This is a genomic window from Crocosphaera watsonii WH 8501, assembly GCF_000167195.1.
Lineage (GTDB): Bacteria > Cyanobacteriota > Cyanobacteriia > Cyanobacteriales > Microcystaceae > Crocosphaera > Crocosphaera watsonii.
The window spans coordinates 227,843-285,513 of record NZ_AADV02000003.1 but is presented as its reverse complement, the minus strand read 5'-3'; the positions used below and the strand labels follow the sequence as shown (position 1 = coordinate 285,513).

Genomic DNA, 57,671 nt, shown 5'->3' with positions numbered 1-57,671 from the left:
ATGTGTCATTAACCGTCGCGCCCAATTTAGTGCCAATCATCGTTATTGGTTGCCAGAATGGGACGAAAGCAAAAATCAGCAAGCATTTGGGCTTTGTAGCCGTTTTCCAGGTCATGGTCATAATTATGTCCTCTTTGTCTCTTTGTTAGGCGAGATCGACCAATATGGCATGGTAGAGAACCTATCTACCGTTAAACAAGTAATCAAACGAGAAGTCACCTCCCAACTCGACTACGCTTATCTAAATGATGTTTGGGAAGAGTTTCAAACCACCCTACCCACCACTGAAAACATAGCTAGAGTAATCTGGCAAAGGTTAAAAGATCATTTACCCATCGTCAAAATACAACTATTTGAACACCCCCAACTCTGGGCCGAATATCAAGGAGATGCCATGAAAGCCACGTTAAACATTCAAACCCATTTTAGTGCAGCCCATCGTCTTGCCCGTCCAGACCTCAGTTTAGAAGAAAATACCAAAATTTATGGTAAATGCGCTCGTACCCACGGCCACGGCCATAATTATCACCTTGAGGTATCCGTTAGTGGGGATATTGACCCCCGTACAGGAATGCTGGTTGATTTAGTAGCCTTGCAAAACATAGTCAATGATTATGTGGTGGAACCCTTCGATCATAATTTCTTGAATAAAGATGTCCCTTACTTTGCCGAAGTTGTCCCCACAGCAGAAAATATTGCCCTCTATATTGCCCAACTGCTACAACAACCCATCCGGGAACTGGGGGCGCAACTAGAAAAAGTCAAATTAATCGAAAGTCCTAATAATTCCTGTGAAATCTATTGTGGTTCTTCTGCTGAGTCCTTAAATATACTATCTCAACAGGCCCCCCAACTCATGGCACTTCATTAATAAATGTAACATTATGGTCTTAAGTGTCCTTAAGAGGCTCAAACTATCTCTAAGGTGCTTCCTGGGGCTTTAAACTGAAAGAAGATACTTTCAGATCGTATCTAGTCAGATTCGTAACAATAAGACAAGCTATTATATAGTTTGACTGTATCGTTACGTTTCCAAGCTCCAGTTATTAGCGTTTGAGAAGGATTGAGTCAATATGGAATCTAAAGTTCAAGAACAAACCACACCTGCAAATTTAAGTTCTGAAGTCCCTGGAACCCTTGCTACAAGCTCTAGCCCTAATATGGGAGATCAGCCTTGGCAAGAATGGTTAGGCCCTGTGGTCGACATCCTCGCCAAAATTCCCGAATATGTGGGAGAGTTTTTTAATGAGTATCAAAAGCCCCTAACTACTCTGGGTTTAATACTATTATCCATTGTTACTGTCAAAATTATCGTTGCTGTCTTAGGGGCAGTCGACGATATTCCCCTTTTAGCCCCTTTAATGGAAATCGTTGGGTTAGGGTATAGTGGTTGGTTTGTTTGGCGTTATCTCTTGAAAGCATCGAACCGCAAAGAGTTATTAGGCGAGTTTGATGCCCTCAAAAATCAAGTGTTTGGTGATAACGGTTAAATGTGACAGTTTTTTACCTTTTTGTGAATCCCTCCGAGCAGTAAAGTTCGGAGGATTTTTTTGTTTTTAATTATCATTCCAAGGAACTCATACTACATCCGATTCCCAGACCTATCTTATCTTCTAGAAGAGGCAGGAGGGTTTTCAAGTTTTAAGCTATGCAATTTAAAAGGGTTTTCATAAACCTAGACGCGCACGCTTACAGACTTCGTTCTAGTAAGGGTGTGCGATTCGATGAGTCAGAAAACTGATACCCAGTCCTAGACAAAGGTACAGCGTGTGACTCGCTCAGATACCCTAGAAGGGGTTCTGAGTAACTGTCCGAATGATGTGGGTGCAAGTCCCACCGCCGAAGGTTACGGCTGACTCAAGACCTACCCACAGTGACCAAACTCGGAATTTTGGAGGCTGAAGCTGGGAATAGGATGCAATCAGACACCGACTGCTGGTGACACTGGCGTTACAGGAGTCCCCATGATGAAACAGAACCTAGAAAAGTGACTTACTTGAGGGCAGGAAAGCAGAAAGAATAGCACCCCCTGACCCCATCGGAGCAATGTAACCCGTCAGCACTTACCCTTATGACTGACATGACCTTGGGTTTCCGATAGTCAAAGTGGTTCCATCTAAAGGGACAATCAATCATCGGACGGAACGAATAAAAACGAATCTAGAGTCTCAGGAGATAGTCGAACCCTGAGTAGGCAAGACGAGATGCGGAACTCTCTAGATTCGGGTAGGACGAAGCGTAATTGCTTCGAGGCAAAAAGAAAACGATTAACAGAGGTGAACATGGTTAGACACAAAATCAAAGATTTTAGTGAACTCTGGAAAAGCCTTCCGTGGAAGAAATTTCGCAGAAATCTTTTTCGTCTCCAAAGAAGATTGTTTAAAGCCATTCAAGCAGAAGACACTAGACGAGCTAGGAATCTTCAGAAACTTATCTTGAAATCCAAGGCAGCTAGACTACTCGCTGTCCGACAAGTATCACAGCTAAATACTGGTAAGAAGACCGCAGGAATTGATGGGGTAAAATCCCTCAACCTCAAACAACGGTTCGACTTAGCAGAAAGGTTACTCAAAGCACATGACTGGAAACACTCAAAGCTGAGAGAAATACCCATCCCCAAAAAGGACGGAACAACCAGAATGCTAAAGGTTCCAACTATGGCTGACAGAGCGTGGCAATGCCTCGTTAAATACGCCCTAGAACCAGCCCATGAAGCACTATTTCACGCCAGAAGCTACGGGTTCAGACCTGGACGCTCAACGCACGACGCTCAAAAGATTCTACAAATCAATCTAAACTCCCACGCAAAAGGAGTAAATAAGAGGATACTTGAGCTAGATATAGAAAAGTGCTTCGACAGGATAAACCACACCTCTATTATGGAAAGGATAATTGCCCCACAAACAATAAAAACAGGTATATGGAGATGCCTGAAAGCAGGGGTTAACCCTCACTTTCCAGAACAAGGAACCCCCCAAGGGGGGGTGGTAAGTCCACTATTAGCTAACGTCGCATTGGACGGTATAGAAGACATCCACAGCAGCATCCGTTATGCGGATGACATGGTTGTTATTCTAAAGCCTAAAGACGATGCAGACAAGATACTCAAAGACATTCAAGAATTCCTGGCGGACAGAGGGCTAAAGGTGAGTGAAAAGAAAACCAAGTTAGTCAAATCGACAGATGGATTTGACTTTCTAGGATGGCACTTCAAAGTACATTCCAACGGAAAGTTCAGATGCGTCCCATCAGAGGACAATTACAAAGCATTCCGTAAGAAAGTTAAAAACATCGTCAACTGCTCGAATTATGGGGCTAGGGTTAAAGCTAAGAAATTAGCCCCCCTAGTAAGAGGATGGCGAAATTATCACAGGTATTGTAAATTGGACGGCTCTCGCTTCTCCTTATGGGGAACATCACATAAAGCCTTCAAAGTCTTCAACAAAGAAAAGAAACTGAACCGACACACGGCAACAGAACTTATCAAGAAGGCTTTTCCAACAGTACCTTATAGTGAAAACCGTCATGTCAACGTCAAAGGAAATAAATCACCCTACGACGGAGACACCGTTTACTGGAGTAAGCGTAAAAACAAGCTCTATGACGGAATAACCTCTAAATGTCTGAAAAGACAAGACCATTCATGTGGACATTGTGGATTAAAGTTTATGGACGATGAGAGGGTTCACCTACATCACATAGACGGAAACCACGATAATTGGAAACCCAAAAACTTAATGGCAGTCCATCATAGCTGTCACCAATATATCCACATGGGCAAGACTGGAAAAGTCTAATTTGTCGGGAGCCGGATGCGTAGAAATACGCACGTCCGGATCTAAACGAGAGGGGCGGAGCATAATAGCTCCCCTCGACTCAACCTAATGGGGTTTCCCTTGTGGACACCTCTCACCGGACCAAACAACTCCTTTGGGACTCTGGTGGGGTTGATACCTTGGATTTTCGGGGATTGAACCATCAAAATAGTGGATTTCATCTGGATTTAAGAGGAGGAGGGATGCTCAGCACGACATTTAGCGGCACAACCTCTTATTCTTCCTCCATAGCCTATGGTTTTGAGGTAGAAAATCTGATTAACTCTAGCAGTAGTGACAAGATTTATCTCAACAACGCTGCTAATGAGATTATGGGTTATAATCCTAATCGTTCTACAGGGCAGGATAAAATCTATTATGGAACCTCTCAAGACACCCTAATACTAGATTATGCTCATTATGAAGTCACCGAAAGCCAAAGTGGTCAAAACCTGATTATTAATCTGGGGGGTAATGGCTCCGTTGAGTTAGTTGATTATTACGCAGATCCAAATAATCAAATCCAAATTTCTTATGCTATCCCTCCTACTCCTCGTCCTGAACCTCCTGAAGGGATTGATATTGTTATCGCTGAAATAGGTCAAATTAGCAATTTAGACCATAACAATCAAACCATTGTTCTGGACCATGACTTTGTTAACCCAGTAATCCTGGCTCAACCCTTATCCTTTAATGATGGTGGCGTGGCCATTGCGAGAATCACCGATATTCAAAGCGATCGCTTCTCAGTAGAAATTCAAGAGGCCAGCAATGAAGATGGCATTCATACAGTAGAAACCTTCAGTTATTTGGTACTTGAGGAAGGGATTTGGGAACTGTCTGATGGGACGATTATCGAAGTAGGTATTATTAATGCTACCAACTCAAGTTGGAGCAACATTAATTTCAGTTACGATTTTGTAGACGACCCTGTGGTTTTAACCCAAATACAAACCAATAACGACAGTAACTTTGTCAAAACTCGTCACAACAACATAACTCAGGATGGATTTGAGGTTCTTTTAGAAAAAGACGAAGCTAATAATGGTACTAGCTATGGCATTGAAACCGTTGCTTGGATGGCCATCTCTTCGGGGACAGGTAGCTGGGATGGCAACACCTTTATGGCCGGTAATACCGGAGACCAAGTTACCCATGATTGGCATACCATAGACTTCGGTAACGCCTTTAATAACACCCCCAAATTTTTGGGTAATATTGCCAGTTATTATGGACCGGACCCTTCAGGATTACGCTATCAAAATCTCAACAATGGCAATGTTCAAATCAAGATTGAGGAAGATACCAGTGCTGATAGCGAAATTGGTCACACTACAGAAGATGTGGATTACTTGGCTATTGAAGCAACAGGAACCCTAATAGGCTCAACTTATGGGCTTATTCCCCCAACCAGTAATGATCCGATTATTGCTCAACTAGGTCAAGTTACTAATTTAGACCATAATAATCAAACCATTGTTCTCGACCATGATTTCGATAACCCAGTAATCTTTGCTAACCCCCTATCCTATAATGGTCCTGCCCCCTCCATCGCTAGAATCACCGATATTCAAGGCGATCGCTTTTCCGTAGAACTTCAAGAACCCAGTAACGAAGATGGTACTCATGCAGAAGAAACCGTTAGTTTCTTAGCCCTTGAGGAAGGTATCTGGGAACTGTCTGATGGCACAATTATCGAAGTCGGTACCATTGATACCACTCACTCAGATTGGCACAACATTAATTTCAGTTACGATTTTGTAGACGGCCCTGTGGTTTTAACCCAAATACAAACCAATAACGACAGTAGCTTTGTCAAAACTCGTCACAACAACATAACTCAGGATGGATTTGAGGTTCTTTTAGAAAATGATGAAGCTAATATGAATAGTGGCCATGGCAATGAAACCGTTGCTTGGATGGCCATCTCTTCGGGGACAGGTAGCTGGGATGGCAACACCTTTATGGCCGGTAATACCGGAGACCAAGTTACCCATGATTGGCATACCATAGACTTCGGTAACGCCTTTAATAACACCCCCAAATTTTTGGGTAATATTGCTAGTTATTATGGACCGGACCCTTCAGGATTACGCTATCAAAATCTCAATAATGGCAACGTTGAAATCAAGATTGAGGAAGATATCAGTATAGATGAGGAAGTTACTCACATCACAGAAGATGTCCATTTCCTGGCTATTGAAGGAACCGGAACCCTAACTGGATCAACTTATATAGATCCTGATAACGATCCCGATCCTGTCAGCACTATAGCTCAAGTAGGACAAATCACGAATTTAGACGAGAACAATCAAACCATTGTTCTGGACCATGATTTCGATAACCCAGTAATCTTTGCTAACCCCCTATCCTATAATGGTCCTGCCCCCTCCATCGCTAGAATCACCGATATTCAAAGCGATCGCTTTTCCGTAGAACTTCAAGAACCCAGTAACGAAGATGGTACTCATGCAGAAGAAACCTTTAGTTTCTTAGCACTTGAGAAAGGGGTTTGGACACTTTCAGACGGGACTGTTATCGAAGTGGGTACTATTGATACCAATGCGATCGCTGGCTCTTATTGGGAGAACATTACCTTTGATTACGATTTTACTAATGCTCCAATAGTCTTAACCCAAGTGCAAACGGATAATGATGCTAGTTTTGTGAAAACTCGCCAAAACAACATCACTCAGGATGGATTTGATCTTGCTTTAGAAAATGATGAAGCTAATCTTAATAGTGGACATGGAACAGAAACCGTTGCTCGGGTAGCCATTTCTTCGGGGACGGGTGACTGGGATGGCAACACCTTTATGGCAGGTGAGACTGGGGATTATGTTACTGAAGCTTTCTACACTCTTAACTTTGGTAACGCCTTTAACAAGGCTCCTAAATTTTTGGGTAATATTGCTAGTTATTATGGATCGGACCCTTCAGGGTTACGCTATCAAAATCTCAATAATGGCAACGTTGAAATCAAGATTGAGGAAGATACCAGTATAGATGAGGAAATCATTCACATCACAGAAAATGTCCATTTCTTGGCTATTGAAGGAACCGGAACCCTAACTGGATCGGCAAATACTGGCAATAACGACCCCTTAACTGGTTTAGCTACTGAGCAGACAGCAACAGCCAGTCAAGATATTTTTGTTGTGGGTAATGCTCAAGAACCATTGTACGATACCTACGGAAAACACGATTATCTGGAAATCTTAGGGTTTGATCAATCCGAAGATGTCATTCAATTAAATGGAATAGCTGATAACTACTCCCTCGGTGCTTCTCCTTTTGATAGTAATGATCAAGGCATCTTTTTGAAAGTTGCTGGTATGCAAGATGAACTGGTGGCCATTGTTAAAGATAACAATAACTTAGATTTAAACTCTAACCAGTTTGTTTTTGTGTAATCTTTGATTACTGATTTTAAAACCCGTCGTTAACGACGGGTTTTATCTGTTTTATCCTTTTTTCGAGGTCACAAAGATGAAATAATAGCCAAGATCGTCAACCCTGCATTCACTAAGTAAAAAACTCCCACAATTTGGGTTTCAGCCCAACCGCTTAATTCTAAATGATGGTGCAAAGGTGCCATTTTCAGCAATCTCTTACCTATGCCATCGGGTCCTTTCGTTGCTTTATAGTAACTGACTTGAGCAATGACGGATAGGGATTCAATAAAGAAAATACCACTAACCACAAATAATGCCCAAAGATTACCACTAATAATTCCTACTGCAGCTAAGGACCCTCCCAAAGCTAAAGAGCCTGTATCACCCATAAATACAGTGGCTGGGTTACGGTTATGAAGTACAAATCCTAGACAACCGCCACCCATACAAGCACAGAAAATTCCTAACTCTGGTGTTTCCCTAGCAACCAAAATACCTAAACCCAGAAAGCCTAAAGCTGCGGTCCCACCTGCTAACCCATCCACACCATCGGTGAGGTTAGTGGCGTTACTTTCAGCTACCAAAACAAATCCTGCTAAACCCCAAAATAAAACCCCTAAAGGTAAAATTAAGCCAAATGGTAGGACAACATTGGTGATGTTAGAAGGTTGGGTTAAAGCCATCCAGAGACAAAAAGCAGAGGCGATCGCAATTTGTAAAATCAGTTTCATCCGGGGTGTCAACCCTTTATTTGATTGTTGTCGCAAAATCTGCCAGTCATCCACCCAACCAATAACCATATAAGCTAAGGTTACTAGAGAAACAGCTATGGCCATCGGTGCCAGTTTTGAGCCAATTAAAGCAATGCTCACCACCACGGGAACAAAAAAGATTCCCCCCATGGTTGGGGTTCCTGCTTTAGTAAGGTGGGTTTGTGGCCCGTCTTCTTGGATCACTTGCCCTGCTTTCAACCTTCGTAAGAAAGGTACAACGCCATAACCGATGGCACCAGTGACAACAGCAGAAATTACCAAAGGAAGTAACAATATCTGGCTAAAATTAGCTAATTGATCGAAGAATTGAGCAAAACCTAGAATAAGAAGCAATAATAAAACAGTTAGTAAACCCAGCAGGCCATTTCCTGATGGTTTTTTTAGGGAGATTTCAGGAGAAAATTTTGCGTCTACCACAGCAGTCAAATTACCATTACAAGCTCAACGTCAACTAGATTGGTTGAAAGGGGAACTATCAAAATTGTTCCCCATACTCACTTAATCTTCATCCTCTATACTAAGATCATCGTCATCATCATCGTAGTTGTCATCCACATCAATTAAATCTGAGATTTCTGCATCTTCTTCGAGGGATACTTTTGTCTCTTCCTGTTCACGATAAATTAAGCGATTTTCTCTCTCTAACCAGTTGATAATAGAGGAGTCCTGTTTCACAGGAATCACTGCGGCTGGTTCATATCGTGGTTCTTGAGAAATAGCAGGAGATAAATTGTCTTTGGACATAAAACTTAGAGTTTAACAGTTCTGTTCATCATCTATAATAACTTACCTGATAACTTGAACAGGTTCAACAATGTACAATTAACAATAAACTATTAGGAATAATTGCTGGATTAATGCTATATCTCAAAAATGTTATCTATCATCCTCCTGCAACCGTCGAGCCTATTTTAAAGGCTACAAACTTAGAATTAGGATCACAAGAATTAGGATTAGTTGTCGGTCCTAGTGGTTCGGGAAAAACTACCTTATTGGAAATTTTAGCTGGGTTAGCACAGCAAACTAAAGGACGTATTTTTTGGCGTGATCAAGAATTAACTTTTCTAGAGTTACAACAACTCTGTGGCTTAGTTTTTCAGTTTCCTGAACGGCATTTTTGCGGTAGTAATGTCTTAGAAGAATTACGCTTAGGTCATCCAGAAATAACTACAGAAAATATTAGAAATTCCTTGACAGAAGTGGGCTTAGAAGACATCGCTCTTAATACCTCTCCCCATCGCTTAAGTGGGGGACAACAAAGACGTTTAGCCTTAGCAGTTCAATTAATTCGTCAACCTAATTTATTATTACTAGATGAACCTACCGCAGGCTTGGATTGGTCTATGCGACAACAGTTGGCTAAGCTTTTGTCTAAATTAAAGCAACATTGGACTTTATTAATTGTTTCCCATGATCCTGATGAATTACTGGCGATCGCTGATCGATGTTGGCGTATTAACAAAGGAGAATTAGCCCTGCTTAACTAACATTTACCCGTTACCCACGTTGTAACGGGACAGTTTCTCGGTGATAATTTTTTTTTGATTGCCCTTGACTTTTTTTTGAATACGTATGTATTGTATAAGTATCTGGCAACAAATCAACATTTAAGTCAGACAGAAAAACTCTAGGAAAACCACATCCAATATAGGATTACAAAAATTAGTTGTGGGGTTATTTATATTTTTCTTTGTCATTCCCAGTATACAAAGGATCTTATTAGTATCCTCATGATAATACGTGGTGCTATGGGTTGTTAAAGATTGAGGAAGAATCTGAATTAATAAATAAACAAAGGGAACAAGAGGCAGCTAATTATCAATATGATACTCAACGATTAAGAAAAGTTGAACAGGATGAATATCAAGAAAAAAACGTCAACAAGAAAGAGAATTATCCTTATTAAATACTGCAACAGCATAACTTGTTGATAAGAGTTCAAAAGATCCTGCATAGTTTGGATTTCTTTTTAGTTGTAATTCTGATAAATTCTTTTGGATGGTTTGGGGTTTTAATTGAGTTCCAATTACCTTAGTATCCCTAAGTGTGGCGTTAGTGAAATCAGCATTATCAACGATCGCATTGGTTAAATCAGCACCTTCTAAGTCGGCATCTCTTAAATTAGCCCCTTGTAAATTTGCTTCACGCAAATCAATATAACGTAATTTTGCCCCTTGAAGATTTGCCCCTTGAAGATTTGCCCCTTGTAGGTTACTGTAGCTGAGGCGAGAATTTTGAAAATTAACTTGTTCTAAATTTGTATGACTTAGATCGGCCTCTTTAATAAACGCGTCAGTTAAATTACTACCAAAAAATGATGCTTGCTTTAACACCGCACAACTAAGACGAGCTTTAGATAGATTAGCCCAATTAAAATTAACCCCTGTTAGATTGGCTTCTCTGAGGTTAATTTCCTGAAGATTAGCCCCACAACAATTGGCATCAGATAAATTAGCACCCCGTAAATTACTATAAGATAAATTAGCCCCGCTCAATTTTGCTGATCTTAAAACGGATTTAACCATAAAAGCCCCGGTTAAATTGGCTTTCGTCAAATCTGTTTCAATCAGTTGAGATTCACTCATTTTAGCGTAGGTTAAATCTCCCCAATTCAAACTAGCTTGGCTTAAATTAGATTTAGTAAGAAATCCACGACTAAAGTTAATTCCCATTAGGTTTGACTTCGTCAAATTTACGGAAATCAACATAACCTTAGATAAATCAACCCCAGCCAAATTAAGCTCTGGGAAGTCTCGGTGGCCCTGTTCATACTGTCGTAGTAGGTGACTAATATTCATAATGGGGTTAGACACACTCAAAGATGGGAATTTACAAGAAGGCAGTAAACCGTAATGCCTTGATTGATGGAACCTCAGATACTTATCCTATTGGGATAAGAGCATAAAAGTGTTCGTATGTCTTATTTTACTCCCCAGAAAACAGAATTAGTGTGACCTAATCCCATTTGTTAAAAAACTTATTTGTTATTTATGTTATTTAGTTTTACTTACATGGTTTTGTAAAGTATTTTATCTAATTCTCCGTACTAACATCTAATTTTTCACCTTTCTACCTCAAAGATAAGATAGATTTTAATCCATCGAGAGGGAGGAAAAGGTCGCCATTCCTCTATGGATTTACTTGTGATGGCGAGGTTTTTCTAGCATCAGTCTGAACTGGGAACTAAAGAATAAATTTGACCATCCATGAGGAGACGAGTGATCCCTTTAGCTTGTAGATGATAACAGGTTTTATAGAGAAGACGACCATCAGGAACCTTGATCACCCGTTGAGAACGATTAGAAAAACGACGAGCAACCCGATGATTATCGAAAATGGGTAGGGTTCTCTGTTGCACTTCACCTACAGGAATTTGACCAAGATGGGCAAACTCTTTTAATGGTTTGGCTATCAATTCAGCAGAGCGATCGATGACAAGATAGCAGGTTTTGGGGAAAGTGGCTGCGGATAAGGGTAAAACTTGAATATCCCTGGGAGTAGACAAGGAATCGTTATAATCTTCTTCGTCTTCCTCTTCGTCTTCGTCTTCTTCCTCATCCCAATCATCATCACTATCTTCTAACTCTTCTCCTAGCATTTCCCCCACAGCTACAACATCAATCTCTTCTAACTCTTCGACTTCGCTATCCTCATCCTCTTCTTGAGAAACCACAACAGGAATTTCTTTGTGAACTTTGACCCGTGATGGTTTTGAGGCAGATTTCTGGGGGGGACTTTCAACAGAAGACTCCACAGGTTTTGTTATTTCTGAAATTGGTTCAGAGATAGCAGGAGTTTCCTTGATAATTGGTTTGACCTGCTTGGGGGTCTGTTTTACCTTATTTTCTGAGTCTGTTTGAGGTTTATTAGTTCTAGCTAAGCGTTTCTGTTGAATTAAATCCTCATACTCCATATCAGAGAGGGTACTCTTCAAAAAACGACTAATGGTGGAACTACTGACCCCGTAACGGTCAGCTAAGGTAGAAGTGGTTTCTGGAGTTTGACGATAAAGATTAAGAATTTCTTGTTTGTCGTCGCTGGTTAATTTCTTGGGACTCATGGGATTATACCTACCTTTTTGGCAGCCTAAATCTACCTTAACACCTCAGATACATCTGCTAGAATTATCCCCAGTAACTTAGGGTTAAATTGATTCTCAACAGATGGCTAGGACATCAGGATTTAATTGATTGTCTGATCTAGTTTATCCTTAACCGCTAGGTTTCATCCCTTCTTATTATCAAAAACTTAATGATTATGGCAATGGCAAAGGGTCAACCCGCTTTATTAGTGTTAGCTGACGGAACAACTTTTGAAGGGTTATCCTTCGGTGCGAAAGGAACAACGGTGGGAGAGGTAGTATTTAACACAGGAATGACAGGATATCAAGAAGTTTTGACAGATCCCAGTTATTGTGGCCAGATTGTGACCTTTACCTATCCTGAGTTGGGTAATACAGGGGTTAACCCCGATGATGAAGAATCTGAAAAACCCCAGGTTAAAGGGGTGATCGCTCGTAACATAACTTATCGTCCTAGTAATTGGCGATCGACTGAATCTTTACCTGACTATTTAATTCGTCATAATATTATCGGTATTTATGGCATCGATACCAGGGCATTAACCCGTAAAATTCGTTCTGTGGGGGCGATAAATGGGATTATCTCTACAGAAACCTTGGACAAAGGCGAACTCTTGCGTCAAGTCCAATCAGCCCCTTCTATGGCAGGATTAAATCTGGTTAAGGAAGTCACAACCAGGGAAATCTATGAATGGTCAACCCCCACGGATAGTCATTGGAACTTTAATACTAACAACGGTGAGACTTCTCAAGAAGGTTTAACGGTAGTGGCCATTGATTTTGGGGTCAAGCGCAACATTTTACGACGCTTAGCTAGTTATGGCTGCAAAATTATTGTGGTTCCTGCTGATACTCCTCCTGAAGACATTTTAAAGTACAACCCTGATGGTATTTTCTTATCCAATGGTCCGGGAGATCCTTCTGCCGTAACAGAAGGGGTGAGTACGGTTAAAGCTTTAATTGAACAAGGAAAACCCACCTTTGGCATTTGTATGGGACACCAAATTTTAGGGCTATCTTTGGGAGCGGAAACCTTTAAGTTAAAGTTTGGCCATCGAGGTTTAAATCAACCCTGTGGGCTAAAAGAAAAGGTGGAAATTACCAGTCAAAATCATGGTTTTGCGGTAACGGAAAAGTCCTTAGATGCAGAGGTGGAAATTACCCATCTTAATCTCAACGATCGCACAGTGGCTGGTTTATCCCATAAAAATTTACCTTTCTTCTCCGTACAATACCATCCCGAAGCTAGTCCCGGTCCCCACGATGCAGACTATTTATTTGAGAAGTTTGTTAATTTGATGAAGGAAAATAAGGGGCAATAATGGATAATCGACAACGGTTACAATTTAAGGGGTCAAGGATCGATAATACCCATAATCAAGCACAATTACGAGTGCTAGGGCTTCCTGCTCAACAAGGAAGATGGTTATTAATTCCTCTAGGGATGACTATCCTACTCTGTCTGGGAACGGTGTATTCTTGGAGTGTTTTTAGAACTCCCTTAGAAGTAGCGTTACAAGTTGGTGCAACCGAAAGTCTTTTACCGTATACCTTTGCCCTGGTTTTTTATGCGTTATTAATGCCGATCGCAGGATATTTTATACCTCGCCTTGGGACTCGCTTAATGAAGGTTATTGGGGGGATTATCGTGGGCTTAGGCTATATTCTCTCTAGTTTTGCTAGTAATATCGTGGTCATGATTTTAACCTACGGTGTGATCGCTGGTACTGGTGTAGGTATTGCTTATGGTGTGCCGATGGCCGTCATCGCTCGGTGGTTCCCTGATCGAAAAGGGTTAGCCGTTGGCTTAACAATTATCGGATTTGGGCTTTCTCCCCTGATAACTGCCCCTTTAGCCAATTTTTTAATCGAAACCTATACTGTTAGACCGACATTACGCATTTTAGGCATTATTTTAACCGTGGTTATTGTTATTGTGGCCATCCCGATGAAATTTCCCCCCAACCATTGGCAACCTTTAACAACCACGACAAGTACAGATAAGGCAACTAATCAGGCATATCCTAGCCATTTATGGAAAAGTCAGTCGTTTTATGGCTTATGGATTTGTTATGCTATTGGGACTTTAATTGGCTTAAGTGCCATTGGTATTTCTAGTCCTGTGGGGGAAGAAATGATACAGATAAAACCCAGTGTTGCAGCTAGTAGTGTTTCTTTATTTGCCCTATTTAATGGAATTAGTCGCCCTCTCTTTGGTTGGTTGAGCGATCGCTTTAAACCTCACCATGTTGCCATCGGTGCTTACACCTTAGCCCTTATTGGTTGTATTTTGATGATTAATGCACAGGTTGGACAAGTCGCCACCTATTTAATCGCTTTTTGTCTCTTTTGGTTTTGTTTAGGGGGTTGGTTAGCCATTGCACCTACAACTACTCTCCGCTTTTTTAATCCTGATCAATATGCTCAAAACTACGGTATCGTTTTTACGGCCTATGGAGTCGGTGGTTTAGTGGGTACGTTATTCACAGGACAAATCCGCGATAGCTTTGGCTCCTATAATATTGTCTTTTATTTTATGGCTTTCCTCGCTATTATGGGCATTATAGTGGCTAGTTTGCTGTTTAAACGGAAAGGATATCCACTGTCTAAATAATTTATAACAAGGCCATCAAGATCAAAGATATAGCAACTTCATAAAATATCAAAGAACGAAAAACACAAAGTCCTGGTATTTTTTTCATTTTTTACTTGAATTTGGGTCAATAATTAAGCTCATGTTTCAGAAGAAAAAGAGGAGAGGTGATATGGCTATCACCAACGCCAACTCCTCCCTGAAAACAATGACCCCTCACACCTAAAACTGTCTAAGAAAACGCTTTGCAAAAACAGAGTGTAGATGTCGGACAAAGGCAGTAGGTTGATGTCTATTTGTGACTGCGTTTTGCCTTTGATCTTAGTTTAGCTGCTTAATCCTAATACTTCAGTCCCATAAAAAGGAGAAATTAACCAATTAACTAATAGAAAACTGTTTTCATAAAGTGGAAAATTAGGGAAATAAAGGGAAATATTAAAATTTATTCGTTTAATTATATGATAAAATATTTAGTTGTTAATTAAGACTAATTTTATTATGTGGTGAGTTAATATTCGTTGTAGTGGAGATGATTGGAAAAAGTCTGGCGCTGATTTTAAAGCCATGACAGAAAATTATGAAGCGGAATTGATAGGTTCTCAGAAAATGCCTGATGGGACGAGAATCATGGGTTATAAAATGGAGGACATTAGTGATGTTGAAACTTTTATAGATGATTGTACTAAGTTTCCTGGGTTTACCGCTAACTTTGAGTCTTTATAAAAAAATAAAACCGACAAAATTTATGAAGCGTAGCGGAATGCGTGGGTAGGTTACAGATATCCTCTATTTCATCATTCCCCATCGTCAGCATCAGGATTTTGGAGGATGATAAGATTTACAGGATAGGGTTATGACTATATTAATTACATTTATCTTTCCCAGAAAGTTGAAAAGAAAAAAATACTGACAATCCCCTAATCTTGTATAATCCTGATACTGACGATTAATAAGGTTTTTTCCCAACACCATCACGTTTATAATAAATAAATGAAACTCGAAGATATAACCTATAAAGTAATTGGTTGCTCTATGAAAATTCATAATACGTTAGGTAATGGGTTTCAAGAAGTTATCTATCAGAGATGTTTAGCCATTGAACTGCAAAAAGTTGGTTTAACCTTTGAGAGGGAAAAAGAACAACCTATCTATTATGAAGGTATCCACGTAGGAACAAGAAGGGCTGATTTTGTTGTGGAAAATAAAATTATAGTTGAACTCAAAGCTGTAATTAATTTAGAAAATGTTCATCTTGCCCAAGCTAAAAATTATGTGGTTGCTTATGATTTTTCTGTGGGATTATTAATTAACTTCGGAGCAACCAGTTTACAATATAAAAAAATATTCAATCCTAACTATAATGAGAAAATAAAATAAGTGATTGAACTTATTTTTTGTTAAATTGCATCAATAAACTAGAAAAAATCTTAAGAATATCTGAGGAATAATATTTTTTGTAGATAGTTTGGTATAATATAAATCTTCTAGAAAATTAAGATTGTTATTAGCAATGATAGTTAATTCTTCTCAATCATTATTATTAAAAGAAACTGCCGAGAAAACCTCTCAAGCAGCAAGAAAATTAGGGGGACTTTCCACAGGCGATCGCAACCAAGCAATAGAAGCGATCGCTACGGCATTAGAAAACGCTTCAGCCGATATTATTAAAGCCAATGAAATAGATTGTGAAATTGCAGAAAAAGAAGGAATTTCTAGACCTTTATATAACCGTTTAAAACTAGGTAAAACCAAACTAGAAGCTACCATAAAAGGAGTTAGAGATGTTATTAATTTAAGCGATCCTGTAGGTCATATTTCCATTCATAGAGAATTAGACGAAGGTTTAATATTAAAACGGCTTAGTTGTCCTTTGGGGGTATTGGGAATCATTTTTGAAGCCCGTCCCGAAGCCTTAATTCAGATTACAAGTTTAGCTATAAAATCCGGAAATGGAGTTATTTTAAAAGGAGGGAAAGAAGCATTAAACTCTTGTAAAACCTTAGTTAAAATAATCAGAGAAGCTTTAAGTAAAACTAAAGTCAGTCCTGATACAGTACAGTTATTAACTACCCGTGAAGAAATTAGAAACTTATTAGAATTAGATGAATATATTGACTTAATTATTCCCAGAGGATCCAATGAATTTGTGAGATTTATTCAACAAAATACTAATATTCCTGTGTTGGGTCATGCCGATGGAATTTGTCACTTATATGTTGATAAAGAAGCGGAATTAGACACAGCTATTGCTGTTGCCGTGGATGCCAAAACTCAATATCCTGCTGCTTGTAATGCTATCGAAACATTATTAATTCATCAAGATATTGCTAGGGAATTTTTACCGAAAATTGCTCAAGGTTTGACCTCCCATGAAGTTCAACTAAAAGGGGATCAATTAACTCAAACTTACCTTGATATTGAAGCGGCAACGGAAGAAGACTGGAAGACAGAATACAGTGATTTAATCTTATCTATTAAGGTTGTAGACTCCTTAGAAGCAGCCATTAATCATATTAATACTTATGGGTCAAAACACACCGATGCTATTATTACAGAAGATAAAAATAGCGCAGAAATATTTATGAATCAAGTGGATGCTGCCGGAGTTTATCATAACTGTTCAACTAGATTTGCAGACGGTTTTCGCTACGGTTTTGGGGCAGAAGTTGGCATTAGCACCCAAAAAATGCCCCCTAGAGGTCCTGTGGGGTTAGAAGGGTTAGTTACCTATAAATATCAAGTAATAGGAAATGGTCATATTGCAGCCACTTATGCTGGTGAAAATGCCAAACCTTTTACCCATAAAGATGTATAACTTTTCTAAGTTACTATTAGTATAAGGAATAGATAGAGACGCTATGAATAGCATCTCTATGATAATTTATATAAGAAAAAATTAAAGCTAATGGATGAATATAATCAAATTAATTTAACCATTGATTGGCATCAACTAATTAAAGATTATCAACAAAAATTTTCTCATAATCGAGTAAGAGAAAAGAACAAGAGTTATCAACTATTTCCTCAAGCTACCCCGCAAACGCCCCAAACTATAAGACTACGAGATTATCAACAAGAAGCAGTTATTAACTGGTTTAAAAATAAGGGGAGAGGAACATTGAAAATGGCAACAGGAAGCGGAAAAACTATTACGGCTTTAGCTATTGCTACAGAATTATACGACAAAATCAAACTTCAAGTATTATTAATTATTTGTCCCTACCGTCATTTAGTTGTACAGTGGCAAAAGGAATGTATAAAGTTTAATTTGAATCCAATTTTAGCTTTTGAAAGTGTTTATAACTGGTAAAGTGAACTATCAACAGAACTCTATAATATTCAGTCTAATCAACAACCTTTTCTAACTATAATCACTACGAATTCTACTCTGATTAATCAAGGATTTCAAGCACAAATAAGATTTTTCCCTGAGAAAACCTTAATTGTTGGGGATGAGGCACATCACTTAGGTTCCCCCCGTTTAGAAAGTAGTTTACACCGTAACATTGGTTTAAGATTAGCTTTATCTGCTACTCCAGAAAGATATTTTGATGAAGAAGGAACCGATGCGTTATTAGACTATTTTGGACAAGTAATAAAACCAGAATTTACCTTGGCTGATGCAATTAAAAAACAAGCATTAGTTCCTTATTTATACTACCCGATTTTTGTAAAATTAACAGAATCAGAAGCCTTTAATTATGCTAAATTAACTCAACGTATTGGTTGAGCGTTAGGAAAAAATGAGAATTTTAAAAATAATGATAACTTAACATCATTATTAATTCAAAGGTCTCGTTTAATCGGAGTAGCCGAGAATAAATTAACAGCACTAAGAGAATTGATGAAAAAACGTTTAGAAACGAAATATACTCTTTTTTATTGTGGGGATGGTTATTTAGAAAATGAGCCAAAAAATTATCAAAAACAGATCGCAGCAGTGACTCGTATTTTAGGTAAAGAATTAGGTTATAGAGTTAATACTTATACCGCAGAAAATACCCTAGAAGAAAGGGAGACAATTCGTCAACAATTTAAAGCAGGAGACTTACAAGGATTAGTGTCTATTCGTTGTTTAGATGAAGGAATAGACATTCCAGAAATTGAACAAGCTGTTATCTTAGCTAGTAGTGGCAACCCCCATCAGTTTATTCAAAGAAGAGGACGAGTATTACGACCTTCTCCTCAGAAAAAACAAGCGATAATTTATGATATGATAGTCATGCCTCCAGACTTAGATAGAGCTACCTGGGAAGTGGAACGAAACTTATTAAGAAAAGAGTTGAGGCGATTTATGGAATTTGCTAAAATTGCTCAAAATGCAGAAGAGGCAAGTCATAAATTCCTATGGATTCAAGAGCAATATGAACTCTAAATAAGGTATAATGCAACAGAGATAGTTATTAAAAATATTGTTATGGCAGGACATAGTAAATGGGCAAATATTAAACGCCAAAAAGAAAGAGTGGACGCTAAAAAAGGGAAAACATTTGCTCAATTATCCCGTGCTATTATCGTGGCCGCTAAACACGGTATTGCTGATCCAGCAGGGAATTTTCAACTGCGGACAGCCATCGAAAAAGCCAAGGCGGCCGGTATTCCTAATGAGAACATTGAACGGGCGATCGCCAAAGGTGCCGGAACCTACGAAAACGATGATACTATTTACGAAGAAATTCGTTACGAAGGTTATGGGGTTGGTGGGGTTGCCATTCTCATCGAAGCCTTTACCGATAACCGAAATCGTACCGCCGCCGACTTACGTTCAGCATTTACTAAAAACGGGGGTAACTTGGGGGAAACTGGCTGTGTTGGTTGGATGTTTGAACAAAAAGGCGTGGTGAGAGTAGAAGGAGCGATCGATGAAAATGCCCTCTTAGAAGCATCCATGGAAGGAGAAGCAGATAGTTACGAATTGTACGACGACGTTGGGGAGCAGGGGGCAGAAATTTTTACAGATATGACTAACTTGGATAGATTAAGTCAGACATTAAATGAGCAACACTTTAACGTCACAGAAGCAGAATTAAGATGGATTCCTAATAATCTCATCGAAATTGAGGATAATGAACAAGCTAAGTCCATTATTAAACTAATCGAAGCCTTAGAATCTTTAGATGACGTACAAAATGTGACCGCCAACTTTGAAATGGCCGATGAGTTGATGTTGTTGAGCCTGGGAAGTTGAAACCATTTTCATCAAGAGTGTTAAAACCTGATTATCTCATGGAAAAAACTCCGAACTCCGAACTCCGAACTCCGAACTCCGAACTCCGAACTCAAGTCCCTACTGCAGCTTAGCAAAAATAATCCACCAGTCACTTATGATCTTTAAAGCCCTTAAATTTCCAAACGAACGGCTTAGCAAAATGTTGATTAAAGTAATCAATAAAATTGAGAATTTTTTGGGATAGTTCTTCAGTTGAACGGACAGTAATTCTTTTGAGTAAACGCCTGACTAAGATCGAAAACCAACACTCAATTTGATTAAGCCACGATGTATGTTTGGGAATATAAACAAAGCGAATTCGATGAGATTCATCTGATAAAAAATCTGCTCTGCTGTCCATAGATTGCAAAATCCCCTCCTTTCCTTTTCTCCCCAAATCAATAGTAATTTCACAGCTTTCTGCTACTAATTTGACTAAGCTTTCCGATTTATGAGTGTTGAGTTGATCTACAATAAAAATCCATTCTGCTTTTTCATCAATCTTAATCGTTCTCTGGATATGTTCAGAAAAATCTTGTTCTGTTCTTGTCGGTCCAATAGAGGGACTAACAACTTTTCCTCTTGCCACATCCCAGTTCGCAATCAAGCTTAAAGTTCCGTGTCTTTCATATTCAAATTCGATTTTTTCTACTTGTTTAGGCTTGATTCTTTTGTTCGGAAATAATCTCTCAAGAGCTTGAATCCCTGTCATTTCATCTGTACTAATTAAATGAATTCCTTGTTCTAACAAAGTTTTAGCTTCTTGATGAAGTTCACAGATATATTTGACTTGCTTTTTAAATTTTAAGGGATCATCAATTTTGGCATTTAACCAGTAACGAACGAGATGTGGTTGTAATGTCGCTTCTTTTTAAAAAACGCCCCACACTACGGGGGGAAATCTTTTCGACAATTCCTCTTTTTATGGCTTCATCCGCAACTCTGAAGGTGTCCAATGGCTCACTGGTCTGTCTGATTTTTCACATTCTTCACATCACATTCTTCACAAGCGATCGCTACAATCTGGACTACTTGTTCGACCGTAAAGGATTTTGTTGTTCCAGGTCTTGGGCGATCGCTTAAAATTCCTTTGATCAAGACCATTAATGCTTTCTCCGTTACCTGTTGTTCTTCGGCGGCACTCAGTTTTTCTCTCTCCTCAAACCATCGCGATCGCCACTGACGCACTTGTACTCGGTCTAATTCTAATCTTCGACTAATCGAACTATTGCTCTCTCCTGATGCTGCGGCTAAGATTAGCTTGGCTCGTCTAACAAGGCGATAGGGGTTTGTTGTCCCTCTCACTATTTGTTGGAGTACTGTTTTCTGTAGGTTGGAGAGGTTAATTGGCAATGCTTTTATCATGGACATCAACTTCGAGATTCTTCCGTTAGTTTCATTGAAACACATTGTCGTGGCTAGTCACGAAAGTTTCTGTAAAAATCTGGTGGATTACTTTCGCCAAGCTGCACTAGTTGTTTATCTCCTCGCACACAGGTAAAAAATCCCTTGACCTCTTCTGTTTTTCTAGGAAAACGATACCATCTGTTACCTTCACTATCGGTGTATTCACCTTCGTTGGTATCATCACGGGTTAAGTTACGACAATCCTTTCGTTCTTCATCTAAGTCTAGTACCATCTTGTCCACAAGAGTGAGACTTGTCCACTCATCGGGTTTTCTTCCTTTATCATTGCTTTGATCATCTGGATCTATATGACCTCCATCTTGGAAAAATAGTGGACCAAAGCGTTTAATCTCCCCAGGACCGTGCCAGGGTTGATCCTCATCAATTTCATCTACATAGTAAACCACTCGTTCATAAATCCCATCAATTTTGAGAACAAGGATGGGGGTTTTGCCAGGATATTTCTTAAAAAAGGTTGGAGCGTAATCTTTAAGTTTATTTATGTCACCCTCATATTCAATGGTTTTAGCACTACGAATTTCCTCATTAATAAATTCAGCTGCTCTGTTGAGATCGTATTGCATTTCTCCAGTGGCATTAGCAACTTTATTTTCCTTTAAAATCATGATTAATCCGAACCCAGAAGCCATTACAACCATCAAAGTCATGGAAGCAGCAATCATTAACTCAGCAAGAGTCCAACCGGCAGAAGGACGGTATTTTTGTAAGAGTTTTAAATAGATTTTTAACATAATTTTTCCTTATTTTTCTATTAATTTTTTACAGTTGTCACCCTTTATGGACTCATCGGATGCGCTGGACTCGTAAATTCCTGTTCTCATAATTCCTAGTCCACTACTGATAACTAGACATCTTTTTTGTCCATTTCCTTTTTTCGGTTGAACTACAACAGTTCCCGTTTCTGTTGTTGTACCTTTAAAGGAAAAAGTCACACCTCCTGGGAGGTTGGTACCATTCATGACAACATCAACGCTTTCGGGTAATTCCCTGTCCACGCCACCTAAACAACTTTGATCGTTAGGATCTGTAATATCAAGAGAAAAATGGTCATCCCCGGGCTTTTTCCTGACTATGATGGTGCATTTCTTAGAGTTGCGGATGGCTTGTTTTTGGGCATCTTGCAGGGCCAGTTTAATTTGATCAAGACCTTCTTTGACTTCATCTCCTCGTAACATTGCCATCAAACTCGGGGTCCCGATCGCAGCAATAATCCCAGTGATTACCCCAACAATAATGATTTCTAAGAGGGTAACTCCCCTATTTGCGCTGTGGGAGACCGCACTCAGCAACAGCGGCCGGTATAACCTCTGTGTAATTTTCGGCGATGATTGATATTCTGCCTGCTTCGTCATCTCGTAAATTGTCACCATCTCGATCTTCTCCTCCTTGCTCTGGATAGGGTTTTCCAACTCGATAATAAACTTGTAAAACGTCGTATCTGGTGCTTTTGTCAACCGTCATCAATCGAACCATACGATAGTTTTGATTGAGAAGATTATTTTCAAAATTTGGGTCTGATTCATCATCACTGCCGTTCATGACTATTTGAACCACAACTTTTTTGGGGTCGGGATTTGTTTTTAATTCTGGTCTCTTAGTACCATTGTTAAAAACAACATTCCCGTTGTCATCTGTTTTAAATTGCTCGAAATCTTCAGCACCGGAAAAGACTTTATTTAAATCTTTAATAGCTGGCTTAGATTCAGTGCTCTTGTCATCATCACCGTTAGGCTTTATATCCTTGCTCAATCGTCGGTCTAACTCCTTGACTAAATCGGCCCCAAAACGCGTATCTTTACTCCTCCGTTTAGGACCGCGACAAAGGTAGTTGTCTTGATAATTATTAGGGTTAAGAATAGGTTTAATATCAGTTTTTTTATAATATTCAAGACTCATATTACTGGCGGTTGCCTGTATTATTTCAATGTCTTGTTGGATCAAAAAGTTGGCTTGAGCTTGTCTTTCTGATTTAACTTGCAAAACAGCGTTAATGGTCATCGCTTGTAAGGTCCCCATTAAAAAGGCTGAGGATATTAAAATGGAGAGGCTGACTTCAAACAGACTAAAGCCCTTATTAATTCGTTGTTTTGAGCGATTTAGAATTAGGAATAACAGTGGTTTGTTCATGGTATGAGTCCCTGGAAAACAACAAAGCTAATCATGGATTGGTTTATTTTTGATTAAGTTGCCAACTGTGGGTATGGGAGGATAGAGAAGGGGGCGGTTGGTCTCTAATTCTAAGTTTTCCCATTTTTCCCCCTAAACTACCGTTATTTGTCTACAAAATTAGCAATTGACCTAAGTTGGTATTAACTGAAAGGTGAATACACCCAATTAAATTTTTGATTTTTCACCTTCTTATTCTTCTATTTGGATACTTCGGTAAGAAGAAACTTGTCCAAGGATTGTGAAGTCCTGGGGTTCTGCTGCTCCACTTGGAGCCCCCGCAGGCATAACCAGGGTTGGGCCTACATCCATTTGTTTAATGGAGCGATCGCACCCAGATCCCTTACTATTAGAAGTATCCATTGCTTTAAGCCATGCTGCCCCTCGTATTTGTGATTGAGATATTTGCACCACCTTACCCGGATTTCTCACAAATTAATTTGAAAGCCCAATCCAGAGATGAAAAATGATAATTTTTAGGACTAATAGAAATTTTGAATATAGATGAATAAAAAAATTGACTTTGATTATCCAAAAATTGAGTTTAAGAGGGAATAATTATATTGACTTTTAATTTTCTCCACGATAAATAAGACTAAATGAAAGTATCAGTCAGTCAACAACTTATGATAGATATCTTTTTTAAAAAACAACTTATTCTACTTATCCAGTATTAGGAATAGTTTTAATTCTTTTGTTAGCAATAGACAAAATATCTTGATAAGGACAAGCACTAGCTATAGCGATAATAATTCTTCTACAACTAATCTTTATTCTGGCTCCCAACTTAAGAAGATTTAGACGTATTCTTCCCACAGTTGCTTTAGCCAATGAAGTTTTTTTTAAACAGTGTTGACGAAAAGCATTTATGAGAACATAAGCCCAGGAATGTATCCATAATCTTAGTTGATTACTTTGAAATGTTTGAGTTGAAGTTCTATCAGCTAACAAGTCTAATTGTTGTTCTTTAATCCGATTTTCCATCTCGCCTCTCGGACAGTATTTTTTTGTATAAAGTTTTGAGGGTGGAATTTTTGAAGCGGGCAAAGATGTCACCACATGGCGCATTTTTAAGCCATCACTTCCATAACAAACTTTTGTCACTACTCTTCTTTGACAACTCCATGACTTTTCTGTTTTATAACGAATAGAGCGATGCCAAGTAGAAATTGGTACTAATTTTTTAACTTCTTCTAAATCTTCTTTTTTCTGAAATAAACTATCCATTAATTCAGTTATTGGAGCTAGTTTTTTTTCATATTCATGTTTGGCTTTTTCAATTACATCATCCGCTCGTAACTTAATAACGCCATTTGTTCCCATAGCTATAACATAATCAACTAAAGGCTGATTTTCACAAAAATAGAAGATTTCTTCACGGGCATAGGCACTATCACCCCTAACTAGGATATGAGTCTCTGACCATTTTTCTCTAATTAGTCCGATAATTCTTTGTAATTCGTTTAAGGCTCCATCGGTTGAATCTACATTAGATGAACGAAGTTTAGCAACTAATAAATGATGCCCACAGAAAATATATAAAGGAGCATAACATACTCCGTGATAATAAATATTAAAAAATGCCCCTTCTTGATTACCATGTACTTGGTCATCCGTGACATCCATATCTAATATAATACTTAAGGGAGGTTTTTTATAAGACTCTAAAAAAAAATCGACAAAAGATTTTTCAATGGCTTCAAAGTTGGGTTCTATTTTATGATAACGACTCGTTTTTTGGTCGAGAATAGTCTCAGGACAATATTCCAATCTATTAATTGTACTTTTTCCAGCTAACCATCCCTTTTTATCTTCAAGTTCATTAAGCTTTTCTAAAGCGATCTTAAGGGCAGGATCGTGACGTAATTTATCATGGTCATTGACATCTTCATAGCCTAAAATAATTCCATAAAGCCTTTGTGCTAATAACTCATGAACGGAATGATCTACATAAGATTGATGACGATGATCTTGAAAACAGTTACCAAACTTCTCGGTAATTCCCAGTTTTTTATCCAACTCAGCTATCCAGACAATCCCCGCATCTGAAGTGATTAGTCCCCCATCAAAATTAGCGATTATTTCTTTTCCTTTCTGTTTACTAAAGTTGATTACTTGACGAGGGGTTCGGGGATGACTGGGACTCATTAAATCAGTTTAAGGTAAATTGCTTTAATAATTAAATTATAGCATATTTTATTCTAACAATCTAGTACTATTAGAGATTTTATTAATAATTTTTTTGGAAAAATGAGTGATTGATTTATCTTTTCATCTTTGTCTAATTCGGGTTGATTTTAACTTAAAATCTGACAACAGACTGTTGGTTGGGGAAATCTGCGATCGCTCTGTTCAAACCCACTTCCTGTAAGGCTTCTGTGTTTGGCGATCGCAGATTTTGTGAGAAATTCGGGTCCACCCCCATAACTGCCTATTTGAGCTAAGGTTTGCCATTGTTGCAGGGGATCTACCGTTTTCGTGGTTGCTGAGGGCGGAGTTTGTCTTACAGGAGGAGCAGATGGACGAGAAGTTGCTCTCACTGGTTTTGGTAGGGGTTTAGGAGTGGGACGCACTGCCACTGTTTGAGGCCGTGGTGGTGGAGTAGAAACAGCCTTAACTGGTTGTTGTGGTTCGGTAGAGACTAAATTCGTCTCTGGTTGTTGTTCCTGTTGCTCTAATGGCTCATCAACCGCTTTTAAACGATTTAACTCACTTTCTTGACCAGCAAGGGCTGCTTTAGCTTTGAGAGCAGCTAAAGTTTCCGCTTCTGATGGACCAGAATCTTCAGTAGTTTCTTCATTTTCTGATTGATTAGCTTGTAAATTAGAAGAATTAGCTAAATTACCACTAACAGTAACAAACGTCCCGATACCCAAAAAAACCAATCCTAAAACCCCTCCAATTAATCCTAATTTAGCCCAGGGATTTGATGACCAAGATTTCCTATTTGTTTCTTCAATTTCAATCGATTCATTATCAAAAACTAACTCATTGTTTTCCTCCTCAGTTAAGGTAACTGGTCTGAATTCCAATCCTAATAATTGGTTAATGTCTTCGTTGCTGTAATTGGGTTGATCACTCATGGTTAAATCCTCCGTAATTGTTAATTGTTAACTGTTAACTGTTAATTGCTCAGTTGCCTATTTCTTTGTCTTCTAAGTCAGTAATGGCATAAATTTCTAAAGCAGCAGAGCGAATTTTAAGAACTTTATGAGCCAACTGATTATGGCTCGAATCTTCAGGAATACCCCGTTTAAACATAGGGGTAATTGCTCTGACATAAACAGTACGATTAAAAGGAATAGAGTCTTTCAATTGATGGTTTTGTCCGATGACATGAATGGAACCAATAACATCTAACTTCCATTTTCCTTGTCCTACTGAAACCGGTTCACCCACAAACTGCGGAACATAAAAAGTTTGAGCTTGACCATTAAAAATCGCTTTGGGAACAAATTGGGCTAATTTAGGTAAGAATTCTGCTCTAAATTCAGGCTCAAAAGCAAAACTAGCTTCCCAAGAATTGGTAGGTAAAACATACTTTGAGTTCTCCCCTTCCACGGTTATCCCTCTATCCCGTCTAGGTTTTGTGCTTTCTTGAATAGTTTCAGCAGGTAAATAACCAGACCAAGATAACATCATGGTTAACACTTCTCCTGTAAACTTAGAAATAGCCTTACTATCTCTGCTAGAAGCAGGAATATCCTTAACCACTAAGCTATCCCCTGACTGTGTTTGTACAAGGACTGGTGGTGGTTTTCTAGCAACAGCAAAGATGCCAATCAATACCCCTATTTGTAAGACAATGGTGCCAACAGATACCCCCAAACAAAGTAGAACGGTACTGCCGTAAGCACTGGGTAAAGAAATGTCTTTTCCAAATAACTTTTTTTCTTGAATTAATCGAGACTTCATAACCTTATAATGGACAATGGATAATGAACAATTAATAAATAGGTCTAGTAGGAGGATTAGGAGCATTCGGAGGTAATACCGTCATTTCATTTATCATTTATCATTCCTTTGGAAGTAGGCTTGAAACCTCGAGCAAACTTCTTTCTCCGGGACGGGAGAGGCTTGAAACCAAAATGAAAGATGTTCAATGTTGAATGCCGCTAAGTTAAGACTCAAGATGGTGGCGATCGCTACGGAATAATGGTGGTTTCAGCCTGTCCAAACAGGATAACTTAGCGGTATTCGTTCAATGTTCAATGTTCAATGTTCAATGTTTAGTCACCGAACCAGCCGCAGAAGGGAGTTGAGGTGGTGAAGGGCGTTGAGGTAAACGAGGAGAACCACCACCACCACCAGATAAACCACCACCAGATGAATAACGAGGTCTCCTAGCAGCCCCGTAACCAGTCCTAAAGTTGGCATTAGCAGCATTAGCCACACCTCTGGCACCTGCTTGCAGTGCAGGTGTAGCTGCCCGTCCTGCCATTCCTAGCCCCTTTCCAGTCAATCCCAACCCCAAACCCCCAACTACGCCACCAGCTTGCGCCATTAAACTACCCAGACTCATGAACGTAGCCATGCCACCACCAGCAGCCAATCCCACAGCTAAAATAGGTGATAAAATACCCACAGCTATGGCAATGATAATAGTGCCACCACTGGGATTTCCTGATGACGTATTGTTACTCAGAATATAGGCAACTAAACCAACAATAATGTTGTAAAAAAGCTTACATAAACCCACAGAATAAAAACTCAATAACCAAGTAAATAAAGGTCGTTGTTGTAAAGGAAGTAAACTACCAGCTACAGCCAAAGGAGAAATCAAAGCAGTTAACAATAAAGTAATTTCTACTAACCATTGGAAAGCAATACCTACACCAAAAAGCATAATTTCCAGACCTCGTTGAAATGCGTCACCAACAGCATCAGCAATCCATTGACCAGATAAAAAATTGGGATTTTCTTGTGTTAGAGCATCTTCATTGTCTTGAATCTCTTGCGCTAACTCTTGCTGACATTTCGCTTTGGCAGTCTCATCGGGCAAACTCTCACATTCTATGGTTTTCTGTTGTACCCAACTATTAAAATTAGCAGATTGAACAACATTGTTAAAAGATTCTTCTAAAGTTAAACTACCTACCTGAACAGCTAAAACTTCTTCATTGGTTAAGTTAATCAGTTCTCTGAGTCCCAAAACCGTATTTCGTAGATTAGCTCCATCATTTATCAGTAAGAGTAAGACTAAAAATAACCAAAGAAAAGAAGTTAAATAATCAACAGATAACTCATTATTCAAAGAATCTCGTAACACCTTAGAAACCCAAATAGTTAATAATGCCACAGTAAAAAGAGTACCTACCCAAACCATTGCATCCCAAACACCAGAATTAAGAACATCGTTCCACATTGTCTCTAAATTCTGAGAAACAATTTGTTGACTTTGGATACCTTGATTAAGAACATTAACCGAAGAATTATTAGTTTGAGCAACAACTTTTTGTCCAGCTAGAAAAGGAGATAAAATCCAAGAAGCAACGACGAAAAATAATCCGACTCGTAGAAAATATTTAATTAGTTGTTTTTTTTGTTGTCGTAGTCCCACTTAATCTAATCTCCTATGAATGTTAGTTGATACTCAAAAACTCCTAATTATTAACTATTAACTATTAACTATTAATTATTAATTATTAACTATTAATTATTAATAGAGTTTCATGTAACCGAGAATTTCTTGTTGAGAGCGAGCTTGTGCTGCCCTTTCCTCCTCCTCAGAACGTTCTCCTTTATCAAGAGTCTTGGAAACATTGGATAAAACCATATTGTTAACGTCCTGTTTGAAGTTTAAATCACTCAATTCTTGTTGGTTTAACTGCATGATGACAGCTTGCTTAGTCTGTTGAAAAGCCATCAGTTTCAAGACATTTTGAGTAATAACTTCTTGATTAGCAGCTTGGGTGATTTCCAAGAAAAAGTTTCCCACCCATTCTCAGAATCTGTTTGTAGAACATCTCAAATAAGCGAAAAGGGAAAAATAAAAAGTTGTTCGCGGATACTTTCCGCGAACAAAAACCTCCCTATCTAAAAGAAAGAAATACGCTAACTTTTAAATTAGCTTTGACTATTTTTAAAAAGGAAATTCACTTAATTTTACACTCTTATTAACTTTTTAGACTAACTGGGTCTAATCAAAATATCCCATTTAGGTAAGTGAGGATTACGTTCTAAACGTTTCTCAATTTCCTTCATCTCTTTTTTCGTTAAAGAAATGCCTTTTTGATAAACTTTTTTACTTAACTTAACTATCGGATTTAAGCCTTTCCATGTCATAGTTTTTACCCAAGCTAACATCGTTTGAGCATTTCTCAGAAGTGTTCCTTTCCAATGCCTCTCTAAAATTCCCCAACATCTTTCTATGGGATTATATTTACTGTGATAAGGAGGAAAATATAGTAATTGAATAGATTTCTTAGTTTGGTCGGCAAACTCTACCATTCTCTTCAAAAATTGCCTTCTTATTCCACTATTTTCTGCTCCATTATCAACTTTAATTTGGATGTTCTCTAGTTGCTGCTTTTCAGTTATACTCAGACTTGTCCACCATTGCTCCAAGTTATCTACCATGAAATCACTCGTTTTATAAGAACTTCCAAAAGTTACATAAAGTTGCCCTGTATCTTCATCTACAATCCCACAAGGAACGTATTTTTCTTTAGTTCCCATATCATGATCTTGAGCTTGATTATAACCTCTGGTTTGTCCGCCACGTGAATATTCTCCTATTTCCACAGTTGCTTTACAATGCATACTTAAACGTTTCACAGAAGGGTCTTTTTTTCTATCTTTTTTCTCTATATTTTCGAAGATAGCGTCCGTCTCCGAGATTTTTTTTTAGGTTTATCTTTTACCACTTTTCTTAATCGATAGCCCAAACGATTTAAAATATCTGCCATTGTCGAAGCAGCAGGAACCTCCTCTCCATTATATCCTAGATTTCTTAATTGTTTAATGGCTTCAGCCGCCGTTAATCTTGTATAGGCAATGGGATTATTAAATGTGGGGTTTTGTTGTGCGTGAGCTTCGGCTATTTCTTTCAATGATTGGGCAACTATTGGGTATCTTTCCTCCCATTTTTTACATCCACTATTGACTGATTGTAATCCTAAACACACTATCCCAGTTCGTTTTTCATGTAATCCAAGTTGAACATTTTTTCTCCCCCAACCAAACACGATTTCGGTTTGTCTGGCACTTCCTCCACAATACTTGAGACACATTTCAGCTTGAAATGAACGACGCTCTGCTCCCGTCATTTTTGAGGCTGCTAAACGTAAATCATCGACCATCGACGGGGTTAAGGGATGATTTGTCTGTTTTAGCTTCAATTTACTCTCTCTAATCTTTTTACCTCTTCATTTTAATCTATTTCTTCTGTTTTTTCAGACAAGCCAATTATGAAATTTTAAAGTTGTGTACCAAGATCCGCTAACTCTCTGTTCCTTTTATTTCTTGAAAGCCTTTAGTCCAAGCTATTACCCCCTATGGGAAAAGCTTTCTCGGAAATCACCTAAACCTTGTACATTATCCTTTACTTGAGCGACCGATAATATCATAACACAAAGATAAGATTGGGAGGAGGCTGCGCCGTTTATTTTTTTGATTGGCATTCATGAGGGGCTGTATCTGCCGTCGCACGGCAGATTTTATAAGCCCCGTCCCCACCTAAAATACTGGTGTTTCTTTGAGAATTTATAGGTGGGGACTTCTGCCAATAATTTTGTTAAAATATCCTTTGGTCAACAAAATAAGCTAACCTAGCTTAAGTACAGGTGCAATACCTCAAGCAAAACGGCTTATCTTTCCATCGCAAGAAAGCCATCAGCTATACTGAGGAGACAAATTTATATATAAGCTGTGCTAATTACTTATAGAGAACACCAGAAATATGACTGGAAAAGTATTCGATGGTAATCCTACTCCTGCTGCCTTCTTAATCCTCATCCTTCCCCTTGCTGCGATTATCGTTCTTCTTTACAAGGCTTGGATCTGGATATTGGGATTTGTTGCTTTAGTGATTGTCTGGAAATTAGTGGACAATTATCAGTGGCAACGGTGGAGCGAGAAGATTAACCCCATTTTTAACCAATTAATCCAAGAAAATCAGGGACAAGTCACCCCGATGGATTTATCCCTGAAAGCAAATTTAAGTGCAGGAAGTGCTAAACGTTTCTTGGCGAGAAAGGCTGAAGAATTTAGCGCAACTTCTCGGGAATTACCAGAACAAGGAAAAGTATATTATTTCATTACTGCCAGCACTTTAGGCAGCATTCTCGATGATAGTGAACCAGTGGCAGAAGAACCAGAAGAACCCGAAACCTTTGATATTGATGATGATGATGATGATGACATCGAGATCCCTCCCAATAATCAGGTGACATCCCAACCATCTGAGGTTTCTTCCCCCCCATCCACCACTTCTTTATCAAGTCCTTTTGCTCAGTTGGCCGCCCTTAAAGAAGAACGAATGCAACAAGAAGATCAACCCTCTGAGGTTGCTTCCTCTCCATCCCCAACAGAAACGCCACAACCCCCACCAGAACAATTAACCCCCACACCCCCTCCTGAAACTACCCCATCTGAAAATACTTCTCCTGATAGCGATAAAAAGGAGAAATTTAAGCTCATTCAATCAGATTTAGCCAAAAGACTCGATACAACTCCCAGTACCATCGGCCGTCGTAAAAGCGATGATAGTTTTGCGGAATGGAGTCAAAGCAAAGATCCCGATGGCATCGCCTGGAAATATCTCAGAAAGTCTAGGGTGTTCATTCCTGTTGATCCCGATAAACGTTATGTTTAATGTAGGCCGATGCACTCCCCACCTTACCAGGGTAATATGAAAGTTTGTTACAGATTCAGTCAAACCCGAACAACAATTGATATATTAGTAATTGAAGCAAGTAAAGCTTCCCTGGCAGATCAAACAGCCCAGTGAAAGTCGAAAAGTAAAGTCAAAAAGAGGTAAGTAAACGCTGTTTAAACTAACATCTGTCTCGTATCCCAAAACAACACCCAATCCCAAAATGGATAATTCCTCAAATGGGTAAACAGGAAGTAATACCGCAGATTCTGCTTAGAAGGTGGAAAAAAGATTAAGCGATTGCTGGGTATCTTCAGATAGTATCAAGAAAGAGAGGGATGACACCACAGAGTAGGGCTTGGGTGTTGTTTATTGTGTTAGTTTGCTGATTATTAATAATTAACCTATTTGGTTTGTATTATAATGGTTATAGATTCATCCTGATTATTATATAGGGTTCTCTATGTCAACCCATTCCCTCAATGGAAAAATTATTCAACAACGCCTGATAGAGACAATCAGGAAGATTCACGAAGTACCGGAACTGGCACAGGTATGCAGTTTAGTGGCTACTGAAGCCAAGGAACTGCTAGGGGTAGATAGAGTGTTTATCTACGAACTGGGGCGCAAGTTCTAAGGACTTGAGGGAATGTCATCAGAAACTTCTCATAGGTATACACAATCGGTGGAGAATAGCTTAGAACAAGCTTATCAGCGTAACTTACCATCGCCACCAATACCCTCAGAGAACTGGCAAAATTGCTCGGAAATAGGCACAGAGATTACCAAGCTACTGATTCCCATTGGCTCGCAAAAAGAGGAATGGGGCATACTAATAGTAGAGCATAGCTCAGAACCGCGCCCTTGGCAAGGAGAGGATACCAAGTTGGTGCAGGAAATTGCATTTCATTTTAGTATTGCAGTAGAGCGTCATAGAATGTACCAACAACAACAGAAGCAAGAAGAAATACTCACTCAAGCCGTAGAAAGAGCGACAGAAGAACATATCACCCTCGCTGATATTATCGATAAAACTCGTCGCTCCCTAGACATCCAAACAATTTTAAGCACAACTACCGCAGAAACCCGCAAATTTTTTAACTGCGATCGCGTGGGGGTTTATCGCTTTAATACAAACCATAGCGGAGAATTTATAGCCGAGTCTGTGTCAGGGGGTTGGCCATCCCTGCTGGAAAAGTCTTCTCAGGATGTGGATAACCACAACGAAGACTGTAACAGCAACCTTTGGGATAATTTAGGATTGAGCGAAACATACTCAGAAGAAACTCAAACCAACACTTTTAACCCTGATGACTTATTTCTGGTTTGTGACGACATTTATCAAGCAGGGTTATCTCCATCCTATCTACAACTGCTAGAAAGATATCAAGCTCGATCTTATCTTCTGGTGCCTATTTATAAAAATAGAACCATCTGGGGATTCTTAGTCGCCTATGAAAATAGTAGTCCCCGTCACTGGGAAACCAGAGAAATTAACTTTATGGTACAACTAGGGATAAATCTGGGTATTGCCCTACAACAAGGGGATCTCTTCGCCAGAACCAAAGAACAAGAACAACAACTGCAAACTGCTTTAGAAACTGCCTTAAAACAACAGACAGAAACTTTACTCAGGACTAACGAAAAAGAGAGATCTCTAGGGCGAGTCATCGATAAAATTCGTCAAACCCTGGACTTAAAAACTATTTTCCAAACGGCCGCTACCGAAGTGCGGAAACTATTAGGGGTAGAACATATTGCTATCTATCGCTTCGATGCCAGTTATGGAGGAAAGTTTATTTTTGAATCTGCTTCTGGGGACTTTGTTTCTCTGGTGGAGAAAAGTTGGAATGATGATTATTTAATCGAAAGCCAAGGGGGAAGGTTTAAAGATAATCAACCTTGTATCATTGAAGATATTTACCTAGAGACAAACGTCTCTGAATGTTATCTAAACACTTTAGGTAGTTTTGGGATCAGATCCCTGGCCATTTTCCCTTTGTTTCAAGGTTCACAACTATGGGGACTGTTAGCAGGTTTTGAGCATAGTCGTTGTCGCCACTGGCAAGATGAGGAAATTCAGCTATTCAACCGAGTTGCTTATCATCTGAGCGTGGCTCTGCAACAAAGCTATCATTTTCAACAACTTAAACAGTACGGCGAAGAACAAGCGATGATCGTAGAGGAAGAACGGGCTTCCTCGGAAGTTGTTGATAAAATTCGTCGTACTTTAGATTTAAAAACTATTTTTCAAACCGCTGCTACAGAAATTCGTCATCTTCTCAAGACAGATCGGGTCTGTATTTTTCGCTTTGATCCTAGTTCAGATTTTGCCTTGGCAGAATTAATTTCCGAAGATGTGGCTAGTGAGTATAATTCCGCTTTGCAAGCAAAAGTAGAGGATCACTGCTTTGCTGAACATAAAGAACCATTCTTTCAACAGAATCACATTTTTACCATTGACGATCTCAGTAAAGCTAATATATTAGACTGTCATCGTCAGATTTTAGAACGGTTTAACGTCAAATCAAATTTGGCCGCTCCTTTGTTGACAGGAAACACACTCTGGGGGTTACTGTGTATTCATCAATGTTCGGGTCCTCGTCACTGGAAAACCAGAGAAAAAAGGTTTATTACCAAAATAGCTACCCATCTCAGTGTCGGTATTCAACAAGCAGCACTACTCAAAGAAAGTCAGCAACGGGCAAGGATTCTCGAAAACACATTACAACAAGTCCAGGCTCAAAAACAACATTTAGGGGAGATAGCCAACCAAGAAAAGGCTTTAGCTGGTGTGATTGAGCGAATACGTCAAAGTTTGACCTTAAAAACCATTTTTTCCAGCACCACAGAGGAAGTTAGACAGATATTAAACTGCCATCGGGTGGCGGTGTATCGTTTTTGGGAAAATTGGGGAGGGGAGTTTATATATGAGTCTGTGGGGGAAGGTTGGACACCCTTGGTGGGTGAGGGGGCAGAGAAACCTATGTGGGAAGATAGTTACCTGCAACATACCCAAGGAGGGTGTTATCGTAACCAAGAAATTTTCTTCGTCAGAGATGTTGCCACAGCAGATTTAAGCCCTTGTCATCGGGAGATATATGAGCAATTCCAAATGAGATCATTAATCACGGCTCCTGTCTTTGTCGGTGAAAAACTGTGGGGACTTTTAGGGGTTTATGACAATGAGCAGCCCCGATATTGGCAGCGAAGGGAAATAGATTTAGTCAAGCAGGTGGCTAACCAGTTAGGGGTTGCGGTGTATCAGAGTAACTTACTCAGGCACACCCGAAAACAATCACAAACCCTAGAAAGAACCTTAGCGGATCTTAATGCGATCGTGGATAATTTAGGAGACGGTTTATTGGTGGTAGATAGTTTTGGGAGAATTACTCGCCATAACCCCAAATTACTGTCTATGTTTAATGTTACATCTTCTTTATTGGGGAAGCGAGTTGTTGATATTTTTCCCTCTGAGTTATTTCCTTTACTAAAAAAGCCAGGATTAGAGCAAGAAGAAGTGGTTACAGTAGAAATGCCTTTAGCTAATAATCGTCTTGGGCAAGCTTTAGCAAGTAGGATTATTAAGCAAGAAGAAGAAACTGGAATAAAATATCTGGGTGTGGTTATTTTAATTCGAGATATAACTAAAGAAAGGGCAGTAGATCAGATGAAAAAGAACTTTTTATCTATGGTTTCCCATGAGTTAAGAACTCCTTTGACTTCTATTGTTGGCTTTTCTTCATTAATCCGTGATAAGCTCAATGAGACAATTTTTCCTGAGATACAAAACCCAGATAGCAAAACAAGCAACGCTATTGAGCGCATTCAACAAAACTTAGACATTGTGGTGTGTGAAGGGGAAAGACTAAGCAAATTAGTTCATGATTTTCTGGACATGACAAAAATTGAGTCTGGAAAAATAACCCTGAATTTGTTTCCTATTCAACCCAGTACGGTTTTGGATTGGGCCATCGGTTCTGTTAGTCCTTTGTTTTCTAATTCTTCTGTGGAGTTAGTAGAAGACTTTTCAAGAGATTTACCGACTATTTTAGGGGATGAAGATCGTCTGATTCAAGTGTTTGTTAATGTGATTTCTAATGCCTTGAAATTTACAGAAAAGGGATCGGTTACCTGTCGTGCTGAAGTAGATCACGAAAACCTTTTGATTTCTATCACAGACACAGGCATCGGAATAGCAGAAAATGATTACAGTAAGGTTTTTGATCCGTTCCAACAGGTTGGTAATGTTTTAACCAACAAACCACCAGGAACGGGTTTAGGGCTATCTATTTCTAAACAAATTGTTGAACAACACGGAGGTAATATTTGGTTGACTAGCAAGTTAGGGCAAGGTACAACATTTTTTATCAGTTTTCCCTTAACACAAGAAAATTAACGCTTTCAATTGATTGACTAGCTCAATATTTATTAAGAAAAGAAATTGAGCTTAGATCCTAGAGTAAAATATATACCAATCACCTACTCTATTTTAGCATTTTCTGAAAATAATGTAAGTAATTATCAATTAAGAAAATGATCTTAGCAGTTAATTTATGCTAGGTTGCTTTTAGTTACCTATTGTTTTAACTTGTTCTGTTTTTTCTCAATTAATTATGCTTATCTCATTCCTTATGAGAGTTATTAGGATCTTCCTACTTTCCTCAGAATGACAATTTAGTAATTCAGAATTAAAAATCAATTTTTTATCAATTATCAATTATCCATTATTAACTCTTGAGTAACACTTAATGTTAAACTGTCATAATGAAGAAAATTTTAATTGTTGATGATGAACCCAATATCCTTATTTTAATGGAGCAAATTTTAGAAGAGCTAGAAGACTAAGGGATATTAATTTTGACAGCAAAAAATGGAAAAGAAGCACTAGAAATAATTCAACAAGAAAAACCATCATTAGTATTTTGGATATTATGATGCCTTATGTCAGCGGACTAGAGGTTTGTAAAAGAGTAAAAGAACATGATAATCTCTCCCATGTTTATATTATTCTGCTAACGGCCAGAGGACAAAGTTTTGATAAAGAAAGCGGGATGAACGCTGGTGCTGATCTTTACATAACTAAACCGTTTCGGCCTAAAGACGTATTACTCAAGTCCAAAGAAATTCTCGGAATTTCTAACGTATAATGGAATTGGAAGTGGTTAGATAATTTTCACCAATTTCAGTATTTGTAACCGTTCTTAATACGTGTTCTTTCATGTAGACTACAATGTGTAGTGCTATACATATGACTCCTGACTAATCCCATCCTTGTTAGCTGACATGATTCAAGTTAAATTAAAAAAGTTGTTCAGGAAACCTGATCTCAATTCCTTATTAGAGAATTTCACAGAAACATTTAATTTATCATTTTTCATTAGCGATACCCAAGAAAATGTACTTTGGGGTAACTTTAATGAGAGTTATAATTATCATTATCCCATTGTAGTTGATGAGGAAATCTTAGGTTGGGTTAAGGGGAAAAGCGACAAGATTAATGCTGTGTGTCAGATGTTGAAGTATATTGTGAAAGAGGAATTCAATAAAAAATTGTTAGCGGCTGATACATTGGAAAAATATGAAGAAATTTATTTTTTATCTAGTATTTCCCATAAACTTTCAAAGTGTTTAACCTTTGAGGAGATTATGAAAATTATCACCGTAGAAACTAATAAATTGCTCGAAAGTTCAAAAGTTTATATTAAATTATTAAACGATAAAGGAGAGTTAGATATTTTTTCCTTGATAGGAAAAAAGTTAAGCAAAGGTCAAGGAACCATTGAGAGTATTAGTGGTTATGTTTTACGTTCGGGAGAGGCAGAGATCGTTAATGATGTGCAGCAAGATTATCGATATATTCCGTTAGCTGATGACACAAAGTCTTTGATTTGTGCGCCCCTAAAAGTACAGAATCAAACCATCGGAGTAATTAAAGTTATCCACAATGAATCGGTTAAATATACCAGCGAAAAATTAAAATTATTTACCGCTTTAACTTCCTAAGCTGCCATCGCCATTCAAAACAGCCAACACCATGATCAATTAATAAAATATTCCCATACTTTAGAACAAAAAGTGCTTGAACGAACTAAAGAGTTAGAAAATGCAAAGGAAAAATTAGAATATTTAGCTACAGTTGATGAACTGACCCAACTATATAACCGACGGTATTTTAATGAATATTTAGACCAAGAATGGCGAAGGTTAGGGAGAGAAAGAAAGTTTATCTCCCTAATTGTCTGTGATATAGACTATTTTAAACTTTATAATGATTATTATCATCATCAAGCCGGAGATAAATGTTTATATCAAGTTGCTCAGTGTCTGAAAAATTTAATCAAAAGGCCAGCAGATTTAGTGGCAAGGTTTGGAGGAGAAGAATTTATCATTATTCTTTCTAATACTAACAGTTTAGGTGCTGAAAAAGTGGCACTAAAATTATGTAACGCTGTGGCTGCCTTAGATATTCCTCACCACCGTTCTAAATGTAGTTCTCATGTTACCCTGAGTTTAGGGGTTGCTACTACTATGCCTAGGGTAAAAGTTTCTCCTCAAAAGTTAATTCAAGCTGCTGATAAGGCACTTTATAAAGCCAAGGATAGGGGAAGAAATCGTTTTGCTACTGTTGAGTTTAGTCCTAAGATTATCCATTGATAATTCGCTTTAAAACCTCTCCTTAAAAGGATAAAAACGACAAAAATATTCATTTTTATCAATCCTCTTTCATTGACATAAGAGATAATTGTCCATTATTGAACTAAGATTTTGGCCAGACTTTTTCCTTATTAATTGGTTGTTCTTCTCCTGGGGGAACTGTCCTTTCTTCCATGAAGTAAATTTCTAGACTTTCTAACTGTTCCTCAGGAGGATGATTATTGTTCCATTCTCGAATTAAGTAGTCAACAAAATGGGGATAAAGTTTTTGTCCAATGGCACGGTTAAGGTTAATATAATAGACACGCCATTGAATAGTTTGATAGATTTGTCGGCGTTGTTTTAAGGTAGGTTTATCCCAAGAAATAGGACTATTTTCATCAAGAAGGTTGACTGTTTCGCCATTGTTTAATTTTCCAAGAATAACGTGCCATCCGTCATCCCTTGGTGGTTCTGGGGCGAAAATACTCCAAGACTGATCTAAACGGGTTAAATAACCAATAATATTAATCCGTTGAAAAGTGCGACGATTTAATAAATTACGGGTAAACAAAATCCAATCTTTTTTATTATTATTGCGATACTCTTCATTACGGGCAACTGTTTGCTCAAGAAACCCTTTTAGATTCCACATAGTTGTTAATAATAATAGTAATAGGACAACTAGATTAAAAGGAGAAGAAGATTGAACACTTAAAGGATGAAACTTAAAAGGTTTGGTAAAATTTCCTGCAACTTTGCGGTTAGAAGCAATCATTTCATAGAACTTTGTTCCCCCATTCATCATGGGTTTCCAACGTAATAAAGGTTCTAAGAAAAATAGAATAGGAGAAAGACTCACTACATAGGCGATCGCCTCAAATTTATAATGACGTTTTTCTTGCCAATCTACCACAACCCAAGAATTCTTTTCTAACATATCTTCGTAGATAGATTCGTCACCTTGTGCTTCTAATAAAGGGGTTCCTGGTAAGATTAATAAAGTACGAATTCCATGCACCACTTTCTTACAAAAACCACAATCTTTATCGTAGTAAATTGTTAATCCTCTTCGAGATTTTGTACTAACTTTTTCTTGTAGTTTGTCTCATACTTCTGTGGGTAATAATGCCAACCAATTAACAATACTTAGGTAACTTAAAACCCCAATTGCAAAACATAATTCAAAACCAATATATAGAAGAATAAAAGAAATAATAGCAAGACAACGAAAGAAGCTAGTCCGAACAGGAATAAAAATTAAAAATGGTCCTATCCATTCAAAAATTAACGCCCCAAAGGTTAGTATTTGTAGAATAGGAATGGGAAAACCTAAGAGCAAATGACCAAATTCTGTGGCATATTGATCGAAATGAAGAGAATAATAAACTGCATCACCATCGGTCCACCAAAGTTCGCTTTTTGTTTTATAAGCTGCTGACCAACTATAGATAAATATTAGTTGTATCATGAAGGCTAATGTAGCTACATTCATGACCTTTTTTGGTAAAGGTTTCGGGTTAGAATTGAAAGCACTATCAATAGAATAGGAGCAACCTAACGGCAAAAACATCGACCAAAAAAGCATTGCTCACAAAACATCATCCCCAGCAAATATTAAGGCAGGATTACGATTTTGTAGAGAAATATTTAACGCCCAAACCGCAATAACTGCCAGTCTAGTCCGATAGCCGACTAATAAGCATAAACAAAGAATGAAAGCGATTATAAAGAGGAAAGTTTGAAACCATAAACCACCATTAAGTAGATTTAACGACCAATACCAAGGGTGAAGTAAAGAATTAGATTCCGGTTGAAGGGCGATAAAAGAAGCAAATAAATTGGAATGTAAAGCTTCTCTAGGTAACACACCTTGATCCGTATAATGTGCGGAAACACCTCTAAAACGGCTGAACAAATCAGCCATAACCACTAAAGCTAAACCTATCCTAAAAACAGCAAGCGATCGCAGGTCTAGTCCAAAAATATTTGTCAATTTTGAAAATTTTTCTTGATTCATATCAGTTATTAAATTTTATTATAAAAATTGTTCAGGTAACAGTTAACTGTTCACTGTTCACTGTTAATTGTATTGATGACAGGTTTTAGTTGTTCGGCCAATTGTTCTGAGCGTAGTTTTCTCCCTTCAAAAACAAGGTTATGATGAGTATCAGCAAATAAACTAGAATCAGTCTTTAAATTGTAATCATTCTTATCATAAACAAGAGGAGCAATTTTGCTTAATTTTTTGCTAATATCCTCCATACTTGATAAAGTTTTTTCATCTTGACTGGCGTAAACCCAAGGCAAAGATAGAATTAAAGTAGCATCTTTGTCCTCTACTTCTTGCCGAAACTGTTTAATTCTTTTAACTGCATGGGGAGAAATGGATTTATGAATTGTCCATTGCCACCATTTCCCGTCACGATATTTAACCGTGCTGGGATCGCCTTTTTCGGTTAAAGGTTCGGAATAGTAACCTGTAAAACGTCCTTTTTCCACTAGATCAACAGCAGACTTGGTGAGGGGCCTGAGACTAGGAACCCCCTAAAATTAATAATCGAGGAGAGTCTTTGACTTGTGCTGCTAGGGACATTTTTTGAAAATACATCCCCCTTAAGAAGCTTAATTCACCACCGTAATAGACATTATAGATAAATCCCAATGACCAGGCTGCCGCTGCGGCGATCGCCCAAGGAGCTAATTTTAAAAGTTTCTGCATAATCCTTTAACAGGATATAACATTGTCTCAGTTTAACTAATAAAAGCGATTTAACAAAAATGGCTAAATATAGATTATCTTGGTTTATTATAGGTGCTGGTGTCGCTTTTTCCCTGTATTTGCTAGGGCAAGTCCCCAACGGGGTTTATTTTAGTGGGGATGGTGGACTTAAGGCTTTATTAGCGCAACAGTTGGGTGAGGGCAACTTGCGCATTGATTTAATTACCCCTGATGCTGAGTGGATTCATCAACTATGGGAGAATGGGTTATACCCTTATGAAGAACCGTTTGTTTATTACTTGAATGATCGTTATTACATCACCTTTCCTTATCCTTTTTCTTTGATTACGGCTCCTTTTTATACTTTATTTGGTGAACGGGGTTTATATTTTATTCCCTTGGTTTCTACTTGGTTGATTTGGATTGGTTTTAATCTTTATTGTCGTTATGTAAAATTGAGTCCATTTCAGCAATGTTTAGCTGTATTTCTCTTGATTTTTGCCTCTAACTTGACTTTATACGCTGGTATGTATTGGGAGCATACTTTAGCGGTTCTCTTTTGTTTAATTGGGATGATAATTTTATTGATACCGAGGGAATCAGTAACAGTAAAAGAAGCAATTTGGGCTGGTTTTTTCGTTGGCTTATCTGCTTGGATACGCTCAGAATTTTTGGCGATGGTTGCTACGTTAACATTTTTAGTGGGTGTGATGATAATTCTCAGATTAGTATCTAATAAAATGTTTGAAAATAATCTGGATTTGCCGAAGCTACTGAACTTAGATAAACTTTCGTATTTAGGGGATAAGGGCTGGATTTTTATTGTCATGATGTATGGTACTGTTGGCTTATTTTTTATTAGTAATCAAATAGTATATGGTCATTTTTTAGGAATTCATGCCCTACAAATTGTCGAAGGATTCTCAATAGCTAGGCGTTTAAGGGAAGCTTGGGAGAGTTTTCTAGAAATTATAGTTACCTTTTTTGAGTTTTATCCTGTTGCTTGTTTCTCTTTACTTTACCTATTATTATTTTTGGTAAAAAAACTATCAAGAAAAAACGCCAAGAATCATTTTTATCACTTTTATTATCTTTTCTCTAATCACCAGCGTCTATTGGGTCAATACTCATGGCTTGGTAGAAATAAAACTTTTTGTTAAACTTTATGGTATTGTAATTATTTTGTCTGCGATCTGGTTATTGTTAGCTTGGAAAGAAGAAATCAATGTAACCCAAAGGATGGCTTTAGTTTATGTGATGGGGTTATTATTTACTATAGGGGTTGGCTTATTAGTAGATTCTGGTTCAGATGAAATCGCTGTGGGAGGAAAACAATGGGGACAGAGATATCTCCTAATTCTGCTGCCTTTTTTCTCGATTATGGTTGTTCAGCAATTGCAAGTTTTTCTGGACAACTCCAAATCGATTATTAAATATTATACAATTTTCCTCTTCTCCGTATTTGTTATAATTGGATTGTATAAAAATATGTATTTAGGGACAAATTTTTTCCAGAAGAGCCATCAAGGAGTCACCGAAACTATCGATTTTTTACATAATGATCCCCGTCAAGTTGTGGTAGTGTCTCATCAATATGCAGCGCAAAAATTAGAGTCTCCTTTAAGAAAGGATAAACTATTTTTCCGAGTAGACCAACCAGAGAATTTGATCAAGCTAGGTCAAATACTAACCCAAAATGAGCAGTCAGATTTTATTTATGTTTGTTATCCTTTCCGTAAGTGTGAAATTCCCACTTCTCCTTCTAAACCATTCACCCTAGAAGATAACAGTAACGCACTTTTTCAGGTTCAATTTAATCCTTTGGGAGAGAAAGGAAAGTACACCCTTTATGAAGCAAAAGTTATGGATGTTAATTAAGTTAACTTGCAGGAACTTTGATCTCCAATTCGACATTAACCAAATAACCTGATACAATCCAAAAATAGAGGCAAATTTTTACTCATTAAACTTAATATCATGATTCAACAAACCACTACTCAAAGCATGGTAGAAGAAATTACTTATAATGGACAAGTTTTAGCCATTGTTCTTCCCTATGAGTTTCGTCAACCAGGGATTCATTTTTTCACCCCAGATAGTTACTCTCAGCAACTTGCTTACATGAGACATCCAGAAGGGAAAGTTATTAAACCTCACATTCATAGACAAGTTCGCCGAGAGGTTTTTTTACCCAAGAAGTCTTATTAATTAAAAGAGGGAAACTACGAGTAGATTTTTATAACGACCATCGGGATTATTTAGAAAGTCGTGTTTTAAAAGCAGGTGATGTTATCCTCTTAATTAAGGGTGGTCATGGGTTTGAAGTTTTAGAAGAACTAGAAATGATTGAGGTTAAACAAGGCCCCTATGTTGGAGATAACGATAAAGTTCGTTTTTCAGGTATTGATGGGAGTCAGGCCGATATAAAATAAAAATTGGAACTAGCTTAATAACTATTTATCCTGAAACTATAATTATCATGGCTGACTTTATCCCTGTTAACGAACCCTTACTAGACGGTAATGAGAAAAAATATTTGAACGAATGTATCGACACTGGTTGGATCTCTTCAGGGGGTCCCTTTGTGAAGCAGTTTGAGGCCAAATTTGCTGAAACCGTCCGTAGAAAACACGCTATTACTGTCTGTAATGGTTCAGTTGCTTTAGATGCTGCGGTGGTTGCCTTAGACATCCAAGCAGGAGATGAGGTCATTCTACCTACCTTTACCATCATATCTTGTGGTGCAGCCATTGTCAGAGCCGGAGGTATTCCTGTGGTGGTAGATTGCGATCCTCTCACCTGGAATATGGATGTTAGCCAAATAGAAGCCAAAATTACCCCCAAAACAAAAGCGATCATGGTAGTTCATATTTATGGTCTCCCTGTAGATATGAACCCCGTCTTGGAATTGGCTGATAAATATGGCTTAAAAATTATCGAAGATGCAGCAGAAATGCACGGGCAAACCTACAGGGATAAACCCTGTGGTAGTTTCGGGGGTATTAGTACCTTTAGCTTTTATCCTAACAAGCACGTTACCACAGGAGAAGGGGGAATAATTGTCACCGATGATGATAGTTTAGCCGAAAAATGTCGCTCCTTACGTAACCTTTGTTTTCAACCACAAAGACGTTTTATTCATGAAGAGTTAGGTTGGAATTTACGCTTTACCAATCTACAAGCTGCTGTTGGTTTAGCACAATTGGAAAGATTACCAGAATTTGTGCAACGAAAGCGCAAAATGGGGGCTTTTTATACTGAACTTTTAGCCGAAGTTTCTCAGCTAGAATTGTCCTTAGTTAAAACTGATTATGCTGAGAGTATTTATTGGGTTTATGGGATGATTATAAAAGATGACGTTCCCTTTGATGCAGCAGAAGCAATGCAACGGTTACGAGAGAAAAAAATAGGAACTCGTCCCTTTTTCTGGGGAATGCACGAACAACCCGTTTTCCATAAAATGGGACTCTTAAAAGACGTTTCTTGCCCTGTAGCAGAAAGGTTATCTCGTCGAGGTTTTTATGTTCCCAGTGGTTTAGCTTTAACAGAAGATCAGATGAAACAGGTTGTTATAGCTGTTAAAGAAGTGTTTAACTAAAATTAGCTAAATACAATTTACAAGAAAAAGAAGAAACAAGAGTTTTTCAATTAAGTTAAACTCAATAAATAGCAATAATTTTATTAACTAATGAGCATGATCGATAAGCCGAAAATTTTAGCCCTTGATTTTGATGGTGTCATTTGTAATGGGTTAAAGGAGTATTTTCAAACAACCCTAAGAACTTATCAGAAACTATGGAAAGATGACTCTCAAAATGATTTAGAAATATGGGCAAATTCTTTTTATAAATTACGCCCCGTCATCGAAACAGGGTGGGAAATGCCTATTTTATTACGAGCATTAGTATTACAGTATGAACAGGACAATATTGAAAGTAACTGGCATAATGTTTGTTCAGAAATTGTTACCAAAGAAAACTTAAATAAACAACAAGTAATGTCAGCACTTGATGGAGTGAGAGATCATTGGATTCAAACAGACTTAGATAACTGGTTAGCTTTACATGAATTTTATCCAGGGGTGTTAGAAAAGTTAGGTAAACTGTTAGATTCTTCTACCCTTTTATATATTGTCACAACCAAAGAAGGAAGATTTGTTAAACAGCTTTTAAAAAAACAAAATTTGTCTTTTCCTGAAGATCATATTTTTGGCAAAGAAGTTAAACAACCAAAGTTTGATACTTTACGTCAAATCCTTAAAATTAATCAAGAAACTCCTAATAATTTATGGTTTATTGAGGACTTATTAAAGACTTTAAATAAAGTAAAAAGTCAAGAATATTTAACAGAAGTTAACTTATTTTTAGCTGACTGGGGATATAATACAATCAAAAGTCATGAACTTGTTAAACAAGATTCTACTATCAATTTACTTTCTTTATATACCTTTTCTCAAGATTTTTCTGAGTGGATTAAGTAGTTAATTTTATAGCAGTACAAAAAAATATTATGATATTACTAAAAGCTGATAATTAATTGTTTATCAACACATTCCTTTTATATAGAAATCATTTATCAGTTGTGGGAATTAATGTTGAAACTTATCCCCCCTAACCCCCCTTATTAAGGGGGGAACTAAAGGGGGGATCTCTATAATCTCATGAACCATTCGGTGATTGCTATATTATTACATTATTGTTGTTACATTATTGGTCATTTTCTGTATAGTCACAAAAAATATCTATACCAACTTTTAAGATCCATAATACTATCATTGTGGCTAAACCTGTATCTAGAGGTAACTGACATTTATCGATAATAGATACAATAATTCCTGTAATAATAGCGGTTTCTTTAGGATTTTTTCGTAAGTTTTTGATTTCGCTTTTTAAACTATCATTTTTATTGCAAATTTCTTTACGAAGTACGTTTAAGGTTACTTCCCATAAGGATTTATTTCCGTATTGAATAGTTTCATTTTTTGCTTTAAATAACTCATTAAAAGCTGTTTCTATATCTCCATCTTCTGTCAAAATCATTTCAAATGCTGTTTCTGTTGCTTCATCTTTTGGCCATTGTTTCTGCCAATATTCTATGTCTGATAAGCTTAATTTTGTAGTCATAACTAATCTTAGTTTATTGTAGGTTGGGCATTGCCCATCTTATTGTTTATTATATATATATAGCAATCATAATCATGATTCATGAGAATGTCGAGAACCCCCCTTATTAAGGGGGGTTGGGGGGATCAGAATACACTTAATTCTCACAACTGATAACTGATTGCTATATCATTGGTAGGGTTTAACAGTTGTTGACCCCTACGGAGATAATATTATTATTTTTTATGTCATTAATTATCATACGGGAAGAAGGGAAAACAGAAAACGGTTTTTCTGCTCAATTAATTATTAATAATCAAGAATATTCTATTACTGTTTCAGATCCATTTACCAAGGAAGATGAAACCCTTTTAGAATGGTATTTTGAGGGGTGGTTAGTGACTCCCATGTTAAACACAGAAACTGCTAAAAAAGCGGCAGATAGTGTTAATGATTATGGGTTGTCTTTATTTGAACAGGTTTTTAAGCAAGATTTTGCTCTTTATAGTGATTACCGTCAACTAAAACCTAAAATAAATGAGATCGCTTTTGAAATTCAAAGTAAAACCCCTGAGTTTCAAGCACTACACTGGGAAGGGATGAAAGATCCTGATTTACCTCGGCCTTTTGCGGTAGATTGTTTGATGACTCGTCGTTTAATTAATCCCATTAATATTAATATTGATATTCCTGTTTCTCCCGTCATCAATTTATTAGCAGTGATCGCTCGACCGGATGAGGATAGTGATGTGGGTTATCGGACAATTTCCCGTCCTTTAGTAGAGTTAATTGAACAAGGTAATCTGAGGGTTAATCTGGATATTTTACGTCCTGGTACTTATGAAAGTTTATCTAAGCATTTGCAAGAAAAGGGCCGTAACTATTATCATATTATTCATTTTGACTTACATGGTGGTTTGATGAGTTATAAGCAGTTTCAAGATGGTGTAGAAAAGAGTCGTTATTTTTATCAACGGGGTTATGGTTTAGATGATTTAGAGCCTTATGAGGGTGTGAAAGCGTTTCTTTTTTTTGAAGGAGAAAATAAAGGTAAAGCCGTTCCTGTAGAAGCAGCAGAGTTAACAGATTTATTAACAGGTAAAAATATTCCTGTTTGTATTCTCAATGCTTGTCAATCTGGGAAACAGATAAGGCTTGACAAAACAGAAAAAATAGACGATAATAAAGTTAAGGTGGGAAAAGGTGCGCGCCTACAGTATAGTAATGAAACCAGTTTAAGTAGTCGTTTGTTACAGGCAGGAATGCAGATGGTTGTAGGGATGTCATATTCTGTGACTGTTTCTGCTGCAAAGCTGATGATGAAAGAGTTGTATGGACAGTTATTTAACAATCAACCCATTACTGAAGCGATACGGTTAAGTCGTTTAGAGTTATACAACAATAAAGAGAGACAAGCTTATTTTAATGAGATTATTGATCTCGAAGACTGGTTACTTCCCGTCGTATATAACAATCAACCCCTTAACTTTAATTTACGGGAGATGACACCAGAGGAAACAGAAAAATATTACACCGACTTAGAACAATCATATCGTTTCCCTTTACCTATATATGGTTTCGTGGGACGAGACTTAGAGATACTGAAAATAGAAAAGTCATTGTTGAAACATAATGTCTTGTTATTACAGGGAATGGGAGGAACCGGAAAGACTACTTTATTGAACTATTTACGGGAATGGTGGACAAAAACCCATTATGTGGACAAGATATTTTACTTTGGATACGATGAAACAGCTTGGACAGTAGAACAGATTATATTTAACATCGGACAGCAGTTCTATGATAAGTATCAGTTCGGTACATTCCAAGCAATGGGAGACGCTGCAAAATTAGGAAAATTGATTATAGACTTAAGATCCCATAATCATGTTTTAATTTTAGACAACTTAGAATCAGTCACGGGACAACCTTTAGCGATTCAAAATACGTTAGATAAAGATGAACAGCAGAAACTGAAATATCTCTTAAAACGGTTGAAGGGAGGAAATACAAAAATAGTTTTAGGATCTCGCAGTGATGAAAGTTGGTTAAAAGATGTTTATACCAACAACAATATTATCTACCGTTATCCGTTACAGGGGTTAGATAAGGAGTCAAGAACCGAACTTGCAGAAAAAATACTGGATGCAATGATTCCTAACCCCAAGAAACGAGAGAAGGTGAAAGCAGATGATAATTTTGAACGGTTAATGAAGCTTTTAGCAGGATATCCTTTGGCAATGGAAGTTGTCTTAGGAAACTTAAAAACCCAAACCCCTGAAGAAATATTAAATGGGTTACAATTAGCAGATGTTAACTTAGATGCAGACAGTGAAAATAAGACAGAAAGTATCCTCAAGTGTGTTGAATATTCCCACAGCAACCTATCACCCGATGCACAAAAATTATTGTTATGTTTAGCCCCTTTTAGTAGTTTTATTTATCGGGAGGTGATACCAAACTATGTCCAAGAATTACAAAAACTAGAACCATTTAAAGACTATCCTTTTGAACAGTTTGAAGAGGCGATATCAGAAGCCATACATTGGGGTTTGTTGTCTCCAATGTTATTGGGTGATCCTCCACAAACTGAAGAACACTTATTAACCATTCAACCAGTTTTTCCCTATTTTCTGAGAACTAAGGTAAACGAATTAGATATAGAAACTCAAGACACATTACAAGAAGGATTTAAGAATCATTATATTGAGGGAGGTAATTATTATATGAGTTTATTGCAGTCAAAAGAAGTAAATAAGAGACAATTCGGGATTTTTTTCTGTCGTTTGGAGTATGGAAACTTGTTTACAGCGTTGCAAATATGTTTAGAAAAAGAGGGTAAAATTGATATATATCAGTGTTTATATAAATATTTAGTTATCATTAATAACTATCGAAGTTGTCTTAATATAGATAAGTTTGTTTGTGAAAAAGTTGAACAATATTCCCAAGATTTCAAAGAAACTAACTTAGGTATTGATAGTATCATTCCTTTTTTTCAAAAAGCCAATAATTACTTAAGATTAAAACAAGAATCAGTAGCTAAAGAAGCTTATTTACAAGTAGTTAAATTACTAGAGTCTTTGAAGAACGAAGAAGAGGCAGAAAAACAGAGTATACTAGCTCGTACTTACCATCAGTTGGGAATAATAGCCGAAGATACACGGGAATGGAAAACAGCACAAACCTATTACGAGCAAGCTTTATCTATTAAAATTGAATACGATAATCGCTACTCCCAAGCAACAACTTACCATCACTTAGGAATAATAGCGCAAAAGCTACGAGAATGGGAAGAAGCAATAAATTATTACGAACAAGCTTTGTCTATCTGTGAAGACTATGGAGATCGCTACTCTAAAGCTAAAACCTACCATCACTTAGGAATGGTTGCAGAAGCGTTAAGAAACTGGAAAGAAGCAATAAATTATTACCAACAAGCTTTGTCTATCTGTGAAGATTATGGAGATCGCTTCTCTCAAGCATTAACCTACCACCATTTAGGAGTATTAGCACAAGAGTTAAGGCAATGGGACCAAGCACAAACCTATTACCAAAAAGCTTTATCTATTTGTATTGAATACGGCGATCGCTACGAAAAAGCAAAAACCTACTTTCACTTAGGGAAAGTTGCAGAAGCAACGGAAAACAGAGACGACGCTAAAAATTATTACTTACAAGCATTACAAATATTTGTTGAGTTTAACGATGAATACGGGTTAAGCATTTGCTTACCCAACATCAAACGGTTTTATCAAGAAACCCAAGATGACAGCATCTTAGAAGCAGTTGCGTCTTTATTAAACAAGACAGTTGAGGAGGTTAGGGAGGGTTTTAATAATGGATAATGACGTGAGTTCGGAGTTAGGAGTTCGGAGTTCGGAGTTCGGAGTTCGGAGTTATAGCAGTCGCCAAGGCTCCGCAGGACATTTTTCTGTTGCCTGTTCCCTGTTGCCTGTTCCCTGTTCCCTTAAAATATAATGGCGATCAAAATAAGATAGATTAGAAGAAGATTGAAAAACCTATAAAAATGAGGAAAAATTATGGGTGTAAAAGATTATCCTTTTGCTCAAGAATTGATTACAGATAATCAAGGTAAGATTCAGCAAGTCGTCATTAACTTTGAAGATTATCAACAAATGATAGAAGCTTACGAAGATACTGGCCTCTATCGTGCCATGATAGAAGTTGAAGACGAAACCCCTTTAAGCCTTGAAGAAGCCTTAATTGAATTAGAGAAAGAATGAAAACCAATTATCTTCCTAACCCATTAACTAGCGATCGCCTATCAAAATCATCTATAATAAAATCATTCTGTGTTTAGATCAGCATGAAACCAACACCAGCGCAGACAGAAAAACTGTATGACATTGCTTATTGGATAACGGAATATCTCAAAGAACCCATAACCATTATTAGAGTTGATGAGAGAACACCACATTATTTATACGTTCAATTCGGCACTGAAGACGAACGATTTTTCTTAATTACCGTTGATTGAGAGATATTATCAGATGAGTCAAACTAACCCTAAATTTCAGTCAATGACCAACCAACAACTACGCGCTTATTTTAGAGAAATACGGGATGAGAATGCGTTTCAAGAAATTCTAGCTCGAGGACTTGACGAACAAGATAAAGCTGTTGTACGTGCATTTAAAGCTTGGAAAGACACAAACGAGTCAACACAGTCTTAACTTTCAGTTATATTCGTAGGGTGGGTTAGACCGCTATAATTTAGGTGATCATCACAACATAACCATCCTTCGTAACCCACCATTTTCGAGCAACTATCATTGTTTTGATATTTTGGTGTATTACGCTTCACTAATACACCCTACAGTTTTATTTGAAAATGCTTGGCTTTGGCTACTGTTTCTGAAACCTACTTCTTTTACCCTAAATCAGAGGTTATAAGCGCACACCTTTTCCATTATCCTTATAATACCATGTCAAGTCAAAAAATACAATGGAAAATAGACCCAAAACAACAGTTATTTTAGCCACGACTGCCGATGGAAAAATTGCTGATTTTCAACGCAATGCAGCGAGGTTTGGCTCAGATATTGATAAAAATCATTTAGAGAAACAAATATCATTAGTAGATGGTGTTATATTTGGTGCAGGAACATTAAGAGCTTATGGCACCACTTTAACCGTGAGAAACACTGAATTATTAGCACAGAGAAAACAAGAAAATAAACCCAGTCAACCCATTAATATTGTTGTTTCTGCTTCGGGGAAAATAGCCGATAATTTACGCTTTTTTTCTCAACCTGTCCCCCATTGGTTAATTACCACAGAAGAAGGAACAAAAAATGATACTTCAAACTTTGAAAAAGTATTAACATTTTCTCCTGAAGAAACAGGAAAAATCAACTTAGTCGCAGCATTTAAACATTTAAAAGAAATAGGATTAAATAATCTAGCTATTTTAGGAGGTGGGGAACTGGTAGCTAGTTGTTTAGAAGAAAATTTAATCGATGAATTTTGCTTAACCCTTTGTCCCTACATTTTAGGAGGAAAAACAGCACCCACTCCCGTAGAAGGAAAAGGGTTTCTCTCAAAACATAGTCAAAAATTAGAACTATTAAGCTTAGAACAAATAGAACAAGAAATTTTCTTACATTATAAGGTATTTTAATGAAGTCAGAAGAATGATCAATAATTTAGGCTGTCATTTGCAGAAAAATTTATTATCCTAGATAGATGGTTCCCCAAACAATGTTAATCTATGTTTAAACGAGCAAAACCTCAATACTCTATCAGTTGGATTCAAAAAATTTCTGAAATACCTAAACCCGTTTGGGATGAACTTGCAACCCCCTTAAAAACCCCTTTTTTAGAGTGGGAATGGCTAAATAATATCGAAACTTCCAAAAGTGCAACTTCTCGTACAGGATGGCAACCTTGTCATTTAACAATATGGAGAGATAAACAGTTAATTGCTGCTGCACCTTTGTATATTAAAGGACATAGTTACGGGGAATTTGTTTTTGATCATCAATGGGCCGACTTATCCCATCGTCTCGTTATTCCCTACTACCCTAAACTTCTAGGAATGACACCCTTTACTCCTGCTGTGGGTTATCGTTTTTTGATTGCACCTAACGAAGATGAAGCAGAAATTACACAAATGATGGTAGCAGCAATTGATCATTTTTGTGATCAAAATAAACTGTCAGGGTGTCATTTTTTATTTGTTGACCCCGACTGGAAACCGATAATTGAAAATTGTGGTTTTAGTAGTTGGTTACATCATAGTTATATTTGGTCTAACCCCAGTTTTAATAATTTTGATGACTACTTAAAACAGTTTAATGCTAACCAAAGACGCAATATTAAACGAGAAAGAAAAGCAGTTGGTAAAGCTAACTTAAATATGAAAGTGTTAGCAGGGGAGGATATTCCCCATCATTTGTATCCCATGATTTATCGCTTTTATAGTAGTACCTGTGAAAAGTTTTATTGGGGAAGTCAATATTTAACCCGTAAATTTTTTGAACAACTTTATCCCCATTATTCCCATCGTGTAGTCTTAGCTGCTGCTTATACAGATTATGATGATCATAAACCCGTGGGAATGTCTTTTTGTATTAGAAAAGATGATAACCTATATGGCCGTTATTGGGGATCTTTTGAAGAATATGATTGTCTTCATTTTGAAGCTTGTTATTATCAACCCATAGAATGGGCCATCAAAGAAGGAATAACAATGTTTGATCCTGGTGCCGGAGGAAGACACAAAAGAAGACGAGGTTTCCCTGCTACTCCTAATTATAGTTTGCACCGATTTTATGACCAGAAAATGAACCAAATTCTTCAACATTATATCCCCGAAATTAATAATATGGAACAAGAAGAAATTGATGCTGTTAATGATGACTTACCCTTTAGTAAAAAGGAAATACAAATTAAAGATTTGTAAAAGTATTTGCCTAAAATAAATATTTATGGTACGGTATATGTGTTTTTTATAAAATCAGAATAAAATGACAATCATGAACTGTGTTTTAAATAAAAAGGTAACTCGTTTATTAGGGATTAGTGTATTAATAGGGATTAATTTATTACCCTTAAATATACAACCTAGTCATGGTCAAACCTGTACCGCTTTTCCTGTTGTTGGTGGACAAGAAGAAAACGAAACCGAGGTAACAAAAACCGTTTCTCAACCCAGTTTACCTATACCTTTACCAGGGCCTGCGAGTGCGGGGGTAAATAATAACTGGAATACAGATTTCTCTATTATTCCTCTCAAAGCATACAATAAATATATTGTTACTTTTACCCCTAAAAGTGATGGAGACTATAAAGTGCGAGCTTATCTGAAATATAATGATAATACTGCCGATGAAATCTACAACGAACAAAAAAGTTACACAGCAGGACAACCAATAGTAATAGAAGGAGTTCCTAAAGCAGATAATCTTCCTATTCAAGTTAATTTATTTGTCGGTGATCCCATTTCTATAACCAAAACTTATACCGTCTCTGTGAAAGGTTGTGTCTAAGCATTTTAGATATTATTAAGAGACATTTCATTAAATGTCTCTAGACTTAGATTATTTATGATAAAAGAGATCCCTTTTTATCCCCCCTAACCCCCCTTTTTAAGGGGGGAATAATTGGGAAATAATGTATAAGCTGTTGTGCATTTAAACCGCTTATTTTTGAAATGGATAAAAAAGCTATAATCCTCTTAACTTTTGCTTTTTGCCTTTTGCCTTTTGCCTTCTAAAAAGCATTTTAAATGCTTTTTAGCTTATTCTATGGCGGAAATAACCTTATTTATAATCACGCCAAACTAACACAGGACATTGAGCCAAACGAACAACTTTTTCGGCAACAGAACCCAACAAAAAACGATTTAATCCTGTACGTCCATGAGAAGCGATGACAATTAAATCAATGTTATTTTTTTTAGCATAATCAACAATTTCTATGCTAGGGTTTCCCACTCTAATAACTAATTTTAAGTTATCAACCAAAGATTTAGGATAACGTTCATAAAAAGAATTTTGAACATTTTGCTCGCGAGTATTATTGTCTAAAGTTGACCAAATAACCCCAGGATCGACAGCCTCTAACGGTAATAAAACATTAATAACCGTTATTTTATTGGGGTCTTTGATAAAATTTAGAGTTTCATCAAGGGCATTAAAAGAATCTTGAGAAAAATCAATAGGAACTAAAATGCGATCGCCAATAAATAAACTCATATTGATATAGCATTAAGTGTTAAGATGAGTACGGTACACCAGAGTTCGGAGTTCGGAGTTCGGAGTTCGGAGTCATGGTTTTTTCAACATAATTAACGAAAATCAAGTAAACTCAATGAACCCGTTAAGTGTAGCACCGATGATGGATTATACAGATCGCCATTTTCGCTACTTGATGAGGCAAATTACTCGCCACACTTTACTATACACAGAAATGATTGTCAGTGCGGCCATTAAACACGGCGATCGCCCAAAACTATTAGACTTTTCCCCCGAAGAAAAACCCCTATCCTTACAACTGGGAGGAGATAACCCCCAAGAGTTAGCCGAATGCGCTATCATTGCCGAAGATTGGGGTTATGATGAAATAAATTTGAATGTGGGATGTCCTAGCGATCGCGTTCAAAGCGGTCATTTTGGAGCCTGTTTGATGGCTAAGCCAGAATTAGTGGCCCAATGTGTCCAGAAGATGCAACAAGGGGTTAATATACCCGTCACAGTTAAGCAGAGAATTGGTATTGATGATCAAGACAGTTACGAAGAGATGGCCCGTTTCGTGGCGATCGTTGCTGAAGCAGGGTGTCAACGCTTTACAATACACGCAAGAAAAGCTTGGTTAAAAGGATTAAGTCCCAAAGAAAACCGAAATATTCCCCCCCTAAGATACCAAGACGTTTATCGTCTTAAACAAGATTTTCCTCACCTTTTGATCGAAATTAATGGTGGTATTACCAACCTAGAACAAGTAGACAACCATTTAAAAATAGTTGATGCTGTAATGATTGGTAGAGCAGCCTACGATAACCCCTATTTATTTGCGACTGTGGATCGAGATATTTATCAAGAAGATATCATTCCAGCAACCCGTCATGAGATTATCGAGAAAATGTTACCTTATATCGACCATTGGGTGAGTCGTGGCCATAAACTCCATCGTATTAGTCGCCATTTATTGGCCATGTTTGCTGGTATTCCAGGAACAAAAGCCTGGAAACGCTATATTAGCGAAAATGCTCATTTACCCGGTGCAGACTCTCAAGTTATTATCGAAGCCTTAAAACGAGTACAAAGGTTACGTGACGCTGATCCAGTGGGTAAGACAGATGGTTTTCTTCAATGAGTGACCATTGGTGAATTATGATAATGATAATCATTGTTTAAATATCTGAAAAGCAATTAACTCAAGACTATGACTCGTCTAGACTTCAACCTCTCCGATGCTCTGCCATCCTTACCCAAATGTGGAATGCCAGTCACCATAATTACTGGTTTTTTAGGTAGTGGTAAAACAACTTTACTCAATCAAATTTTACAGAATAAAGATAACCTAAAAATAGCGGTTTTAGTCAATGAGTTTGGTGATATTAATATTGATGAGCAACTGCTTATTTCAGTAGAATCAGATATGATAGAATTGGGAAATGGTTGCATTTGTTGCACCATTAATGATGGTTTAGTTAATGCTGTCTATCGAGTCTTAGAAAGAGAGGAAAAAGTAGATTATTTAGTTATCGAAACAACAGGATTAGCAGATCCTTTCCCAATTATCATGACTTTTGTGGGAACGGAATTAAAGGTTTTGACTCGCCTTGATGCTATCATCACAGTTGTTGATGCAGCGGCTTTTGATGCTAAACACTTTGATAGTGATGCTGCTCTAAGACAAATTAGATATGGTGATATGGTGATTTTAAATAAAATTGACTTGGCAACAAAAGATAAAATTAACGAATCAAAAGTATTTATTGAAAAGATTAAATCAGAATTTAGAATTTTGGAAAGCGAATATGGACAAGTACCTTTACCTTTAATTTTAGATGTTGGTCTGAATCAAACAGATAACTATAAAGCTGAAATACGCGAATTTAGACGCAATAAATCGGCTTTTAACAATCATTTAGAAACCGATGGGTTTAATTTCGTTTCGTTTCAAAGTGATCGCCCCTTTGAAATTAAAAAATTTGAACATTTTTTATCCCAACAACTACCCAGTAATATCTTTCGTGCCAAGGGAATACTCTGGTTTCAAGAAAGTCCCTCCCGACATATTTTTCAACTGAGTGGACCTCGCTACGATCTTCAAGCCGATGATTAGCAAACCCATCCAAAAAACGAACTTGTCTTCATTGGCCGTAATCTAGATCAGTCATTAATTAAACAACAGCTTGATGAATGTTTAATTAAGCCAGATATTAACCATTCATTTAGTTTACCTAAATTATTTGATAAACATACTGATTAATTTTTGTCAAGGATACTCTAGTTACGTGGGTTAGGTGTTATGATTTTTTAACCAGAAAATGAGGGTTTGAGACTTCTTAGTTGAGTCAGTTTTCTCCAAATTTCCTTATATCCAACTCAGGTTAGTTAGGTTGAAAAAATAAAAGTTTTGAGAACGATTATCCTTATAGTATAATTAACTTTTGTAAACCCAATTGCTTCTCTTTGCCATGTCAGGGATTAATCAGCAAGGATTACCAGTCAGTATAATTACCGGGTTTCTCGGTAGCGGCAAAACAACCTTACTCAATCAAATTCTGCACAATAAACTTGACCAAAAAGTTGCGGTACTGGTTAACGAGTTTGGTGACATAAATATCGATGCCCAACTTTTAGTCTCCTACGAGGATGACATGGTAGAGTTAAGTAATGGTTGTATTTGCTGCACCATCAATGACGGTTTAATACAAGCTGTAAAAAGAATCTTAGCTAGG

The 57,671-nt window shown here is 37.5% G+C and carries 47 protein-coding genes and 7 pseudogenes (2 of these 54 running past the window's edge); 34 read left to right on the top strand and 20 right to left on the bottom strand.

Going from position 1 to position 57,671, the window contains the following annotated elements:
- The 4 genes from CWATDRAFT_RS08410 to CWATDRAFT_RS39540 all read left to right on the top strand — a co-directional run.
- A protein-coding gene (locus tag CWATDRAFT_RS08410; protein ID WP_007304607.1) for a 6-pyruvoyl trahydropterin synthase family protein crosses the window boundary here: on the top strand, positions 1-871 show its 3' portion. 5 nt of this gene lie to the left of the window's left edge; only the last 871 of its 876 coding nucleotides appear in the window; its start codon lies off the left edge, out of view; its stop codon occupies positions 869-871.
- 202 nt (positions 872-1,073) lie between these two features.
- Positions 1,074-1,490 carry a CAAD domain-containing protein gene (locus CWATDRAFT_RS08405; protein ID WP_007304606.1) on the top strand — a complete coding sequence of 139 codons (417 nt, stop codon included), beginning with the start codon at positions 1,074-1,076 and terminating at the stop codon, positions 1,488-1,490.
- Between the two features lie 792 nt (positions 1,491-2,282).
- Positions 2,283-3,797, top strand: a complete 1,515-nt coding sequence (locus CWATDRAFT_RS08400) for a group II intron reverse transcriptase/maturase (protein WP_021831311.1) — start codon at positions 2,283-2,285, stop codon at positions 3,795-3,797.
- Between the two features lie 221 nt (positions 3,798-4,018).
- On the top strand, positions 4,019-7,228 hold the full coding sequence (locus tag CWATDRAFT_RS39540) for a hypothetical protein (RefSeq protein ID WP_007304604.1): 3,210 nt from the start codon (positions 4,019-4,021) through the stop codon (positions 7,226-7,228).
- 68 nt (positions 7,229-7,296) lie between these two features.
- On the opposite strand, the gene mraY is transcribed toward CWATDRAFT_RS39540, so the two are convergent.
- Together mraY and CWATDRAFT_RS08385 are read right to left on the bottom strand one after the other, a co-directional pair.
- Positions 7,297-8,400, bottom strand: a complete 1,104-nt coding sequence (gene mraY, locus CWATDRAFT_RS08390) for a phospho-N-acetylmuramoyl-pentapeptide-transferase (RefSeq protein ID WP_007304603.1) — start codon at positions 8,398-8,400, stop codon at positions 7,297-7,299.
- 81 nt (positions 8,401-8,481) lie between these two features.
- Positions 8,482-8,727, bottom strand: coding sequence for a DUF3134 domain-containing protein (locus CWATDRAFT_RS08385; protein WP_007304602.1), 246 nt, complete (start codon positions 8,725-8,727; stop codon positions 8,482-8,484).
- A gap of 113 nt (positions 8,728-8,840) precedes the next feature.
- Between CWATDRAFT_RS08385 and CWATDRAFT_RS08380 the strand changes: the two genes are divergently transcribed.
- Positions 8,841-9,470, top strand: a complete 630-nt coding sequence (locus CWATDRAFT_RS08380) for an ABC transporter ATP-binding protein (RefSeq protein WP_007304601.1) — start codon at positions 8,841-8,843, stop codon at positions 9,468-9,470.
- Between the two features lie 266 nt (positions 9,471-9,736).
- Entirely contained in the window at positions 9,737-9,889 is a 153-nt protein-coding gene (locus CWATDRAFT_RS38365) for a hypothetical protein (protein WP_198138959.1), read from the top strand.
- Here CWATDRAFT_RS38365 and CWATDRAFT_RS08375 read toward each other — a convergent pair.
- Entirely contained in the window at positions 9,861-10,781 is a 921-nt protein-coding gene (locus CWATDRAFT_RS08375; RefSeq protein WP_007304600.1) for a pentapeptide repeat-containing protein, read from the bottom strand. The genes CWATDRAFT_RS38365 and CWATDRAFT_RS08375 overlap by 29 nt on opposite strands.
- A 368-nt stretch (positions 10,782-11,149) precedes the next feature.
- Positions 11,150-12,043, bottom strand: coding sequence for a helix-turn-helix domain-containing protein (locus CWATDRAFT_RS08370; RefSeq protein ID WP_007304599.1), 894 nt, complete (start codon positions 12,041-12,043; stop codon positions 11,150-11,152).
- A 197-nt stretch (positions 12,044-12,240) separates the two neighbouring features.
- Here CWATDRAFT_RS08370 and carA point away from each other — a divergent pair, with 197 nt between their 5' ends.
- From carA to CWATDRAFT_RS08330, 7 genes and pseudogenes are all read left to right on the top strand, one after another.
- Positions 12,241-13,386, top strand: coding sequence for a glutamine-hydrolyzing carbamoyl-phosphate synthase small subunit (gene carA / locus CWATDRAFT_RS08365; protein ID WP_042711354.1), 1,146 nt, complete (start codon positions 12,241-12,243; stop codon positions 13,384-13,386).
- A 38-nt stretch (positions 13,387-13,424) separates the two neighbouring features.
- Complete coding sequence (locus CWATDRAFT_RS08360) at positions 13,425-14,678, top strand: L-lactate MFS transporter (RefSeq protein WP_198138956.1); 1,254 nt, start codon at positions 13,425-13,427, stop codon at positions 14,676-14,678.
- A 543-nt stretch (positions 14,679-15,221) separates the two neighbouring features.
- The gene (locus tag CWATDRAFT_RS08355) at positions 15,222-15,380 is read left to right on the top strand and encodes a hypothetical protein (protein ID WP_232287040.1); all 159 of its coding nucleotides are present in this window, start codon (positions 15,222-15,224) and stop codon (positions 15,378-15,380) included.
- Between the two features lie 267 nt (positions 15,381-15,647).
- Positions 15,648-16,034: a GxxExxY protein gene (locus CWATDRAFT_RS08350; RefSeq protein ID WP_007304596.1), complete on the top strand. Its 387-nt coding sequence runs from the start codon at positions 15,648-15,650 to the stop codon at positions 16,032-16,034.
- Positions 16,035-16,167: 133 nt separating this feature from the next.
- A complete protein-coding gene (gene proA / locus CWATDRAFT_RS08345; RefSeq protein WP_007304595.1) occupies positions 16,168-17,472 on the top strand; it encodes a glutamate-5-semialdehyde dehydrogenase in 1,305 nt (434 codons plus the stop codon).
- Between the two features lie 90 nt (positions 17,473-17,562).
- Positions 17,563-19,032: pseudogene (locus CWATDRAFT_RS33150) on the top strand (DNA phosphorothioation system restriction enzyme).
- 42 nt (positions 19,033-19,074) lie between these two features.
- Positions 19,075-19,845 (top strand): YebC/PmpR family DNA-binding transcriptional regulator, encoded by a 771-nt coding sequence (locus CWATDRAFT_RS08330; protein WP_007304591.1) that lies wholly within the window; start codon positions 19,075-19,077, stop codon positions 19,843-19,845.
- Positions 19,846-19,975: 130 nt separating this feature from the next.
- Here CWATDRAFT_RS08330 and CWATDRAFT_RS08325 read toward each other — a convergent pair whose 3' ends face one another.
- The 12 genes and pseudogenes from CWATDRAFT_RS08325 to CWATDRAFT_RS39535 all read right to left on the bottom strand — a co-directional run bounded on the left by CWATDRAFT_RS08325 (position 19,976) and on the right by CWATDRAFT_RS39535 (position 30,692).
- The gene (locus CWATDRAFT_RS08325; protein ID WP_007303384.1) at positions 19,976-20,617 is read right to left on the bottom strand and encodes a transposase; all 642 of its coding nucleotides are present in this window, start codon (positions 20,615-20,617) and stop codon (positions 19,976-19,978) included.
- A gap of 64 nt (positions 20,618-20,681) precedes the next feature.
- Positions 20,682-21,276, bottom strand: a pseudogene (locus CWATDRAFT_RS08320) (helix-turn-helix domain-containing protein).
- A gap of 8 nt (positions 21,277-21,284) precedes the next feature.
- Positions 21,285-22,025, bottom strand: coding sequence for a hypothetical protein (locus tag CWATDRAFT_RS37110; protein WP_007304589.1), 741 nt, complete (start codon positions 22,023-22,025; stop codon positions 21,285-21,287).
- 9 nt (positions 22,026-22,034) lie between these two features.
- Positions 22,035-22,475, bottom strand: coding sequence for a GspH/FimT family pseudopilin (locus CWATDRAFT_RS08310; RefSeq protein WP_232287039.1), 441 nt, complete (start codon positions 22,473-22,475; stop codon positions 22,035-22,037).
- A gap of 76 nt (positions 22,476-22,551) precedes the next feature.
- Positions 22,552-23,421 (bottom strand): hypothetical protein, encoded by an 870-nt coding sequence (locus CWATDRAFT_RS08305; protein ID WP_007304587.1) that lies wholly within the window; start codon positions 23,419-23,421, stop codon positions 22,552-22,554.
- A 231-nt stretch (positions 23,422-23,652) separates the two neighbouring features.
- Entirely contained in the window at positions 23,653-23,892 is a 240-nt protein-coding gene (locus tag CWATDRAFT_RS08300) for a hypothetical protein (RefSeq protein WP_007304586.1), read from the bottom strand.
- A gap of 231 nt (positions 23,893-24,123) precedes the next feature.
- The gene (locus tag CWATDRAFT_RS08295) at positions 24,124-25,608 is read right to left on the bottom strand and encodes an IS1380-like element ISCwa5 family transposase (RefSeq protein WP_007304585.1); all 1,485 of its coding nucleotides are present in this window, start codon (positions 25,606-25,608) and stop codon (positions 24,124-24,126) included.
- A 149-nt stretch (positions 25,609-25,757) separates the two neighbouring features.
- Positions 25,758-26,543: a hypothetical protein gene (locus tag CWATDRAFT_RS08290; RefSeq protein ID WP_007304584.1), complete on the bottom strand. Its 786-nt coding sequence runs from the start codon at positions 26,541-26,543 to the stop codon at positions 25,758-25,760.
- 49 nt (positions 26,544-26,592) lie between these two features.
- The gene (locus CWATDRAFT_RS08285; RefSeq protein WP_157134056.1) at positions 26,593-27,375 is read right to left on the bottom strand and encodes a hypothetical protein; all 783 of its coding nucleotides are present in this window, start codon (positions 27,373-27,375) and stop codon (positions 26,593-26,595) included.
- Between the two features lie 307 nt (positions 27,376-27,682).
- On the bottom strand, positions 27,683-29,020 hold the full coding sequence (locus CWATDRAFT_RS08280) for a hypothetical protein (protein WP_007304582.1): 1,338 nt from the start codon (positions 29,018-29,020) through the stop codon (positions 27,683-27,685).
- Between the two features lie 99 nt (positions 29,021-29,119).
- Entirely contained in the window at positions 29,120-29,398 is a 279-nt protein-coding gene (locus CWATDRAFT_RS08275) for a hypothetical protein (RefSeq protein ID WP_042711324.1), read from the bottom strand.
- Between the two features lie 191 nt (positions 29,399-29,589).
- Positions 29,590-30,692 (bottom strand): annotated as a pseudogene (locus tag CWATDRAFT_RS39535) (ISAzo13 family transposase).
- 668 nt (positions 30,693-31,360) lie between these two features.
- On the opposite strand from CWATDRAFT_RS39535, the gene CWATDRAFT_RS08260 reads away from it, so the two are divergent.
- From CWATDRAFT_RS08260 to CWATDRAFT_RS39515, 6 genes are all read left to right on the top strand, one after another.
- Positions 31,361-32,275, top strand: coding sequence for a hypothetical protein (locus CWATDRAFT_RS08260; RefSeq protein ID WP_007304578.1), 915 nt, complete (start codon positions 31,361-31,363; stop codon positions 32,273-32,275).
- A gap of 463 nt (positions 32,276-32,738) precedes the next feature.
- Positions 32,739-32,912 carry a hypothetical protein gene (locus CWATDRAFT_RS39530; RefSeq protein WP_021831174.1) on the top strand — a complete coding sequence of 58 codons (174 nt, stop codon included), beginning with the start codon at positions 32,739-32,741 and terminating at the stop codon, positions 32,910-32,912.
- Between the two features lie 12 nt (positions 32,913-32,924).
- Positions 32,925-36,674, top strand: coding sequence for a GAF domain-containing protein (locus tag CWATDRAFT_RS08255; RefSeq protein ID WP_007304577.1), 3,750 nt, complete (start codon positions 32,925-32,927; stop codon positions 36,672-36,674).
- A gap of 535 nt (positions 36,675-37,209) precedes the next feature.
- Complete coding sequence (locus CWATDRAFT_RS39525) at positions 37,210-37,425, top strand: response regulator transcription factor (RefSeq protein ID WP_232287038.1); 216 nt, start codon at positions 37,210-37,212, stop codon at positions 37,423-37,425.
- A gap of 136 nt (positions 37,426-37,561) precedes the next feature.
- Positions 37,562-38,281, top strand: a complete 720-nt coding sequence (locus tag CWATDRAFT_RS39520) for a GAF domain-containing protein (protein WP_007304576.1) — start codon at positions 37,562-37,564, stop codon at positions 38,279-38,281.
- A 72-nt stretch (positions 38,282-38,353) separates the two neighbouring features.
- Positions 38,354-38,932, top strand: a complete 579-nt coding sequence (locus CWATDRAFT_RS39515) for a GGDEF domain-containing protein (RefSeq protein WP_007304575.1) — start codon at positions 38,354-38,356, stop codon at positions 38,930-38,932.
- 103 nt (positions 38,933-39,035) lie between these two features.
- Here the strand turns inward: CWATDRAFT_RS39515 and CWATDRAFT_RS41330 are convergent.
- Both CWATDRAFT_RS41330 and CWATDRAFT_RS08235 read right to left on the bottom strand, forming a co-directional pair.
- Positions 39,036-40,931, bottom strand: a pseudogene (locus tag CWATDRAFT_RS41330) (hypothetical protein).
- Between the two features lie 50 nt (positions 40,932-40,981).
- Positions 40,982-41,633: pseudogene (locus CWATDRAFT_RS08235) on the bottom strand (hypothetical protein).
- Between the two features lie 59 nt (positions 41,634-41,692).
- Between CWATDRAFT_RS08235 and CWATDRAFT_RS39495 the strand changes: the two are divergent.
- The 5 genes and pseudogenes from CWATDRAFT_RS39495 (at position 41,693) to CWATDRAFT_RS08210 (ending at position 46,113) form a co-directional block, all read left to right on the top strand.
- Positions 41,693-42,793, top strand: a complete 1,101-nt coding sequence (locus CWATDRAFT_RS39495; RefSeq protein ID WP_007304569.1) for an LA_3751/LA_3752 family putative glycosyltransferase — start codon at positions 41,693-41,695, stop codon at positions 42,791-42,793.
- A complete protein-coding gene (locus tag CWATDRAFT_RS39490; RefSeq protein WP_007304568.1) occupies positions 42,768-43,511 on the top strand; it encodes a hypothetical protein in 744 nt (247 codons plus the stop codon). Before CWATDRAFT_RS39495 ends, CWATDRAFT_RS39490 begins: the two co-directional genes overlap by 26 nt.
- Positions 43,512-43,610: 99 nt before the next feature.
- Positions 43,611-44,065, top strand: a pseudogene (locus CWATDRAFT_RS08220) (cupin domain-containing protein).
- Between the two features lie 47 nt (positions 44,066-44,112).
- Positions 44,113-45,231, top strand: coding sequence for a DegT/DnrJ/EryC1/StrS family aminotransferase (locus CWATDRAFT_RS08215; protein WP_007304567.1), 1,119 nt, complete (start codon positions 44,113-44,115; stop codon positions 45,229-45,231).
- A gap of 96 nt (positions 45,232-45,327) precedes the next feature.
- Positions 45,328-46,113 (top strand): HAD family hydrolase, encoded by a 786-nt coding sequence (locus CWATDRAFT_RS08210; protein ID WP_412093209.1) that lies wholly within the window; start codon positions 45,328-45,330, stop codon positions 46,111-46,113.
- Between the two features lie 226 nt (positions 46,114-46,339).
- On the opposite strand, the gene CWATDRAFT_RS08205 is transcribed toward CWATDRAFT_RS08210, so the two are convergent.
- Positions 46,340-46,756, bottom strand: coding sequence for a hypothetical protein (locus CWATDRAFT_RS08205; protein ID WP_007304565.1), 417 nt, complete (start codon positions 46,754-46,756; stop codon positions 46,340-46,342).
- A 224-nt stretch (positions 46,757-46,980) separates the two neighbouring features.
- On the opposite strand from CWATDRAFT_RS08205, the gene CWATDRAFT_RS08200 reads away from it, so the two are divergent.
- The 7 genes from CWATDRAFT_RS08200 to CWATDRAFT_RS08175 all read left to right on the top strand — a co-directional run bounded on the left by CWATDRAFT_RS08200 (position 46,981) and on the right by CWATDRAFT_RS08175 (position 54,249).
- Positions 46,981-50,583 carry a CHAT domain-containing tetratricopeptide repeat protein gene (locus CWATDRAFT_RS08200; protein WP_007304564.1) on the top strand — a complete coding sequence of 1,201 codons (3,603 nt, stop codon included), beginning with the start codon at positions 46,981-46,983 and terminating at the stop codon, positions 50,581-50,583.
- 195 nt (positions 50,584-50,778) lie between these two features.
- Positions 50,779-50,982 (top strand): hypothetical protein, encoded by a 204-nt coding sequence (locus CWATDRAFT_RS08195; RefSeq protein WP_007309966.1) that lies wholly within the window; start codon positions 50,779-50,781, stop codon positions 50,980-50,982.
- 83 nt (positions 50,983-51,065) lie between these two features.
- The gene (locus CWATDRAFT_RS37095) at positions 51,066-51,236 is read left to right on the top strand and encodes a DUF6888 family protein (protein WP_157134055.1); all 171 of its coding nucleotides are present in this window, start codon (positions 51,066-51,068) and stop codon (positions 51,234-51,236) included.
- Between the two features lie 13 nt (positions 51,237-51,249).
- Positions 51,250-51,432, top strand: coding sequence for a DUF6887 family protein (locus tag CWATDRAFT_RS38350; RefSeq protein WP_021831010.1), 183 nt, complete (start codon positions 51,250-51,252; stop codon positions 51,430-51,432).
- Between the two features lie 272 nt (positions 51,433-51,704).
- Positions 51,705-52,379 carry a RibD family protein gene (locus tag CWATDRAFT_RS08185; RefSeq protein WP_007304563.1) on the top strand — a complete coding sequence of 225 codons (675 nt, stop codon included), beginning with the start codon at positions 51,705-51,707 and terminating at the stop codon, positions 52,377-52,379.
- A 90-nt stretch (positions 52,380-52,469) separates the two neighbouring features.
- Positions 52,470-53,663, top strand: coding sequence for a GNAT family N-acetyltransferase (locus tag CWATDRAFT_RS08180; RefSeq protein WP_007304562.1), 1,194 nt, complete (start codon positions 52,470-52,472; stop codon positions 53,661-53,663).
- 73 nt (positions 53,664-53,736) lie between these two features.
- Entirely contained in the window at positions 53,737-54,249 is a 513-nt protein-coding gene (locus tag CWATDRAFT_RS08175) for a hypothetical protein (protein ID WP_081450931.1), read from the top strand.
- Positions 54,250-54,522: 273 nt separating this feature from the next.
- On the opposite strand, the gene CWATDRAFT_RS08170 is transcribed toward CWATDRAFT_RS08175, so the two are convergent.
- Positions 54,523-54,957 (bottom strand): universal stress protein, encoded by a 435-nt coding sequence (locus CWATDRAFT_RS08170; protein WP_007304560.1) that lies wholly within the window; start codon positions 54,955-54,957, stop codon positions 54,523-54,525.
- A 91-nt stretch (positions 54,958-55,048) separates the two neighbouring features.
- Between CWATDRAFT_RS08170 and dusA the strand changes: the two genes are divergently transcribed.
- From dusA to CWATDRAFT_RS08155, 3 genes and pseudogenes are all read left to right on the top strand, one after another.
- Complete coding sequence (gene dusA / locus CWATDRAFT_RS08165; protein ID WP_071892189.1) at positions 55,049-56,077, top strand: tRNA dihydrouridine(20/20a) synthase DusA; 1,029 nt, start codon at positions 55,049-55,051, stop codon at positions 56,075-56,077.
- 69 nt (positions 56,078-56,146) lie between these two features.
- Positions 56,147-57,199, top strand: a pseudogene (locus CWATDRAFT_RS08160) (CobW family GTP-binding protein).
- 208 nt (positions 57,200-57,407) lie between these two features.
- Positions 57,408-57,671, top strand: partial view of a CobW family GTP-binding protein gene (locus tag CWATDRAFT_RS08155; RefSeq protein ID WP_007304557.1) — the start only. Its footprint extends 696 nt past the window's final position; 264 of the gene's 960 nt are visible here — the first part of the coding sequence; it begins with the start codon at positions 57,408-57,410; its stop codon lies beyond the right edge, outside the window.

Coding starts and splice junctions, on each gene's coding strand:
- CWATDRAFT_RS08405 (WP_007304606.1), top strand. CDS start 1,074: ATGGAATCTAAAGTTCAAGAACAAACCACACCTGCAAATTTAAGTTCT.
- CWATDRAFT_RS08400 (WP_021831311.1), top strand. CDS start 2,283: ATGGTTAGACACAAAATCAAAGATTTTAGTGAACTCTGGAAAAGCCTT.
- CWATDRAFT_RS39540 (WP_007304604.1), top strand. CDS start 4,019: ATGCTCAGCACGACATTTAGCGGCACAACCTCTTATTCTTCCTCCATA.
- CWATDRAFT_RS08385 (WP_007304602.1), bottom strand. CDS start 8,727: ATGTCCAAAGACAATTTATCTCCTGCTATTTCTCAAGAACCACGATAT.
- CWATDRAFT_RS08380 (WP_007304601.1), top strand. CDS start 8,841: ATGCTATATCTCAAAAATGTTATCTATCATCCTCCTGCAACCGTCGAG.
- CWATDRAFT_RS08375 (WP_007304600.1), bottom strand. CDS start 10,781: ATGAATATTAGTCACCTACTACGACAGTATGAACAGGGCCACCGAGAC.
- CWATDRAFT_RS08370 (WP_007304599.1), bottom strand. CDS start 12,043: ATGAGTCCCAAGAAATTAACCAGCGACGACAAACAAGAAATTCTTAAT.
- carA (WP_042711354.1), top strand. CDS start 12,241: ATGGCAATGGCAAAGGGTCAACCCGCTTTATTAGTGTTAGCTGACGGA.
- CWATDRAFT_RS08355 (WP_232287040.1), top strand. CDS start 15,222: ATGACAGAAAATTATGAAGCGGAATTGATAGGTTCTCAGAAAATGCCT.
- CWATDRAFT_RS08350 (WP_007304596.1), top strand. CDS start 15,648: ATGAAACTCGAAGATATAACCTATAAAGTAATTGGTTGCTCTATGAAA.
- proA (WP_007304595.1), top strand. CDS start 16,168: ATGATAGTTAATTCTTCTCAATCATTATTATTAAAAGAAACTGCCGAG.
- CWATDRAFT_RS08330 (WP_007304591.1), top strand. CDS start 19,075: ATGGCAGGACATAGTAAATGGGCAAATATTAAACGCCAAAAAGAAAGA.
- CWATDRAFT_RS37110 (WP_007304589.1), bottom strand. CDS start 22,025: ATGTTAAAAATCTATTTAAAACTCTTACAAAAATACCGTCCTTCTGCC.
- CWATDRAFT_RS08310 (WP_232287039.1), bottom strand. CDS start 22,475: ATGGCAATGTTACGAGGAGATGAAGTCAAAGAAGGTCTTGATCAAATT.
- CWATDRAFT_RS08305 (WP_007304587.1), bottom strand. CDS start 23,421: ATGAACAAACCACTGTTATTCCTAATTCTAAATCGCTCAAAACAACGA.
- CWATDRAFT_RS08295 (WP_007304585.1), bottom strand. CDS start 25,608: ATGAGTCCCAGTCATCCCCGAACCCCTCGTCAAGTAATCAACTTTAGT.
- CWATDRAFT_RS08290 (WP_007304584.1), bottom strand. CDS start 26,543: ATGAGTGATCAACCCAATTACAGCAACGAAGACATTAACCAATTATTA.
- CWATDRAFT_RS08285 (WP_157134056.1), bottom strand. CDS start 27,375: ATGAAGTCTCGATTAATTCAAGAAAAAAAGTTATTTGGAAAAGACATT.
- CWATDRAFT_RS08260 (WP_007304578.1), top strand. CDS start 31,361: ATGACTGGAAAAGTATTCGATGGTAATCCTACTCCTGCTGCCTTCTTA.
- CWATDRAFT_RS39530 (WP_021831174.1), top strand. CDS start 32,739: ATGTCAACCCATTCCCTCAATGGAAAAATTATTCAACAACGCCTGATA.
- CWATDRAFT_RS08255 (WP_007304577.1), top strand. CDS start 32,925: ATGTCATCAGAAACTTCTCATAGGTATACACAATCGGTGGAGAATAGC.
- CWATDRAFT_RS39525 (WP_232287038.1), top strand. CDS start 37,210: ATGATGCCTTATGTCAGCGGACTAGAGGTTTGTAAAAGAGTAAAAGAA.
- CWATDRAFT_RS39520 (WP_007304576.1), top strand. CDS start 37,562: ATGATTCAAGTTAAATTAAAAAAGTTGTTCAGGAAACCTGATCTCAAT.
- CWATDRAFT_RS39495 (WP_007304569.1), top strand. CDS start 41,693: ATGGCTAAATATAGATTATCTTGGTTTATTATAGGTGCTGGTGTCGCT.
- CWATDRAFT_RS08215 (WP_007304567.1), top strand. CDS start 44,113: ATGGCTGACTTTATCCCTGTTAACGAACCCTTACTAGACGGTAATGAG.
- CWATDRAFT_RS08210 (WP_412093209.1), top strand. CDS start 45,328: ATGATCGATAAGCCGAAAATTTTAGCCCTTGATTTTGATGGTGTCATT.
- CWATDRAFT_RS08205 (WP_007304565.1), bottom strand. CDS start 46,756: ATGACTACAAAATTAAGCTTATCAGACATAGAATATTGGCAGAAACAA.
- CWATDRAFT_RS08200 (WP_007304564.1), top strand. CDS start 46,981: ATGTCATTAATTATCATACGGGAAGAAGGGAAAACAGAAAACGGTTTT.
- CWATDRAFT_RS08195 (WP_007309966.1), top strand. CDS start 50,779: ATGGGTGTAAAAGATTATCCTTTTGCTCAAGAATTGATTACAGATAAT.
- CWATDRAFT_RS37095 (WP_157134055.1), top strand. CDS start 51,066: ATGAAACCAACACCAGCGCAGACAGAAAAACTGTATGACATTGCTTAT.
- CWATDRAFT_RS38350 (WP_021831010.1), top strand. CDS start 51,250: ATGAGTCAAACTAACCCTAAATTTCAGTCAATGACCAACCAACAACTA.
- CWATDRAFT_RS08185 (WP_007304563.1), top strand. CDS start 51,705: ATGGAAAATAGACCCAAAACAACAGTTATTTTAGCCACGACTGCCGAT.
- CWATDRAFT_RS08180 (WP_007304562.1), top strand. CDS start 52,470: ATGTTTAAACGAGCAAAACCTCAATACTCTATCAGTTGGATTCAAAAA.
- CWATDRAFT_RS08175 (WP_081450931.1), top strand. CDS start 53,737: ATGAACTGTGTTTTAAATAAAAAGGTAACTCGTTTATTAGGGATTAGT.
- CWATDRAFT_RS08170 (WP_007304560.1), bottom strand. CDS start 54,957: ATGAGTTTATTTATTGGCGATCGCATTTTAGTTCCTATTGATTTTTCT.